Source organism: Nocardia vaccinii NBRC 15922 (assembly GCF_001613305.1).
GTDB classification, from domain to species: domain Bacteria; phylum Actinomycetota; class Actinomycetes; order Mycobacteriales; family Mycobacteriaceae; genus Nocardia; species Nocardia vaccinii.
On record NZ_BDCC01000049.1, the window covers coordinates 1 to 57,671 of the forward strand.

Consider the following 57,671-nt stretch of genomic DNA (forward strand, 5'->3'; position numbering starts at 1 on the left):
GGTTGGTGGTGGCGTTGGCGTGGCATACGAAGGCCAGTCGCCCGCCCGCGCGTAGGGCGCGGGCGATGTTGGTGAAGGCGGCGAGCGGATCGTCGAAGAACATCACTCCCGAACGGCTGATGACCGTGTCGAATCCTGCTGTCGGCAGCCGATAGCGCTGTGCGTCGGCGTGAATGTAGCTGATGTTGGAGATGTGTTCGGCGGCAGCCAGTTCGGCGGCGACTGCCAGCATCGGGGCGGACAGATCGATGCCGGTGACCTGGCCGGTGTCGGCTCGGCGGGCGGCCAGGCGAGTGGTTTGGCCGGTGCCGCACCCGATGTCCAGGACCCGGTCGGCCGATCGGAGCGCGGCAGCTGTCATCAACTGCCGGGTGTAGTCGGCGGCCATCGCGTCGTAGCGGGCGGCGTGGTCGGCCCAGTGCCGTGCGTCGGGTCCGTTCCAGCGGCGAGTCTCGGTGGCATTGGGCTCGTGGGTCATCGCGTCGCTTCGTCGGCGAGTTTGCGGCTGAAGTGTTTGCGGCAGCCTGCGCTGCAGAATCCGTAGACGGTGCCTCCGTGTTCGAGGGTCAGTTCGGGATTCGCCGCGGTCATGCCGCAGACCGGATCGATGAGTACCGCGGAGTCGACCGGGACGGTGGGACCGGATTTGGCGACGCTGATCATTTCCAGGAGCTCGGCTTCGCCGACGATGCGGCCGTCGAGTCCGTAACTCCCGTCGGGGATGCCGAGTATCTGCACCTCGATCCGGGAGCGTTGCGGTTCGGTGACGAGAGTCCGGAGCGCGGCGGTGACTGCCGAGATCAGGAACGCGCTCATCTCCTTGCGCCATGGCGCGGGCAGGTAGATCCGTGCCAGGTAGCGGGGATCGGTGCTGGTGACCGGTTGCCCTCCTGCTGCCCACTGTCCGATTTCGTGGATGACGACGTGGTTGAGGTCGGCCAGCATCGTCATGACGCCAGGGTCGGCGGACGCGGCTTCCTCGGCGTGGTCGCCATCGGTGGCCGCGTAATACCGGACCAAGCGGTCGAGTGCGAGCCGGTCGGACAATTCGCGCAACTGTTCGGGGGTGTGGGTGCCGCGTGGCAGGTAGATTTCGCAGAACAGCATCGGTGGTCTCCTCATTGATCAGGGTTGCTGATGCTGATGCTGCACGGAGGTTCTGTCAGATCGCTGTCATCGGCCTGCCAGGGTGCGGGTCGGTCGTCAGCGCCGTGCGGACCAGCGCGAGTGCCGGTGTCAAGTCGAGACCGCGGCCCCGCTGATAGTGGGCGTCGAAGTCTGGGCCCAACCGGTCGGTCAGGCGGGAGCGCACCGTGAGCACGTCGGGGTCGGTGGTGGCGGCGGTGCCGCGCAGCGTGTGCGCGGCACCGAGTATCTCCGCTGCGGCTCCGGGGTGGCCGGTGAGCGACATCAGGTTCGCGACGCCGACCGCAATCGCCGCGGCCATCGGTGTGTCCGGTGTCGCGGCGCAATCCCATGCCGCGCGCAGATATTCGGTAGCGGCGGCGATATCGCGGCGGGCAAGGGCCAGTTGCGCCTGAGCCAACCGCACGAGCGTGTCCTGCGGTCCGGGCGGGCTGTCGCCGGCCAGCGCGAGATGCTGTGCCGCGCGATCGAAGTCGCCGCAGTGCCGGGCCAGTTCGGCGGTGAACAATTGGACCAGCGCAGCATCCGCACCCGTCGCCCGGACACCCAACTCCCGCAACATCGTCTCGGCGGTGTCGCGATGCCCGGCGCGGGCGTACAGGTGCGCGAGCCAGGCGCGCTGATAGTGGCCGGTCGCGCCGAGTGACCGCACCAGGCGCTCCGCCTCGGTCAAATCCATTGTCGCGGTATCGATATCACCCCGCATCTCGTTGGCCAGCCCGAGAAACGTCAAGGCCAGCGCCCGGCAATAACCATCGCCGGCCGCCTCGTAGCGCCCGGCCGCCGTGCGTAGGTCGCCACGCATCCCGGTCAGATCGCCGACGGTCCCGCAGGCGATCGCCCGCACCAGGGCCCATCGCGCCCGCTGCCACGAATCACGCTGTGGGACTGCGGAATCCATTGCCGCAGTGGCCGCTGGGTCACCCTGCCCGATGGCCGACAATGCGGTGAGCACGGGCTGGGCGAGCGCGTGTGGCCGGACCCGCGCAGCCACCAGCCGCGCGTCCGCGTGTTCGCCGGCGAGGATCGCGTTGAGCAGATACTGCACCGCGACCTCGGCCACCACCTCGGGGGCTGCCCGGCCATCGACGGCCAACGCTTCGCGCATGTACCGGGAGGTCTCGGTGTGTCCGTCCCGGATCATCCAGAATTGCGCGGCAGCCGCGGCCAACCGGCACGCACTGGCAGCGTCGTGACACTCGAGTGTGAAAGCAAAAGCCGCGGTGAGGTTTTCTCGCTCGACGGTGAATTCTCCGAGCGCGCGCACCTGGTCCCGAGTACGCAGGAATTCGGAGCGCTCCTCGACGAAGGCGAGCATGTAGTCCAAGTGCGCGGCCCGCGCCCCCGGCGCCGCGCCCGATTCGTCGAGCCGGGCCAGGGCATAGGCGCGAACTGTGTCCAGCATCCGATAGCGGCCGGGCACCGATTGCAGCAGCGATTTGTCCGCAAGCGCATCGAGCGTCGCCCAGGTGACCCCGAGTGCCGCAGCGGCCTCCGGGGTGAACGATCCGGCGAATACGGACAACCGCTCGGCCTGCTGCCGCACATCGGGCTCGAGCAAATCCCAGCTCCATGCCACCACCGCAGCGAGATCGCGGTGTCGCGACGGCAGCGCCCGCGGTCCGGCAAGGGGAGGTTCGGATCGATCCGAGAGGCGAGAAGCCAGCTGTGTGACGGTCATCGACCGGAGCCGGGCCGCGGCCAGTTCGATCGCCAGCGGCAGACCGTCGAGCATGCGGCAGATCTGTCCCATGAGCAGCAGATCGTCGCCGGTCGCACGGAAATCCGGGCGCGCGGCTTCAGCGCGGTCCAGGAACAAGCGCACCGCTGGACCGGGCGCATCATCGGCTCCCGGCTCCGGGACCGGAAGGGGCTGCACTGGATAGAGACGTTCGCCCATGACGCCCAACGGTTCCCGGCTGGTGGCCAGGATACGTACACCGGGGCAGTCCGCCAGCAGCCGGGCAGTCAGTGCTGCAACCCCGTCGAGGACCTGCTCGCAATTGTCCAGGGCGAGCAGAACGCGTTTGTGTCCCAATGCCTCCCGCAACCGCGACAGCGGATCGCCGGCCGTGTCCGGGGCGGCGATCCGAGATGGCCCGACGACCGCTGCCACCGCCGAGGCGACCGTGTCGGCATTCGAGCATCCGGACAACTCCACGAGCCCGCACTCCTGCATCGCGGAATCCGGGCGCGTGGCGGCCACCTGAATCGCCAGCCGGGTCTTTCCGACGCCACCGGGACCGATCAGGGTCACAAGCCGGTGTGCAGCCAGGATCGCTTGTACCGCTGCGCAATCCGATTCTCGCCCGATCAGCCTTGTCAATGGCGCCGGTAAGGCCGTCGGGGTCGGATCGGGTGTCTGCCGGCCGTGCAGCACGGTCAGATATTCGCGCTGTAACAGCGGGCCGGGATCGGAGCCGAGCTCCTCGGCCAGCAACCGCCGAGCCTGCTCGTACATTCGTAGCGCATCCCCGTCGCGGGCCTGCGCGACCAATCCCCGCATGGCCAGCGCCCGGAGCCGCTCCCGCAGTGGATGCGCCCGGATCAGCGCTTCCGTCTCCGCGACCACCATCTGTGCCCGGCCCAGCAGCAGATCTGTCTCCAGTCGATCCTCCACCACGCCCAACCACACCTCACCCAGCCGGACCCGCGCTGCCTCCGCGTAGTCCGCGTGCCCAGCGTCGAGCAATGGGTCTCCGGCCCACAACGCGAGCGCATCGTGGGACAGCGCCGCGGCCCGTGAGATGTCGCCGGATTCCAGGGCCCGGCGAGTGCTGCGAGCCAGGTGTTCGAATCGGTGCACATCCACCGCATCGGGTGCCAGATCCAGTTGGTAGGAACCCGCGGGTCCGGTGACCACCGGACTGCCGGGCAACGCTCGCCGCAACCGCGCCACCAGTGAATGCACCGCCGCAGCCGGATGCTCGGGTGGATTCCGCGGCCACACTGCCTCGCCCAGCGCCGCGGGGCCGACCATCCGGCCGCAATCCCACGCCAACCGCACCAGCAGCGCCCGCACCCGTGGCCCTGGAACCTCGACTCCGCACTGGCCGTCGAGCACACGCAACGGGCCGATCACCGCCACCTGCATGCCCACCACCATGCCACTTCCACGGGCGCCGTCGCCTGGTATCGCAAGCTGTCGGCGATCGAATCGGGCAGGGGGAGAGGCGCCCCCAAATGTGCTGGGGTGCACTGCAGGTCGAGTTCGGGACAGTGGCAGGCCCGCCGAGCCGGGGCATCGCGTCGGCGGGCGCTACATATCCAGGACGATGTCGGCCCTGGGCTGGGCACAGCAGATGAGGACTTCACCATCGGGTGGGGGTTCCAGTGGTGCGGGGCTGTAGCCGACAGCGCCGGACAACAGAGCGGTGGTACATGTGTGGCATACGCCGGTGCGGCAGCTCCAGCGGGCGGGGACGTCGCAGGCGTCGGCGAGTTCGAGCACGCTGCGCACACGCTCGGGGAAAGGCACCGAGATTCCGCTGCGGGCGAAGGTGACGAGCGGGCCGGTACCCGGTGGTCCCGAGGGCTGGTGGGGCGATAACCCGGCCTGGTCGGTGAGGCCCGGATTGATCGAAGGCAGGGCCCCGAACAGCTCGGTGTGGATGTGGGCCGGATCGATCCCGGCGGCACCGAGTGCGTCCTGCATATCCGCCATGAAGGAGGCGGGGCCGCACACGTAGGCGGTCCCGGAGGACGGAATGGACAGCGCGATCAGCTTGTCCTTGGTGAGGCGCCCGAAGCAAGCGTGGGCACGGTCGTGGTCCTCGGGGGACGCGGCGCTGTAGAACACGTGCTCGCAGGCGTGCGGCAGCGAGGCGAGCAGGGCGTGCACCTCGGCCGCCAGCGGGAGTTCCTGCGGCCGCCGAGCACCGTGGATCCACCAGACCTCACGGTCGCTGCCGCGGGCGGCAAGCTCATGCAGCATGGACAGCACCGGTGTAAGACCGATACCGGCTGAAATGAGCAGAACCGGGCCGGTGCCCTCGTCGAGCACGAATTCACCGCGGGGTGCTGCGGCGTCCAGGACGTCGCCCGGCCGCACCTTCGTGGTCAGGTAATCGCTTACGGTGCCGTGCGGTTCGTGTTTGACACTGATTCGGTAACCGCCGGCATCGGGCATCGCGGACAGTGAATAGCTCCGTACCGGAGCGGGCCGCCCGGCACCGGGGATCCGCAGCGTCAGGTATTGGCCCGCGCGGGCCGCCGGGAGCCGGGTGCCGTCCGGGTTGGTCAGGCGGATCGAGGAGACCGTAGTGCTCTCGGGAACGACCTCGGCCACCTGCAGCGCGCGGAAACCATTCCAGGCTGGGGCGGTAACAGTGCCCGCAGTGTCGGCGGCCGCGAGCAGCTCACGGAACGAGTCCTGCCACCCCTGGCTCAACGCGGGGATCCGCAGGGCGCGGCGCAGCGTGGCAGGGGCGCGCCCGGGAAGGTAGAGCAGTGCGTCGGCGTCGGCCACACTGAGCGCGCCGGGCCCGGTCCTGGTCTGGATGATCCGGTCGCCGGCCTGGATGATTCCCTCCCGGATGACTCGCATGTAGAAGCCGGGGCGGTGGTGGCTGACCAGCAGTGCGGGCAATTCGGGTTCACCGAGGCGAAGGCCGACGCGGTAGCAGGTGACCCGTGGCTGGGTGACTTCGAACTCGGCCTCGCCGATGCGATACCGGTCGCCGATACAGACCTCGTCGTCGGGCAGGCCGTCGACGGTGAGGTTCTCCCCGAACTGGCCGTAGCCGAGGTCGTCGCGTCCGAGGTGCTGCCGCCAATGCCGATAGGACTGGATCTGGTACACCAGCACGGCCCGTTGCTCGCCGCCGTGGCCGTTGGTGTCGCCTTGGCCGTCGCCATCGATGTTGAGCCGGCGGACCACGGCAGGGCCGGGTACGGGGTACTTCCACACACCGGTGTAGATGGTCCTGCCCTGCCAGGAGACGTTCTTCGGCATGCCGACGTTCACCGACAGCAAGGACGGCATCGGTTGCTCCTTCCTCGGTGATTGCGGTTGTGACGACCCCGGTCAGGGTTGATGTGCGGCAGTCGTTTCGTCGGGCGCACCATCCCGGAGATGCGCCGTACCTCGGTCCAGGCGTCCTCGTACGACCATGCCACGCCGCGTGCCCGTCACGACAGTGCTCGCCCGAGGAAGCTGCGGATGCAGCCCGTGGCCGCGTCGAGGTGGCTTTCGAGCAGGAAGTGGCCGCCGTCGAACAGGCAGATCTCGGCGCCCGGCGCGTCATCGGCGAAGGCGAGCGCGCCGTCGGGTCGGAATATCTCGTCGTTGCGGCCCCACACGGCCAGCAGCGGGACCCGGCTGTCACGCAGGTAGGCGTGCAGCTTCGGATACAGCAGGAGGTTGCCCGCGTAATCGGCGAACAGCCGCAACTGCACCAGGTCGTTCCCGGGCCGGGACAGCAGGGCGAAGTCGTGGTACCAGGTATCGGGGCTGACCAGGCTCTCGTCCGGGACGCCGTGCAGGTACTGCCACCGAGTGACCTCCAGGGTCAGCGCTTGGCGGACCGCCGCTTCGGTCTGCGGGTTCTGGTCCTGCCAGTACGACCGTATCGGTTTCCAGAACTCCTGCGCGAGCCCCACCTCATAGCCGTTGCCGCTCTGGCTGATGATAGCCGTGACGGCGGCCGGATCCGCCAAGGCCAGCCGCCATCCGACCGGTGCGCCGTAGTCCTGGACATACAGGGCGAACCGCCTGATCCCGAGCTCACTCAGCAGGCCCGCGGTCAGGTCCGCCAAGGCGTCGAAGGTGTAGTCGAATTCGTCCGCGGGCGGTGCGTCGGACAGGCCGAAGCCCAGGTGGTCCGGGGCGATCACGTGATACCGGTCGGCCAGCAGTGGGATCAGGTTGCGGAACATGAACGAGCTGGTGGGGAAGCCATGCAGCAGTACAACGGTGGGCGCACCGGATGGCCCCGCTTCGCGGTAGAACAGCTGTTGCCCACGGACGGTGGCATAACAGTGGTGAATTGTCGGCATCCGGACTCCGTTCACGATCGGTCCTGGACTGTTGTTCATGCTGGGTCCCAGCATGCGGCGGCAGGGGGAGGGGCCGCATCCGCCGATGGCTGGTCATCGGCGCCAGTGCGCCGGCAAAAGGGATAACGTGACGCTGTGGGTATGTCCGCGGATCTACCTAAGTGGAGACGTGCGGCGGAGCTGACGGGCCGCCGGGGCGAATGCGGGGTGCTCGACTGGCTGATCGGGGCTGTCCGCGCTGGTGAAAGCCGCGCTTTGCTGGTCCATGGTGAACCAGGCGTGGGTAAGACGGCCCTACTGGATTATCTGGCCGTACAGGCGCTGGGCTGTCGCATCGTGCGCGCCGCCGGAGTCGAGTCGGAGGTAGAGCTTGCGTTCGCGGGGTTGCATCAGCTGTGCGCGCCGCACCTGAACCGGCTCCAGCATCTCCCCGTACCCCAGCGTGATGCGCTGCGGACCGCGTTCGGCATCACTGCCGGGCCGGTACCGGACCGGTTCCTGGTCGGTCTGGCCGTGCTGGGGTTGCTGTCCGAGGTTGCCGAACAGCGGCCGCTGATATGCCTGATCGATGACCAGCAGTGGCTCGACCGCGTCTCGGCACAGGTCCTCGCGTTCGTCGCACGCCGCCTGGGGACGGAGGCGATCGGCTTGGTCTTCGCGGCCCGCGGCGTAAGCCGCGACCTGGCGGGAGTGCCGGAACTGCCGGTCGGGGGGCTGCGCGACGCGGACGCCCGGGCCCTGCTCGACGCGGCGCTGACCGGGCCGATCGATGTGCGCGTGCGGGACCAGATCGTCTTCGAGACACGGGGTAACCCGTTGGCGCTGCTGGAGCTGCCGCGGGGGTTGACCCCGTCGGAGCTGGCCGGGGGGTTCGGGTTCCCCAGCCTGGGTGCACTCTCGGGCAGCATCGAAGAGAAGTTCGTTCGACAAATCGGTACCCTCCCCGAACAGACCCGGCTCCTACTGCAGATCGCGGCGGCTGACCCGTCGGGCGACTCGGCCCTGGTGTGGCGAGCAGCCGCTCGGTATGGGGTCGGCGCCGAGGCAACGGCACCAGCTGCCGACGCCGGCCTGGCCGAGTTCGGCACCGGCGTGCGGTTCCGTCATCCGCTGGCACGCTCGGCGGCCTACCGATCAGCGTCGACCCACGACAGACAGCGGGTGCATCGGGCCCTGGCCGAGGCCACCGATCAGCACCTCGATCCCGACCGGCGGGCCTGGCACCAGGCCCAAGCCGCCTCGGGACCCGATGAGGACGTCGCCGCCGAGCTCGAGCACTCGGCAGGGCGAGCCCGAGCACGCGGCGGTCTGGCGGCGGCAGCCGCATTCCTGGAGCGGGCGGCCGCTCTCACGCCGGACCCGGAGCAACGGGTCAGGCGGGCGCTGGCTGCCGCGCAGGCCACCATCCAGGCGGGTGCCCTCGACGTGGCGCGGGACCTTCTGACGATGGCTGAATCCGGGCCGCTCAGCAACCTCCAGCAGGCGAACGTCGACGTCATGCGCGCCCGACTCGCCTTCATCACCAGCCGGGGCGGTGATGCGCCGAGACTGCTGCTGAAGGCGGCCGGGCGGCTCGAGTCCATCGATGCGGATCTTTCCCGTGCGACCTACCTGGACGCATTGGTTGCCGCGATCTTCGCCGGCTCCCTGGCCGGCCCGGGTGGCACAATCCTCGACGTGGCCGCCGCGGCCGGCGCGGCACCTCCGCCGACGTGTGCCCCCCGCGCTGCCGACCTCCTTCTCGATGGCACGGCAGCGGCCCTTCACGTGGGGTATGCGGCAGGAGTCCCGGCCCTGCGCAGGGCCCTGACCTGTTTCGGTGACGGGATGTCCGCCGACGAGGAGCTGCGTCGGATGTATCTGGCATGCATCACGGCCATGCGACTCTGGGATGACGATTGTTGGGACGCGCTCTCGGCGCGGTACGTACAGCTCGCACGCGAGGTCGGGGCGCTCAGCGAGCTTCCGCTCGCCCTCACCGCACGTGCCTACTTGCTGTTGTTCACCGGCGACCTGACCGCTGCGGCGTCGCTGACCGACGAACTGCAGACGGTCACCGAAGTGACGGGGAGCGGTCTTGCGCCCTACGCCGCCATGGGCCTGGCCGCGCTCCGCGGCGACGAGGCCGGGGCATCCGCCCTGATCGCCGCCACGATAAGAGACGTGACAAGGCGCGGGGAGGGCGTCGGGATCACCTTCGCCGAATGGGCGAATGCCGCGCTCAACAACGGCCTCGGCAACTACGACAAGGCCGTGGCCGCGGGTCTGCGTGCCACCACCGACGACATGGACCCCGCTTCGCTGTGCTGGTCTTTGGTCGAGTTGATCGAGGCCGCGGCGCGCTGCGGTATGACCGAGACCGCGAGCTGTGCCTACGGCCGGCTCACCGAGATGGCCGGCGCCAGCGCCACCGACTGGGTGCTGGCGGCCCAGGCACGGTCGCAGGCGCTGTTGAGTGAAGGCGAAACAGCGGAGCGCCTCTACCGCGAGGCGATCGCCCGCTTCGGAAAGACCAGGCTCCGCGTCGATCTGGCCCGCGCTCATCTGCTGTACGGGGAGTGGCTGCGCCGGGAACGTCGCCGCACCGATGCACGCGAACAACTGCGTAGAGCCCACGGCATGCTGGAGGGGATGGGTATCGCGGCGTTCGCCGAGCGCGCCGGCCGCGAACTGCGCGCCGCCGGCGGAACCGCGCACAAGCGCACGCTTCCGGCCGAGCATGAGGGATTGACCGCCCAGGAGGCCCAGATCGCCCGGATGGCCCGCGATGGATTGTCGAATCCGGAGATCGGCACCCGTCTGTTCCTGAGTGCTCGCACTGTCCAGTACCACCTTCGCAAGGTCTTCACCAAGCTCGGCATCACCTCGCGCAGTCAACTCGACCGGGTTCTTGCCAACACGCCGACCAGCTGACTGGATAGCGGGTTCGCCGGGGGCGCGTATCCGAGGAGTTGGTCAGGCCGGGCCATGCCGGTAGGTCAGCGCTCGAGCGCGTCCGGGAAGCCGAACATTGTGACCAGCGCCGGATCGTGGAACTTGATCACGTGGGAGACGCCGGTGGCGGTGGGTGCCAGCACCACGACTCCGTCGGCTCGCGGCGTACCGTCCGCGCCCCGGCGGTACACGACGGCGGCCGGCTGTCCATTGGCGGTGGTCGCGATCATCCGCCAATCGCCGGGCGTGCCCAGCACGTACGCATCGAGTATGTGGATACACGTCGCCCGGCCCGACTGCCAGTCGCCGAACGGCGTCGCCTCCAGGGTGGCGTCGACGCGCAGCACCTGTTCGAGCAGGCCCGCGTCGGAGCGCTCGAACGCCGCGATATGCCAAGTCATAGGCAGTGGGCTGGACGGGGGCGAGCACACCGGCGGCTATCAGCGTGGACAGTTCGCCCATGACCTCGCCGAAGATCTGCGGTGCGGCCTGGATCAGCACGCCGATGTTGAGACCGATGAGGTGGACCTGATGTCTGTACACCAGATCCCAGTTGGTGATCGCGGCTTCACCGCCCGCCGAGCCGTAGACGACGACCCGACCGGTGATTCGCTTGGCGGCGGCCAGACTGGCCTCGAAGGTGGCACCGCCTGCCGATTCCAGCGCCACATCGACGCCGGCTCCGCCGGTCAGCCTCAAGACCTCGGCGGCGAGATCGCCGTGGAGGGAGTCCAGAACGTGGTCGGCGCCCAATGCCAGTACTGTCTCGTGCTTGGCCGGCGAGGCGGTGGCGACAACTGTCGCGCCATAGTGCTTGGCGATGGCTATCGCGGCCTGGCCGGTCGCGCCCGCCGCGGCCTGGATCAGCACGGTCTGCCCGGCTGTGATGCCGCCCAAGGGTTTGAGTGCGGCCAGCGCGGTGGGCCAGTTGACCATCAGCCCCAGCGCCTGCTGCTCCGTCCAGCCGGGTGGCACCGGCACCGCCGCGGCCGCGGGCAGCACCATGTAATCGGCGAAAGCGCCGACTCCGACGCCGACGACACGAGCCCCCGGCCGCGGGCTGGTCACCGCGTCGCCCACCGCGACAACCTCACCGGCGGCCTCGAAACCCGCCAGGTACGGCGGCTGCGGGCCGTCCCCGAACGTGCCGTGGGACTTCGAGATGTCGGCGAAATTGACACCGGCTGCGGTGACGCGGATCAGCACCTCGCCCGGACCGGGGTTCGGCACCGGCGCGTCGGTGATCAGACGCATGTCCCGCGGGCCATTGCGGGAGGTCTGCTGCAGCGCGCGCATGGTCGCGGGAATGCTCATCGGCGATCGGCCTTTCTTTCTCGGCGTACTTGATCGAGACCGGCCAATCGAGCGGGCCGGCCCTCCACCATGTAGACCCCGGTCGCCGCAGAAAGGAATCGACCGCTCCCGGACCTCGGTCTCGGCCTCCGCCGAGGGGAGTCGGCTGGATATGTTGAGCTCGACCTCGCCGCAGAGCCCTGCCACTGCCTGCGCAGCCGAGAAATTCAGCGGAAGGTCGGGTCACCCATGGCGCAATCCTTCGTGTCCAGGTGTCGACAGTGGGTCCGGTGTGTCTTCGAGAATGATGGCGTGAGGCGTATCTCCGGCGCACCGGCAGTGGATCTCTCGGACCGATCCCCGAATCTATCCGAAGGACTTTTGCGACACGGGCCGGTTGGCGCCGTGGTCGTCCGGGCCGGACCAATATCCGGCGCGGTCTTCTGACTGAATATGCTTATGTTTCAGGCTTGATCTGTCGCCAATTCGACTACGGTATGTGCCGATGGGTGTCGCACAGCGACCGGTGGCGGTTGGTGCTGATATCCATTTCGTGCTTGGCCAGCGATCGTCTATGCCGTTATTCGGGACCGACCACATCACCGGATGCTCTTCCTGTCAGGAGCCGCTTGTGACCGCCGTAACGCCTCGTACTCCCGCTCAGCTCGTGCCGTCGCGCCCGTTCCCGGCGCGGACCGGGCCGAAGGGTTCGTTCATCTACAAGTTGGTCACCACCACCGACCCGAAGGTCCTCGGGGTGATGTACCTGGTGACGGCCACGTCGTTCTTCATGATCGGCGGGCTGATGGCGTTGCTGATGCGTGCGGAGCTGGCTCGTCCGGGTCTGCAGTTCCTCTCGCCCGAGCAGTTCAACCAGCTGTTCACCATGCACGGCACGATCATGCTGCTGTTCTATGCGACGGCGATCGTGTTCGGTTTCGCGAACATCGTGTTGCCGCTGCAGATCGGCGCGCCCGATGTGGCCTTCCCGCGTCTGAACGCGTTCAGCTATTGGCTGTACCTGTTCGGCGCGACCATGGCGACCGCCGGTTTCATCACTCCCGGCGGCGCGGCCGACTTCGGCTGGACCGCGTACACCCCGCTGTCGGATATCCTGCACTCCCCGGGTGTCGGGGGCGACCTGTGGATTCTGGGTCTTGCCGTGTCCGGTCTCGGCACCATTCTGGGTGCGGTGAATATGCTGACGACGGTGGTCTGCTTGCGCTGTCCGGGTATGACTCCGTTCCGGATGCCGATCTTCACCTGGAATATCGCGGTCACCAGCATACTGATCCTGATGGTCTTCCCGTTGCTGACCGCTGCGTTGATGGGTCTGTTCTATGACCGGCACCTCGGTGGGCACATCTATGACCCGGCCAACGGTGGCGCCATTCTGTACCAGCACCTGTTCTGGTATTTCGGGCACCCCGAGGTGTACATCATCGCGTTGCCGTTCTTCGGCATCGTCTCGGAGGTCTTCCCGGTCTTCAGCCGCAAGCCGGTCTTCGGTTACACCACGCTGGTCTACGCGACCTTGGGTATCGCGGCGTTATCGGTCGCGGTGTGGGCGCATCACATGTTTGTGACGGGTTCGGTGTTGTTGCCGTTCTTCTCGTTCATGACCTTCCTGATCGCGGTTCCGACCGGTGTGAAGTTCTTCAACTGGATCGGCACCATGGTGCGTGGTCAGTTGACGTTCGAGACGCCGATGCTGTGGTCGGTGGGCTTCCTGGTCACGTTCCTGTTCGGTGGTTTGTCCGGTGTCATCCTGGCCAATCCGCCGCTGGATTTCCACGTGTCGGACACCTATTTCGTGGTCGCGCATTTCCATTACGTGCTCTTCGGCACCATCGTGTTCGCCACCTTCGCGGGCATCTACTTCTGGTTCCCGAAGATGACCGGCCGGATGATGGACGAGCGCCTGGGCAAGTGGCACTTCTGGACCACCTTGGTCGGTTTTCACACCACGTTCCTGGTGCAGCACTGGCTGGGTGCGGAGGGGATGCCGCGCCGGTACGCGGATTATCTGCCCACCGATGGTTTCACCACGTTGAACACCATCTCCACGATCGGCGCGTTCATCCTGGGCGGCTCGGCGCTGCCGTTCGTGTGGAACGTGTTCAAGTCCTACCGTTATGGCGAGGTCGTGACGGTGGACGACCCGTGGGGCTACGGCAATTCGCTGGAGTGGGCGACCTCCTGCCCGCCGCCGCGGCACAACTTCTACGAGTTGCCGCGCATCCGGTCCGAGCGTCCGGCGTTCGAGCTGCACTACCCGCACATGGTGGAGCGGATGCGGGCCGAGGCACACGTCGGCTGGGGCGCGCAGTCGTATGACTCCGAGCCCGCACCAGCACGCAGTAACGCCTGACTCCGCCGGTTTCGGGTATCGCTGTGTGTCACCTGGTGACTCGTTCTTGGCTGTCTTCGCACGGGCGGTCATCGCGGTGGTTCGCGGGCGGGCGGTGCAGCCAGCGCAGATGCTCCCGGTTGCCGAGCAGGTCCAGCCGACGCCACAGCACAGGATTGTCGTCGGACTGGGTGGCGTGGCATCCGATCGCGGCCCGTTGCCGCGCGCGGTCGACCTCGATCGTGAGATCCAGTTCGGCGCTGCGGCGACCGCTGAAGCCGGTCCCGAACTCGGCATTGAGCCGCTCGGCGACCGATTGTGGTAAGGCCCAGGCCAATACGGGAATTTCCGATGCCGTTGCTGCCGCGAGCGCGGCCTCGGTCGCGCGGCGGTGGTCGGGGTGGCCGGTGATGCCGTTGTCGTCGAACACGAGCAGCAGATCCGCCTCACCGAGCGCGCCGAGGACGTGATCTGTCAGTTCGTCGAGCGGTGGTTGCGACAGACGCCCATCGGGGTAGGAAAACAGTTGTACGTGATCAACTCCGAGAACCTCTGCGGCGGCGGTGAGCTCTTCGGCGCGCACGTCGGCAAGCGGCCGGTCGGTTCGGCCGAGCGTGGACGCCTCACCGGAGGTGAAACACAACTCACGGACCCGTGCTCCCCGCTCGGCGAGCGTGGCCAGAACCGCACCGAGACCGAAGGACTCGTCGTCGGGGTGGGCACACACCGCGAGCACCTGCCGCGCGTGGGGCAAACAGTGATGGATGCTGTCATCGGTCTGCGTACCCACGGCGGGTTCGGCGGTATGCGCTGCGTGCGGTGTGGACATGGTTCCTCCTCCGGACTCTTTTTCTACCCGGCCGACGAGAGCGCGGTTCATCTTCAGTTCCCGGCGGGTGCGGTCCCCCCGGCTCGGATTGCCTGCTCGATGTCGTCGGCGCTGAGGGGCCGGGTGCAGAAGAACCAGTCCTGGCATTCGACGTCGGCCTCGCGGCCGGCCATACGGTCGGCGGCCACCCCGCATGACCCCGCGGTCGGTACGATCACCCGGTCGCCGGGACGCCAATCGGCCGGTGTGGCCACACCGAATGCGTCGGCCGTCTGCAGGGACTGCATCAAGCGCAGCAGTTCGTCGAAATTGCGGCCTGTGCTGAGCGGGTAGTAGATGATCGCACGCACGACCCCGGCCGGGTCGACGACGAAAACCGCGCGCACCGCCTTGGTGGAGTCCTCACCCGGCATGATCATTCCGTAACGTCGTGCGATCTCCATCGTGACGTCCTCGACCAGCGGAAAGCTGACCCGAACGTGGTCGTGGCCGTGGAAGCTGATCTTTTCTTCGATGGTGCGTAACCAGGCGATGTGGCTGTAGAGGCCGTCGACCGACAGGCCGACCAGCTCGGTGTTGTACTGCCGGAACTGTTCCTGCAGTGCCGCGAACTCGACGAATTCGCTGGTACAGACGGGTGTGAAGTCCGCTGGGTGGGAGAAGAAGATCACCCACTTTCCGGCGTAGTCGCGCGGAAAGTCGATCGGTCCCTGTGTCGTCGCGGCAGTGAACCTCGGTGCGGGATCACCGATGCGCGGCATGACCGACACGGCTGCGGAAGAGTTCTCGGGAACGGTCATCGGATACCTCCGCTTGTGATCGGATCGAGCAGGGCGACGCGAACCAGCGACAGGGCGCGCAAAACTGACGAGAATGGCTCGTGGACATCGGCTGATACGCGGACGCCCCGATGGACGGAATCGCTGTTCTTGCCGACGCTATTTCGGTGCGTCCGGTTGCGCACGGGTACACAGACCCCAGTCGTCAGGACGTCGGTCCCGGGCGGCGATGGCCGTCGATGTCGGTCAGCGGGCGGCACCGCTCGGCGGCCAGTCGGCTCTCGCATGACTGACGCCACAACCTTCTATCATACCCCTGGGGGTATAGTCCGAGGTAGATGAATCAACGAGAAGGAATTTCGCCATGGTGGGCAACGAAGAGACGATCGCAGTGGTACTGAACCGGCTGCGTCGCGCGCAGGGGCAACTCGGCGGCGTGATCGCCATGATCGAGCAGGGACGGCACTGCACAGAGGTCGTCACTCAGCTCGCCGCGGTGTCACATGCGCTGGACCGGGCCGGTTTCAAGATCGTCGCCACCGGGCTGCGCGAATGCACGACCGGCGAATCCGCCGACGGAACCGAACCGCTGAGCGAGGCCGAACTGGAGAAACTCTTTCTCGCTCTGGCCTGAAAATTCAGTGCCCGGCAACCCTGCTGCTATGCCGACTCGGACTGCCCGCCGCCGTGCCCTGCAGTGTGTCCGGAGCCTGACAGCTTGGCCACATTCACTATCGAAAGGAAGTGCCGGCAATCATGGACCCGGCCATCTCCACGTGCTGCGCACCGACCGGTAGCCGATGCCGTCGAGCGGACTCGGCGGGTCACCGATGAATCGGACCTCGAGCCGATTGCGTCGGAGGCAGCGACCGAACTCCGCGCCGCGATCGATAGCCTGGATGCCGACTTTACATACCGCGGACGGGGCAGAATCGCCGACAGTTCACGCATTCGGGCCGGCCGAGCATCAACGGTCCTCCGCCGCCAGGGCGGTGCATCGTGAAACGGCTTGCTTCTGAAATGTACGACTGCGCGCCAACCGGTTCTGCTGGTGACTTACCCGGAAAGGCCGACATGGTAATCGGGTGGTGGGGTGATCTCGGGCCCACCGCTGGTGATGTCGGCGAATTGTGGCGGCGAGCCACAGTATTCGCCGGGCTTGCTGGAGGAGGCCTGATCGTGGAAGACGAAGTATGGCTGTCGAGCGAGGGTGATGTGCACTTGCGGATCTGGCTCGGCGCTATGGTTTTCGACTACACGGCCACCGCGGAGGCGGCGCGCAATTTGATCCGCGATTGGAAGCGAAAGCGTTGTTGCACAATCGAAGTAATGCGCGAAAACATTGCGGAATATCCACTTCCGGTCCGTCTGCCGTGCGAACGACTGTACGTCGGGCCATGATCGAAGCATGGCGCTGTCAACGCAACCGCCCGACCGTTCGGCTGGGCCTTCACTCGCCATGGCCACGACGATCTGCTGTATCGCCTCGGCCGCTACGACCCGAACGTCCCGCCCGCTTGCCACATAATTTCGTCGAACCAACGGGCGCAGCCACTGGGAAGACCGCTCCCAGGCTGCGCAGTTGGCCGACTCCGCGCACCCGGTCGGCTATCAGTTCGGCGTCACCCGGCAGGTGACAGTTGCCTCACCGATTGCCTCACCGATGTCTGGTTCAGTGCAGGAACAGGACCTTGACGAGCATGAAGGCGGCTACGGCGAACGCGACAACGCTGTCGCCGGTTCGATACACAACGTCCACCCGGTAATTCCGCTGCGAGACCGTAACCACACCAACCGAATCCGGCAGCGCGGGCGTGCCGCGAACGCCCTTCGCCTGCGCACCGTCGCGGCGTGCTGCCCCGGATTCGGCGCGGCGGGCCGACCGACGTGAACGATGCGCGACACATCGCGGTGAGCACCGCCACCGATGCCTCAGCTCTCCGACGCTTCGGCTCAGACCCTCTCACCCTGTGTCGACAGCTCACGGCGCACGTCGTCCATATTCAGACTGCGAGCGCGTGAGATCAGCTGCTCCAGTGCATCTTCGGGCACCACTCCCGGTTGCGCGTACAGTACGACGCCTTCGCGAACGATCATCAGCGTCGGTATCGAGCTGATCTGGAACGAGGCCGCCAACTCCTGCTCGACCTCGGTATCGACCTTCCCGAACACGATGTCCGGATGCTTCGCCGCTACGCGCTCGAAAATCGGCGCGAACATCCGGCAGGGCCCGCACCAGGATGCCCAGAAGTCCAGCAGTACCACATCCGAATCCGCGAACACCTGGTCGAAATTCTGCTTGGTCACCGTCGTAGTTGCCATGTCTACTCTTCCTCTCTGTGAATGACATACCCCGGGGGGTATATGTGAAAGCTGCGGACGCGGCGGTTCTATTCCTGCCACTCGTGCCCTTCGGCAAGCCGCGCAGGCGGAATGGGGAACCTCACTCGCGTGCCGCCGCTCGGTCCGGCCTGGACACCGCAGTCGAAGGCTCCGTCAACCAGGTGAATCGAACCTGTGGCGTCGCCGCTGCATTCGACCGCCCTCGATCGCGCGCGGCCGACCAGCTGTTACAGCACAGCTCCGACGTTCAGGGGCGCTTCGGAACGCTGGAATCGGCATGTCAGTGTGTTGGCGTTCCGTGCTGGTCGGCGACCGCTGATTTGTCGTAGACCAGTGAGTATCGCCAGAACAGAGGTCGGCGAATGTGTGCGCCGGGCAGGTATTCGGCTGCTGCGCTGCGGATCTCGGCGAGCGTCTCACGCGCGGGCGCGACGCGCGGGTCCGGCCGGCGGTTCTCGGCCGGCAACGGCGCGACCAGGCACCGGCCCGGGTATCCGGACCACCGCCGGGTGCTTCAATCGTCGCCGTGCTCGTGGCAGGCCAGGAACTGCTCGACGAGTGTGTTGACGGCCTCGGGGACCTCGGCGGCGGCCAGATGCGCGGCGTCATCGAGGACAATCAGCTCAGCGGTCGGAATGGCGCGGGCCATCGTTTCCAGCTGCGGCAACGGGAAGGTTTTGTCCTCCCGGCCCGCGATCACGAGGACCGGACAAGCGATGGCGGCGAACAACCGACGCTGGTCGGGCCGGCGCATCACCACTGAACGGACGGCGAACACCGCCGAGGTGAGATCGTTGTCGGTGGCGGCGGTCAGGACTCGGCGGACTACGTCTGGGCGGGTGGTGCGGGTGGTGGGTCCGAGGAATGCGCGTAGGACGCCGTGAGTCAGCGGCGGTTTGATGCCGCGCAGAAGCCGTGCCAGCGCCAGCAGCGCGGCATATTCCGCCTTCTGCCGCAGCGGCGCCGGCGAGGCCGTTCCATTCATCAGCACCGCGCTGGATACGCGGTCGGGATAGGTCGCGGCGAGGGTGCCGCCGATCATCGCGCCCCACGAGTTGCCCAGAAAATGGGCACGTTTCACACCGAGGTGGTCGAGGACGGCGACCACGCAGCGCGCACATTCGTCGAAGTCGAACACCCGGTCCAGCCGATCGGATCGGCCGTGCCCCGGTGGGTCTATCGCAATGGTGCGGTAGTCGCCGGAGAAGTGGGTGATCTGGGGCTGCCACAGATCGGCGTCCATCAGCAGGCTGGGCCACATCACCAAGGCCTCACCGTCGCCGCTGACGGTCACATGGAGGTTGCCGAGCGGGGTGGAGACAAACGTGTCGATGCGATCCATGAAGGGTCATTTCCTGCTGGGGACGGATGATTCTGCGGTAGGCGAGTTCTCGGCGAGTGCGTCGAGTCGAAGCATGATCGACTCGGTGGTGGCGGGGTGGACACCGACCGAGCCCAGTACCGCGCGCACGGCGGTCGCCGGCGCGCATTCCGGAGTCAGATCCCCCTGGGCGACCGCTTCGAACACGCCCCATTGGACCGCGGCCGCGGTGTGCATACCGGCGCGCGTCGGGATGTGAGTGTCGAGCTGCCCTCGCGACTGCGCGTCGGCCAGTAGGGCGGCGATCCGTTCACGGACCGCGGCGGTGGCGGCGTTGAGCTGATCGCGCGCTCCGGGCACCGAGGACAAGGGTCCGAGCCGGTGCAGCTGCGCGACGGCGGCGCTGTTGGCGCGTACGAAGGTTGCCAGGGTCATCAGTGGTTCCCCGGAATCGGCCACCGCGGCAGCGCGGGCCGCAATCTGCTCACCGATGTCGCCGGCCGCGGCGGCGATGAGATCTTCGCGAGAGGAGAAGTGCAGGTACACGGTGCGCCGCGTCAGCCCGGCCTCGGCCGCAATCTGGGCCAGCGTCGCCTGCGGGTCCCGGCCCAGCAGCCGCAGCGACGCTTCGAGGATCGCGCGCCTGTTGGCGATCCAGTCGGCTCGCCTGCCCGGTGCCGGTGTGCTCATAGCGCCACCATAGACACGCCGCGGCTGCCTCGCGCGGCAGATCCCGCGCGCCCGCGGTGCCGGGCCGCGCGCGGACCGCCCGGTCAGGGTGACGGTCGCTCTCGCATTCATCGTCACCGGCGACCCACTCCTTCACAAGTTGCACACTAATGTGTAGGTTATTCATATGGCGGCCGCCCGTCCGTCGAACGGGCGGAAGGGTGTCATGGGATACCACTCATCGGGGGGCGGCATATCGGCGAACGGCGGCTCGCCGCTACTCGCGATCACGCCGCACGCCCCGCATCCGCGTTCGCCAGGCGCGGTGCCGCGCGCATTCCGCGGCACACGAACTATCCGGATCTCGCTGTTGGGAAGAGAGAACTCTGATGACTCGGAACTCTGCACGTGCGGAGAGCGCGGCGTTCGACACGCTGCGTGTGCACCGGCACGGACGCGTGCTGCTCGTCGAGGCCGACGCACCCCCGTTCAACTACATGACTCCGCCGATGCAGCAGGACTTCGTGCGGCTGGTCGAGGCCGTGAACGATGACGCCACCATCGGTGCGGTAGTCGTCACCGGGGCCATCGAGGGCCGCTACATCCTGCATTTCGATCTGGCCGAGGTCGAGGCGGCGGTCACCCCGACGCCGGCGGTGTCACGCAGGGCCGCGACCGCGGTGGTGCGCGGCGCGCGGGCGCTCACCGGCGCCGGGGGATCACGGCTACTCGCTGCGTCCTCGCTGGCGGGAGTGGGAACCCTGCTCGGATTCCATCGAGCCGCGCTGGGGATCCTGCGGTCTCCGGCGGTGTGGATCGCTGCGGTCAACGGTGTGTGTGCCGGCGCCGGTCTCGAATTGTCGGTGTTCTTCGACTTGCGTATCGCGGCTGCCGAGAAGGCGTCGTTCTCGATGCCCGAGCTATCGATCGCACTGAACCCGCCCTTCGGCGGTCAACGACTCGCGCAACTGATGAACCCGTCGCGGGCACTGGAGTTCATGCTCGAAGCCCGGTTCTACGATGCCGGCCAAGCCTGCCGCACCGGCCTGGTCAACCGGGTTGTCCCCGACGGCGAACTGGTGGAGTACTGCTTGTCCGCGGCGAAGAACTATGCGAGCCGTCCGCGTGGTCACGTGGCCGCCCAGAAACGCATCTTCAACGAAAGCCATTCCTGGACACCGGAAGACAGCCTCGCCCGCGAGGCCGGGACACAGATGGCCGCCGCGTCCTCACAGCTCTTTCGCGCCACGGTCCGGCGTTGGTTGACGATGCGCGACAACACCGATGGCGACACCGTGTTCCTGACCGACCCTCAGCCCTGGGTCGAGGGCACGGCCATCGATCTGAACCCCTGACCGCCGGGCCGGGCATCGAACTCATCGCCACGGTCCGGGCGGCCATGACGCCACCCGGACCTGTATCGGCATCAGGCGGCCGAAGAGCTCGGCTCTGCCGATGCCGGGTCGGCGTCCACTCCGGCGCGGCGCAGCAGCTCATGGTGATGCTTCCACGCCCACTGCAGCGCGATCACAGCGAACCTCAAGGTCAAAGCGTTCAACAGCACGCGGAACACCGCATAGGGCGCGCTCGACCAGTACAGGCCGTGCTGGAAGTTGTAGAGCACGTCCACGGCGGTGATATACCCCTTCGCGCCCGCTGCCAGCGGCAACCACACCAGCGCCGCACCGGGCCGCGGCCCGGCGAGGGCGCGGTATGCGACCGCGACGCAGACCAGCACCCAGAGATGCCCGAGGGGAAATGCGTTCTCGTAATGGACGAACTCGGAGGTGACCATGTCGGTGACCGAACGATGGTCCACAAACCAGGCCACCCAATAGGCCATGTCGAGCATTATCGCCACGACCAGTACCCGGCGGATTCCGGCGACTCCAGTGAACATGCGGTTCCCCTTCCCAGGATTTAACTTGCAGTGTACAGTGCAAGTTATCCGGTCCGAAACCGCAGACAGGCAGGTGGGAAGATATGACCTCGGCAACGGCGTCGGTGCCGCAGTCGCCGCACCAGTCCGTGACCGCCATCTCGGGGGTGGCGGGATGCTGATTCTCGCCAGCTTGCTCAAACGGCTCGAAACGATGTCGCACGAGGAATTCGTGCACTATCACATCGAGTGTCACTCGCCGTTGTTCGTCGCCGCCCCGAAGGTTCGGAGGCATCTGCGGCGCTACACCGTCGAGCATCCCCGCCCGACCCACGCGCCGGGTCTGCCGTTCGCCGATTACGACGCGGTGGTCCGGATGTGGTTCGACAACCGGCTCGACATGGTGAAGGTATTCGCCTCCCGCTCCTACTGGAACAAGATCCGTCCCGACGAGAAGCGGTTCTTCTCGCACAGCAGGAGTTCCTTCTACATCGCGACCGAGCGGGTGGTCCTGGATCGGGGCGTCATCACGCTCCCGACGATGCGGGAACCTCCCCTGCACGATTCGCCCGCTCCGGCGGACTGGGAACCGACATGAGCAGGCGTACAACGACCGTTTCCGCGATGTTTCGAGGTGGCCTATGTTGGACGTCATGACCAGTCAGGCCGGGCGACGCGCCGACGCGATAGCGAACCGGGAAGCGATCCTGACCGCTGCCCGAGTCCTGCTGGCCGAGAACCCCAGCGCGAGCCTGACCGCGATCGCCGCCCGCGCCGGTGTCGCTCCGCGCACTCTGTACGGGCACTTCGCAACCCGCGATGACTTGACCCGCGCGCTGGCGACGCGGATCGGGTCGGAGATCACCGCGCATGTCACGGGGATCGAAGACGGTCCGGACGCCTTGACCACCCTGGCCCGGTTCGTCTACGAGACCAGCGCGTTCAACACCCGCCTCTACAGCATGCGCCAGCTGTCCACCGAACCCGGTGCCCGCGAGATCGTCAGCGAGGCAACCGCTTTGATGCGAGAGCGGCTGGTCGACCTGATCGGCTGGGCGCACCGGGACGGGCAACTCGACCGCCAGATCAACACCCCCACCGGGGTGCATCTGGTCGCTGCCATCCAATGGGCGATCTACGATGCGCTGGCCGCGGACACCCTCACCGCGGCCGAAGCCCCGCGAGTCGCGGTGAAATCCGCACTCCGCGCACTCGGCGCCGACCCGCGACAGGTCGTTGCCATCCTCGAAACCATCTGACCGCACCTCGGACCGCAGGTCGGTCGGCGCACATCTCTGCCTGTCAACTTGCATATTGTACTGCAAATAATGCGGGTCATGCCCTGGGCGCACCCGGCCCGAGTGACCCCTCGCTCGGCGACCATCGCCCATTGCTGGAGCGCGCGGGCGGCAGTGCAGCGCGCTCGCCACACTGCCCTCGCGTGCCTCAATCGCACCGAAACATACTGGTGGACAAAGGAATTGAAATGAAGACGATAATCGTTGGCGCGGGGCTCGGCGGTATTGCGGCCGCGGTGGAACTCATGCGCCACGGCTACACCGAGCTGACCCTGCTCGAGTCGGCACCCGACCTGGGCGGTACATGGCACTACAACACCTATCCCGGCGCGGCGTGCGATGTGCCGAGCCACCTGTATTCCTTCTCCTACGCCCAGCGACGAGACTGGTCGCGGATGTGCTCGCCGCAGCAGGAGATCTTGGCCTACATTCGTGAGGTCGCCGCCGAGCACGACGTCGCGGCAAAGGTGGTCACCGGCACCACTGTCACGGCATGTACCTGGAATGAGACGACCTGCCGATGGCATGTGCGCGCAGAGAACGCCGACGGCAATGTCGTGGGCCACCACGCCGATGCGTTGATCATGGCGACCGGGCAGCTCAACCAGCCCGCCATCCCCGCCTTCCCCGGCGCGGACACCTTCGCGGGCACCGCTTTCCACTCCGCGCGCTGGGATCACGACTTCGACGTACGCGGCAAGCGTGTCGCGGTGATCGGCAGCGGCGCCAGCGCCGTGCAGATCGTTCCCGCGATCGCCGACCAGGTCGACAAGCTCAGCGTGTTTCAGCGCACCGGCAACTGGTTCATGCCGCGCCGCAACGAACCGTACGCTGCGCCGGTGCGATGGGCGATGCGCCGCTCACCCGCTATCGCCCGTGCCTGGCGGTGGCTGATCTTCCAGTACATGGAGACACTGACGGCCTCCATCCACCATCCCAACACATTTGGCCTGTTCAACCGCGCCATCTCGTATGTCTTCATGCGATCGCAGTTGCGCGACAGCGATATTCGCGCGAAGGCGTGGCCGGACTACTCGTTCGGATGCAAACGGATCCTGTTCAGTTCGGCGTTCCTGCCCGCCCTGCAGAAACCGAACGTCGAGCTCGTCACCGACGCGATCGAGCAGATCACTCCCGCCGGTATCCGCACCGGAGACGGCCGCGAGCACGAATTCGACGCCATCGTCTATGCCACCGGATTTCGTACCAACGACTTCATGCTCCCCATGGCGGTCACCGGCGTGGGTGGGAGGACCCTCGCGCGATCATGGGCTGACGGCGCGCACGCCTACCTGGGGATCTCGGTGCCTGCGTTCCCGTCGATGTTTCTGATGTACGGGCCCAACACCAACTCCTCGGGTGGATCTGTCATCCACTTCCTCGAGGCCCAGGCCCGTTTCATCCGCACGGCGCTCGACCACATCGCGGCCCGGGACGCGGTAGCTGTGGATGTGCGTGCCGAGGTCGAGTCCCGCGCGGACTACCAGGTGCAGCAGCAGTTCGCGGGAACCACATGGACACAGTGCAATTCGTGGTATCGCGCCGACAACGGCCGCATCGTGGCGAACTGGCCGGGCTATATGCGCGAGTACACCGCCCTGACCCGCCACATCGACGCCGACGACTACAACCTCATTCCCGGACCGAGCACGCCGGTCGGCGACTCGATAACCACCACAACCGGCGTGGACCTCATGGCGCAGAACAGCGAGCGACCCACCGCGAGAAAGCGACGGACGGCGCCGAGGCCCGCCGCTGCTACCGACCCGAACGGCAACGGAGCCGAGGACGCCGGCACCGGGTCGGCCGCGGCACATACGAAGACCGTCGGCGTGAGCGGGGAGGGAACATCGACATGCGGATAGCCGAGTCGCTGGCCGTGGTCACCGGAGCGTCGTCGGGAATCGGCGCGGCAACGGCCGAACGCCTTGCCCGCGAGGGTGCTCGGGTCGTCCTCGTCGCGCGCCGCAAGACCCGGATCGACACGGTCGTCGACGACATCGTCCAGGGCGGTGGGGTTGCCGCGGGCATCGCCGCCGACCTGACTGTCGTCGAGGATGTCGACCGCGTGGCCGATTACGTCCTGACCAACTTCGGTGTGCCGGACATCGTGATCAACAACGCCGGTGCGGGACGGTTCCTCTCCATCGATGAAACCACCGCCGAGCAAGCAGTCCAGATGATGGCCGCGCCCTATTTCGCCGCGTTCTTCACCACCCGCGCGTTCATCTCCCAGATGCTCGCCCGCGGTACCGGAACGATCCTGATGGTCAACACCCCGGTGTCGGTGATGCCCTGGCCCGGCGCGGTCGGATACGCCTCGGCCAGGTACGCGCTGCGCGGATTCACCGAATCACTGCGACAGGACCTGCGCGGCACCGGAATTCACGTCAGCTCGGTCACCCCGACAAAGGTGCACAGCGACTACTTCGTCAACAACCCGGGCTCCGAGGACCGCATCCCCGGGATCGAGGCGATCGTCGGGTCGACCACCCCCGACCGCGTCGCCGCGGTCATCTGCCGGGCACTGGCCACCAACGCCACCGACGTCCACACCCCGTGGCGATGGCGGCTGGTGCAACCGCTGGCTCGCGCCTTCCCGCAACCGTTCCACTGGCTGGCCGCGGCAACCGCGCCCAGCCCGAACAAGGAGACCGCACAATGACCACCAAATCCACTGTCTCCGAGCATTCCTCGCTGCACGAACTGACCACCGCCTTCGCGAACGCCCGTCATCCGCGGCTGTCCGATCTACTGGGCGCTCACGACGGCAGCTTCGCCGGACCGTTGTGGCTGCGGCTCCCGGCGCCACTGCTTCTGGCCGCGACCGGCATGGCCGGATGGTGTGGCAAATCGTTCCAGAACACTCGGGACGCGCATGTGATCGCCGGGCACAACCTGGCCCGCCGCGGCGGCCGCATCGTGGAATCGATACCCATCACCGCGCAGATCGCTCGCGCCCGCAGCGATAACGGCCCGGCGCTGATCGTCAGTTACCCGCCTGATGCCGCCTGGCCATGGCGGCATGTCACCGACGAGTTGCGGCCGGTGGACGACCACACGCTGCTGGGCCTCACCTATGGCATCCCCGCGACGCCGCCGGCAGGTGCGCCCTTCCTGCTCCGTCGCCACTGACATCGCTTGTCCGACAAAGTAATCCGAAGGAGCTATGATGGCCGTCAAGCCGAAGATCACCCCGCAACGCTGGAACCCCCCGGTCGCCGTCACCGACCGACCCGCTCTGCCATTGACCAACCTGACGGTCCACCCGCTGCCCGGCCCCGCGCCCGAGGACGTCCTGCCCGGCGACCACGGCACCCTGCTGACCGGCCTCGAGGACGGGCGCGTCATCGAATACGATCCAGCGACCCGCGAACACCGGCTGATCGCCGATACCGGCGGACGTCCGCTCGGGTTGGCCTGGCACCCCGACGGCAGCCTCGTGATCTGCGACGCGGTCCGCGGACTCCTGCGCTACCACGATCACCGCCTCGACACTCTGGTCTCGGGGCACCAGGGGCAGCCGTTCACCTTCTGCAGCAACGCCATCGTCGCCGAAGACGGCACCATCTACTTCAGTCACGCCAGCTCGAAGTTCCGGCTCGACACCTGGACCGGCGACATCCTCGAACACCGTCCAACCGGCCGTCTGTTCCGCTACAGCACAGACGGTGAGCTCGACCTGATGCTCGACGGGCTCGGGTTCGCCAACGGTGTCACCCTCTCAGCGGACGAATCCTCCCTCATCGTCGCCCAAACCATCAGCTACGACGTGCTCGAGCTGGATCTGACCGGCCCCACCCAAGGACAGGCGAGGCGCTTCGGCGACCCGATGCCCGGATTTCCCGACAACATTTCCACCAGCGCCGACGGCGATATCTGGGTCAGCATCGTGGCACCCCGCGTGCCGTTCGTCGATGCCCTTCTGCCCCGAAACCCGCTGTGGCGCAAGCTGCTGTGGGCACTACCCGAACGGCTACAACCACAGGGCGAGAGGCCCATCGCGGTACGTGTTCTCGACAAAGCCGGTGTCACGCGCTACGACTTCGGCGGCACCCACTCCGACTTCGGCAACCCCACCGCAGTCTGGCAACTCGGCGACAGAGTCTGGCTTGCCGGGATCCGCAGCAATGCTCTGGCCTGCTTCGACGCCCCTGGGTTCGATCGGTCCTGCTGATCCGGGGTGGCAGATAGGGCGAACGGCGCGAGCAGAGTTGTCGAATTGGCTGGATCAGCTCTTGGGTAGTCGGATGACCTGCAGTCCGGCTGCGGCCAGGAAGACCGGGATGTCGCGAACGAAGATGCGATCGTACTCGGCGATGTCGGGGGGCAGGTCGGCGAAGGGCACCAGATATGGCGTCGTCTGCTGCTGCGGGTCCCTGGGGCCGGGCCGCCAGCCCGCTGCCGAGCGCTCGCGCATCCAGCGGTCGTGCTCGGCGATGGCCAGCCGTTCGACTTCCGCATCGCTGAACGTGAAATCGGCTGCGGCCCAGTCCCGCAACGGAGCGATCGCACAGCCGATGCTGGCCAGCTTGACCGCGATATCGCGGGCCTGCGCGCGGTTGGACTCCTTGCGTGATTCGTCCAATTCGTCCCAGGGGGGTGCGGGCTTCCCACCGGCGAGCTGCCGGTACCGGGAATGGATCGCCACCGCGATTGCGTGAAACGATCCGCTCTGTAGCAGCTCGGTGGTGCAGGTGCGCTGGAGTGTAGGGAACACGTCCAGTCTCGTCGGCGCGTTGCCGGTGTTCACCTCGTTGATCAACCTGCTGACCCCCTGCCTGCGCGACAGCGCCACCACCACCGGCACGGTTGGATCGAGTTCCTGGCGCAGCATGAAGGCGGTCTCCAGCGCGTCCTCGTCGCGGTAGGCCGTCACATAGCCACGCGTCAGCGGCGGCATACCGGCTTGCGCGTAGCGCACTGTCAGGTCCCGTACATCGGCCACCGCCGGAGCGGCGCAGACGAACCGACACACCCGCGTCAGGGCCGGGTACTGCCCGACCAGCGAACCGAGACGCTGCTCTGCGTGGGTGTCGAGGACCGTGACCGATAATGGGGTAATTGCGGCGTTTCTATCGCGCTTTCGACATTGGACATACCAGTTGCGCGCCGCATGGACCAGCAGCCAACCCCCGGTGGTATCCAGATCACTGATCAGCACATGCGGATGCTGAGGTCCGGCCTCGTCGATGGGGAAATCATCGAGCAACAGCCGGGCACCGATCTCGTCGAGGTTGAAAAAATCCAGCGACGCAGAGCCATCCGCCAAGTTGGCCTCCTGAACCCGCAATATCCCGCACAGCTGCGGGTCGCCGATGCGGGCCAGGCACCTCAGCTCGCCGCCGCGCCGTCCCGCCGCAACCTGCCTCGCGACAACGACGGTCTCGGCGTTCACCGCATCGTTGGGGGACACCGCCAGCAGCCGATCGGCCCGGCGCACGCCTGCCGCGCGCAGGTTGCGGGCCAGCTGCGCGTCGCCCACGATCACCGGGATGCGTAACCGGCGGCACAGCTCGATGTGCGGATTGGTTCGATCCGACTCGATGACCACGGCCGCGACGTGGTCCTTTTGTAGATGGCGCAGGAACTCGGCGCCGACATAGCCGACACCACAGACCACGACATGCCCGCGCATCAGCGGAATCCGCATCTGCAGCACCCGATCTCGAAACAGTGCCGCCAGCGCGCTCAGCGCAGCGAAACTGGCCACCACCGGCGCCAGAAAACGGGCCACCTCCAGTGTGATCGGCAGCCGAGGCTCGTCCGGGGCGGTGAAGAAGAACAGCTCCAGGCTGTGAAACACGACATCCGACGGAGTCGGGTCACGCAAGCAGGAACACCTGGCGAACCCAGCGCAGCCCAGCCCGAACGCGGCCACCGCGGCCACCGCCAGCAAGCACCACCGGAAATCGCCCAGAACACGCGCCAGCGATCGTGCGAACCTCGCGGGAGAGCCCACGCTGACCGGTCGAGTCGGGTGCGCGGTCGTTGCCATACGGTCCTCCCCGGCGTTCCTCCCTGGTCTGTCCTCGGTGTTATCCAGTAGATGCCTCCCCGGCCCTCTCGTGCAGGGCTTTTAGTCCCGAGTACGTGGATGAGGACGACCTGGCCGTTTGCGGTACCGACCATGCGCGCGGCGCCGTCAATGGCTCCAGCGGCCACCGTTTGGGCCATCGCATCGCCGGGCCGGATACGCTGCCTGCGTGGCTTTGGTCTTCGTCGCCAGGGGCAACCGACCATCTGGCCTCGACGGTTCGACAGAGGAGCAAGCAACACTCTCCGATGCCGTGCTTCTTTTATGGCAGGGGCTATGGCGGCGGTCGTTGTCGGCCTGGATTACGAATGATCTGCAGCGCTGTCAGGGGCTCGAATGGGGATAGCAATTGTTGGTGGGAAACGCATTGAGCTATATAATGATGCCGATCCGTACGCGGCATTCGGTGGTTGACCAAGGTGTGCCCGATAGAGGTATTTGGTCCCTTCATCGGCTGTAGTCGATTTGTCATTGTGAGGGTGGAGCCGCGGGACGGGGAGCGCGGAATATCAAGGGCATTATGGGCCCACGGCGAGCCTGGCCACCGACGTGGTCTGTGCGGAGAAAGGGCACACTGGAACGGAAGGAGTGCATATGTCTGGACCCAGCAATCCCGGAAGCGATGGGCCTGAGGAGCGCACACCGAAGTATCCACCACCGCAGTATCCGCCGTCTCCCCCGCAGCAGGAGTTCCAACAGCCACCGCAGTCGAATTATCAACAGCCGCGGCCCGTACAGCCGCAGTATCAACAGCCGGGATATCAGCAGCCGCAATACGGACAGCGTGCTGGTACTGCCAGCGCTTACTGGCCGATATCGATCATTTCGTTTCTGATGTCATGCCTCATCGGCGGCGTCGCCCTGTATTTTTCCTACCAGGTCGGGGAAAAGAACAGGGTCGGCGATACGGAGGGGGCGGCCAGGGCGTCTCGTACGGCGCTTATCGTCGGAATCGTCGGAATAGTGCTCGGTGCGCTGGGACTCATCCTCGTTGTGAGCCTGGGCGGGAGCGGGGGCGGGAGCGGTGGTGGTGGTTATTAGTCGACAAGGCACGCCTGATCACTCGTGCGCGACGATCGAAAAACCGCCTGCCGAATCTTGACACCGCGGGGCGCGCTACCATCAGCCGAGAGTACGCTAGGGGTCCACGGATTCGATGCCACCGTCTGCGACATGGTCTGACCAGTTGCGCTCGAACCAGCGCCATTCATGTCTGCCGGATGGATCAGGATACCAACCCGGCGGAGGATGCGGCGGTTCGCGGTCCGTCTCACCGCGGTGCGGCGGTGGTTCGGGCGGTGGTTGCGGATCGGCCGATGCCAGCAGATCGGCAAGTCTGCGATCCACATCGACATACAAGTCCTTTCGCTTCCTGAACATGTTCAGCACGTAGCGGCCGCCCCGGCACTCCTCGGCATCAGCCGCACGAAGCGCCGGCTCCAATTGGACGAGCACCTGGCGCTGCTGCTCATGGGACAAGTCGTCGGGCTGAGCAACCTGTTCGACCAGTTCGGAGAGGTACGACAGCGGGGCCGGTGGGGGCTCGGGTAGCGGCTCGGGCAGTGGCGGTGCAGCCGGAAGATTTCCCAGGGCGCCGGCCAGCGCCAACGCTGCTTCTTTCGAGGTGGAGTAGGCGATAATCTGACACATCGCCAACGCGCGCGGGAGCGCGTCGGGCTGTCGCCCCACCGACAGCGGCAATATTGGCTTATTCAGCGCTGACGCCCACTCCAGCTCACGTTTACAGGCGACAGAGCTCGCCGTTTCCTCGGAGACGACCGCTACAAACACGTCGGAGTCTGCGATGCGCTGTACGATTTCGCCCCACCAGGTTTGCCCGCCGCGCAGCGACGAATCGACCCAAGCCTGATACCCCAACGCGTCGAGGTCCCGGATCAGCGCTTGGACATCCGGTTTGTTCTCGCGCGCATATGAAATGAACAGTTGTCGCATACGGCCTCCCGCACAAATATCTGCCTCTCCAGTCATCATGCGCTGCTGTCCGGTGGAAGCTGGGACACGGGCGATGACAAACTCGCCACCACGGCGTCGACAACTCGATGTCCGGATACGCCATGAACGATGGTGCCCGCACTTATCCCACCATTCGGCCGGTTCGACCCTACGCCGTTTCCGCAGGGGTAAGCCACGATCGTTCGGCGAGTCGAGTCAGGGGCTTCACACAGTGCCTCTCGCCACCGCCCGGCGCTTCCTCCGAATTCGGCTTTTTTCGCACAACCGCAACACGAACCGGGGCCCGGCCGGTTATATGCCGAGGACATCGGCCTCCGACAGCCCCAGACTTTCCTCCAGGCTCCTCATCGAGGCTTCGATACTCTTGTACTTCTCATGCGTCGCGGGGCCCAGTCCATCAGCACCCCAGAAGGTTTTCAGGGCGTTCTTGACGTTGGGCAGTTTCTGCACGGCGAGTAGCGCGTTCTCGATCTGTCCGCGCAGCGAGTCGTCGGAGACGATCAGAGCGATCGGGTCACTGGCTATATCCCTGCGGCCGATACAGTGCATGACCTGCTGGGCATCATTGAACCCGTCCTGTCGGGACAGATCGGTAATCGCCCCGTTGTGACCGGCACCGACATCGGCCTGTCCTTCGTAGACCGCGCGTGCGACCAGGTCGTGGCCGCCGAAGAACTCGATCCTGCGAAAGCGGGTGAGTGGATGAATATTGTTGTCTTTGAGTAATGCTGCATTCACCAGGAAATTCGAGGTGGAGAACGAATCGCCGAATCCTATGATTGGACGCTGCTGCAGCGGCTGCGCGCACTTCCTGCGAAGCTCGTCGAAATTGGATACGCCGATGCGGTGATGCGCATAGATCTGTGCGAAGTAGGTGTCACCTAAATTCTCATCGATCGTGCGGAGCGCAATGGCGCCCACGTCGACCGCTGGATTGTGACGGCGTGCGTAGATGTATGACGAGGGTTTCATGAGCGCAATCTCGCATTGCGCATCAGAAGCCATTCTCGTCTGGTCCGGCACGGAAGCGACCGGAAGGACGGGAACCGTATAATCGCGACCTGTGGCGTCGCGTAGCTCCTTCTGTAGTGCGGCTGCGAACTCCTCGACAGCATCGCGCACGTCGTCCGCCGGGCAATACTGGGTTATATCGGGATAGTAGGAAAGGCGTAATTCAGTCATAGCAACTCCTTCCCGCCGCAATCGGTGTCTCGCCAGGTGTGGAGCTGTATTCGATAGTACCCGCCGGCGGTTCTGGATTGAACCGACCGGCGTCGGATGGGTCGAATCGGCCGCATCGAAACCGCCGCGGCCCGGACCGCGGCGGTTTCTGGTGTGCCGGTTCAGGATTCGACCGGTAGCGCCAGGACGACGTCCTCCTCCGCGCCGGGTAGGTAGTGCACCTGGACGACCCGGCCGATCTGGACGAGCTCGACGCCGGCGGACGGCACGAACTTCTCGGTGTGAGTGCTGAAGGTGCTGCCGTCGGGTCGGGTCACCGCCAGACCCAGTACGACCTTGGCGTAGCCGTCGCGGATCTCGCCGGGAACCGACAGCGACTGGACGACAGCCTGGGCGGCGATGCCCCGGGCGGCGATGTCGAGCTTGCCGCGGCTGGTCAGGCCACGCCGAATCATGTTCTCGTTCAACGCATTCTGCATCGCCGCGCGGTCACCGGACCGATCGATCTCGACCCTGTCGGTACGGCCCGGGACGTATCGGACCGGCAGCACGACCCCGGGTCGCAGCAGTGCGAGCTCGGTGAGTGGGACGATGATCGCGGCCTGGGAATCGAAGGTGTCGCCATCGGCGCCCTGGACGCTCAGTTCCAGGCGGATCTGCGGCTGGTCGTTGATGGTGACTCCGGTCTGACGGACCGATGTCACGGTCGCGATCCCGACCGGACCGTCGCGAAATTCCGCGCTGTTTCGCCCGGTGAAGGCCTGCGCGATACCCTCACCGCTGAACGCGAACACGATCGGAACGACGGTGATCGCAATTATCGGCAGCGCCATCTGCCAGCCGACCCACCCGAAGGCGCCGCCGTCGAGGCCGTCGGAGCGGTACGTCAACCCGTGCCAGAGGTAGTACCCGACAGCCGCGACGGCGGCGATGAGCACGAGCGCCCGAACCCTCCTGGTCATGATCAGCCTCCGATCACGGTCGGGCAGGCGAAGGTGATGTCGAACTTCGAGGACTTCGCTTCCGCGAGGGGGTTGCCCGGGTCCGGGGTGCCGACGCCCTCGCCGGTGACGTGGAAGGTGTTGCCGCTCTTGACGAGCGACGCCGATCCACCCGGTGCGCCCTTGCCGAATCCGATGGCGTACGGCAGCCCCGACGAACCGCCCTTACTCCCGGTGATGCCTACCGCCTGCACGGTGTTGCCGCCGGTGACGGTGGCGCTCACCGCAAGATTGCCGTAGGCCGCATTGCCGGTATCGGTCAACGCGAGCGCGAGCAGGCCGCCCTGGTGCGCGCAGGTGGTCGTGAAATTGCCGGAGACCGGCTTGCCGTCAACGGACAGCGCCGAGGCGCCCGGGTTCGCGGACGGTGCGGATGTGGCCGGCGTCGGGGATGCCGCCGCGGGGGATGGGGACTTCGATGAACTGCTGCAGCCGGTCAGGGCCAGGGCCAGTGCCGCGGTGGCGGCGACGGCGGCGGTGCACAGACGAAAGGGGTTGGTGCTCATGGGATTTTCCTTCGGGTCGGGTGCGGCTCGCGGGTGGCGGAGCCGATGGGGAAAACGTAGGAACGATCACTTCCCTACCGATCCCAGGTTTTCTGGGCGGCGGCGAGTGGAGCAGGGCAGAATCACCGTCTAACCTGAGCAAATGCGACGCCCCCGCGATATGGTGCTGCACGAGGCCTGGCGTGCGCTCGACGGCGTCGAGGCGCTCAGTGGCCCTCAGGGTGGCCCGCTGCGCCGCACCGTCAAGCTGATCCTGGACCCGCTGGTGATCCGCCCGGTCCAGAATCCGTTGTGTGCCGGGCCGATCGTCACGGCCGAGGGTGCGGCCGAGGTGATCACCCTGGTGCACGCGGCGGCGCCGCTGCTGCGGGCCACCGCCGAATGGTTCACCCTGCTCAAGCAGGTCCGGCGGGGGTTGCGGATCACCGACGGCAACCCACAGGACCTGTACTTCCAGCGCTGCTTCGAGCTCGCGACGGCTACCGGTGCGCCGGATCGGTTGCGGGACGGCGAGATCGCCGAGACGACGCTGCTGGAGCTGCACGGGTTCGCGGCCGGGCGCACCACCCGGGCGCTACGGGAGTACCTGACCGAGCCGGACCGCGCCCGGGAGCTGACCGACCTCATCCGGCTGGCGTGGCTGCGCCGGCCGTTGCAGGACGGTGCACGCGGGGACCGAACAGCTCAACTCGCCGCGCTGCTCGACGCCTGTGCCGCCGCACGGGGGCGGCCCCTGCGCGACGGCGGGCGTTCCGCGCTCGCCGAGCTGCTGGCCGCGCACGCCGGAACCCATTCCGGAATCCGGTTGTGGTTCGCCGAAACCACACCTAGCGCACAGCATCTCGGGCTGACCGAATATCCGGCGCCGGCACCGCCGCCGTTGGGCTCGACCGCATCCACGGCCACCTTGGCCAGACCGTTCGATCGTTCGATCTACGAGCGAGTCTTCACCGTCCTGCGGGCCGACCTCGATCGGGCCGATCTGCCGACCGTTCCCGACCTGGTAGAGGCGGAGATCGCGCGCAGCTGTGCACCCTGGGCGTTACTGGACGAGTCTCTGCGGCTGGCCGCCGCGGCGGGGGCGGTCCTGGCTGTGGGGCTGCGTCCTCTCGGTGCGGATCCGATGACCGATACGGCCGCGCAGCGGGTGATCAACGGGCGCTGGCGGCGTGAGGCGTATGTGCTGCAGGCCCGCCGGCTCGCGGTGCGGCCGTCGGAGGAGCCCGACGGTCCGTTGGCCGCCGTCGCCGCCGACCTGAGCACACCCTGGCGGCCCTATCTGCGCCGGTTGTGGGTTCGGCTGCACGGCCGCGATGTCCGCGAGCTCGCGCTGCCGGACGGAGGCGAACTCTGGGATGTGCTCGACGGAGTGGCCAGGTCCGTGATGCTCGATCACCGGATGCGGGTCAAGCAGGCGCTCAGCACGAGTTCCGCAGGCGCCGCGCCGGATTCGGCCGAATCGAGGGCGAGCTGATGACTGATCCGATCATCGTGCGCGGCGGCCCCGGGGGCACACTGTTCGTCGGCCCCGAAACCGCACCGGTGCTGGGGGAGGGCGCCGCGCCACTGGATACCGCGGTGCTGGAGGTGCGCGGCGGACATCTCGTGTGGAGCGTGCTTGCCGGGCAACTGTTTCCGGCAGCGGTCATCGACGATGCGGACGCCGCGCAGGAGTGGATATGGGCGGTGTTCGGCGCGCGGATCGCGCTGGCCGTGGCCGATTTCGACGGCACGCCAACGGAGTTCGTGCCCGAACCCGCCCTGCCCGCACTGGTTGGGCGGGTACGCAAACTCGGCTATGCGCACTGGGCGGCGCGGTGGTGGCCCGCGTCCACCCTGGACGACATACCCCCGCTCGACGAGCGGCTCGTCGATATCGACATCGCAACGCTCACCAGCGAATGCGACCTCCTCGTCGACGGCGCCGACGCGATCGGCGCGGACACGGACGACGACCTCGCGCCTCGGCCCGGGGCGGACCGCGCCGAGAATCTCGCGCCCCGCGTAGATCGCGCCGAGGATTACGCGCTCGCGGCGGGTCCTGCGGCCGACACCGCGTTCGACGCGCTGATCCTGGCCCGCGGCGTCGGCGGTTGGGACTGGCGCAGGTGCCCGCCCGGCATTGTCGACGCCTCCGAACGAGCGTTGTCCTGGGAGGTCCTGCGGCGGCCGGGCGCGACGGTGTTCCAGGTGTCCGCCGTGGCGGCGCCTCGACCGAATGCCGCTGTGCCGCCGCATTTGTGGCCTCGGGCCCGGCTCCGCAGTCCCGCTGCTACTGCCGTGGCCGAGCTGACCCTGTCCGGCGACGTCTGGACCGGGGCGGCGTTCGCCCCGGATCGTTGGGAATCCGCTGTGACAGTCGAGGTTTATGTGCCCGGCGTCGGCCCCGCCGATAGCGCCGATCCGGGCGATGCGCGAATCCGGCCGCAGCTGAGGGAATTCGCCGCGACCCGGCTCCGCAACGCTGGTCGGACACCCGACGACACCACACTGCTGGCCGAGATCGCGGCCGCCACCACCGATATGGACTTTTGATATGTGTTGCAGGACAACGGATTCACGCCCAGTGTCGCGTCCGCCGACCCGAATCTTGCGAGGTCACCGTGCGGAACCCGGCGACAATTCCGTCGGGATGACCAGGAGCGAGCTCGGTGCACTCGCTGTACTGGCGCCGGGTCGCGGTTCGCAGTGCGATGGCGTCGGAACCAGGAAGCCCTGAGATGGACGAGGCCGCCGGGTCCGCCGGGAGTGATCAGCCGCAGGCCGTGGCCGCTGATTCCGATGGGCGCGATCTCCTGCAGGCCGGTGCCGCCGCCTATCAGGGCGGCGATGCGGCGGGCGCGCTGCGGATCTTCGAAGATGCGGCACAGTCCACCTCGGGCCGAATGCGGTTGGCGGCCATGGTCAATGCGGCGAGCATGGCCGACGAGCTCGGCGAGCACCGCCGCGCGGTGACCTGGTTCCGCACCGCGCTGGCCGAGATGCCCGCCGATGCCGGTGCGATGCGGCCCACCGCCCTGCTCGATATGTCACAGGCGCTGCAACACCTCGGCGATCTGGACGAGGCACAGGCCGCGCTGACGCAGGCGCGATCGCTGCTCACGGACGATCCCGAGCACGGCATGCTGCGGGTGGCCTGCCTGCTGTCGTGCACCGCGGTGGCCATCCATCGCCGGCAATGGGTGCGCGCCGTTGATCTGGCGACCGAATCCCTCGATGCCGCACGGCGTTTCGCGCCGCAACTGGCCGGACATCCGCTGATGAATCTGGCCGCGGCCTACTTCGAGACCGGTCGCGGCGAATTGGCCCTGGACTTCGCGCAGCAGGCGCTCGATGCCTTCGGAGCGGCCCGGGACCACAACGGTGTCGCCGAGACCCAGCAGAACCTCGCGCTCATGCACATCCGATCGGGGCACCCGCAGGAGGCGGAGCCGCTGCTGACGGCGAGCCAGACGTATTTCGAACGGCACGGGCTGGGCCCGCGAGCAGGGATCGGCCTGAAGGCACAGGGTTTCGCCGCTGAGATGCGCGGCGCGGACGCACGAGCGTACGAGCTGTACGGGCGCAGCCTCGCGCAGTTCACCGCCTCGGGCGCGGTGCTGGAGGCCGCTGAGGCGCGCATTCGCGTTGCGACGGCGGCTTTTTCGCTGGGTCGTCACGACGAGGCAGCTCGACTGCTCGGGGAGTCGTTTCGGGTATTCGCCGAGCACGGGCTCGGTTTGCACTGCGCACAGATCGATTTCTGGCATGCGCGGCTGCTCGAATCGACGCTCGACGACGCCCGGTCCGACCCGTACAGACTCGCCGAGGCCCTCCGGCTCGCGGTGCTGTCCGCGCTGGCCATCGACGCCGTGCGCCACACTTTCCGCAGCGGCGAACAACGCCACCGCTGGAACCGCGAACTCGCCGAACCCGCCATGCGGGCCGCATTCCGGCTCGCCTACCTCCGCGGTGACGCCCGGCTCGTCGCCGATCTCATAGAAACCCAATGCGCCGGGGCCACAGTGCGACTCACCGAACAGACACCCGAAAACCCGGCGAGCCGCTGGACGACGCTGGAACCACAGGAACCGCCCGACGCGCTCACCGGGAGCCTGACCCTGGCCGCCGCCTTGGCCGAGGTCGCGGCGGGGGAGGGGATCGCCATCGCTCCGCCGCCGCGCCTGCGGTACGAACCGGGCGGCCGCATCGTCCTGGACGACTACATCACCGAGGCCGAACTCCGGTACGGGCGTCGCATCCGCGACGACCGGATGCTGCCACTGTGACCGAGTGCGGCGAGGGAACCATTGAACACAGCACCATCGGTCGCAGCGGAGCCGAGCGTCGGCGAGGCGCGGCTGTGACCGGCTCGCACCAGCCGACGGTGCTGGTCCGCATGGCCGACGCCGGCGATCACTATGTTTCGTGGCGCTGGCAGGACGACAGCGCGAGCGCGGGGGTGGCGGCGATACCCGAGGCGCAGGTGGGCGAGGCCGTGGCCCGCGTGCGTGCGGCACTGCCCGACCCCTCCGCCGAGCGAATCGAATATGCCCTGACCGCAGGGGCGTTCGCCGGCTACGACGCCGAACACGACCTCGCCCAGGCGTTGTCGCGAACGCTGCTACCGTACGGTCTCGCCGCGCAGCTGTACGACCTGCACATCCGTGGCGTGCGGCCGCACATCAGACTGCAGCCCGCGCCCCGGACGGCGCAGATCCCCTGGGAACTGCTGGCGCCCGATCCGGGCCTGCGCCTGCTCGACATCGCCGATATCAGCCAGCTCGCACCGACCGGCCTGGTTCATGCGCCCGGGCGCACCGCACGATCCTGGACCCAAACCCGGGAACTGCCGGTCGTCGCCGTGCTCGACCCCCGAGTCCCGGGATTCCGCGCGGATTCGGCCCTCGGCTCGGTGCTTGGGCGGATGTCGGCGCACGCGCCGCTCGCCGAGCATATCGGCCGATACCTCACCCGCGATCGCCTGCGACCGGCGGTATCGGATCCCGTGGAGATCTTTCGCCGTGACGACCAGGATCGGGCCTGGCTGGGCGCAGCACTGCGGGCCGGTGCCTCCCGGCTGCTCTATGTCGGCCACGTGACCGCGGCGGCGCCCGAGTCCGGGCGCAGCGAGAACGCGCGCCTGCACCTCGCGTGCACGGCCGACAACCCCGGCTTCGCCACGCCGGAGCGCACCCACAGGCCACTGTCGGCCAAGGATCTCATCCTGGGAAGCCACACCCTCGACGGCGAGCCGCGGACCGGTCCCGAGCTGTGGCCGATTCCGAGCCGCGTGGCGCTGATCGCCTGCGAGAGCGGTGGCGACCTGCGCTTCGGCGAGACGCTCGGCCTGCTGGCCGCCATGATCAACGGTGGCGCCGAACTCGTCACGGTCGGCCGCTGGGCACTTCCCACCGATCTCGCCTATCGGCGCTTCGCGGGCATGGACGCCGACTGCCGCCCGCTGCAGGAGACCGTCTGCGCCATCGATACCGCCCATGAACAGCCCAACCCCATCGCGGCGCTCATGCGATGGCAACGCGAGCGCCTCGCCGCCTGGCGCGAGGAGCGCTCGGTGCGCGATTCCCCGCTGCTGTGGGCGGCGTTCGCCACCGTCACTACCGGTTAGCCAAGTTGGCGCCACGCCGCGTTGCCCTGCGTTCATCCCCGGACTGTGGCACTCGATGCCCGTCGGTGACCCGCGATGAGACAGGCGGGTAACGATGCGATCCGGTGGTGCGAAATCAAGACAGTGATCTGTGGAGATCACGGTAGAGGAACTGACCAGGGGGGACACCATGCGTTGCGCACTGTCCGAGCACGCTCCACGCACCGCCGGCCGACTCGCGCGGCGAACAGGGGCGGGGCTGCTCGCTGTGTTCGCTGGTGCGGCCGTGATCAGCGGATGCTCGGCCTCGTCCCCCTCGTTGTCCCCGGGCACATCGGCGATCTCCGGCACGACGTCGGCCGCCGCCGGTCCGCCCGATACCTCTGGTACGCCTGCCCCGTCCCACGACGAAACGCCGTCGCAGGCCCAGATCACTTCCTCGCAGACAGCAGCCCCGCAGCCGTTCACCTCTGTCCCGGCGACCAGCGCGCAGCAGCCGACGGCGAACCACCCGGCGTCCGGCACTCCTTTTCCTGGTGAGGGACTGACCGCCCAGCAGGCCACCGACCTGCAAGGGTCCGTGGACGGCGGCCACCAGCCGTGGCGCCTGGACCGCGTGCAGGTCGCAAAGTCCTTCGTACAGGGGCGATTCGGCTGGACCAGCGTGCGAACGAGCACCGGTGCGCCGATGGTCGTCTTCGTCACCGATCAGGACGGCAGCAGGGTCGCATTGCACCTCGCCCAACCCGCGACGCAAGGCGACCACGGCATCTGGATCGTCGACAGCGGCGTCTGGAGCTGACCCGGACCATGGACCTGCCGCTGGTCGCTGGGTGGGCCCATCCGGATCCGGACGCCGCGCGCAGCTCGACAATCGATGTGGCCGAGTAGGCGCGGTTCGGCTGCCATCCAGCGCCGATGGCGCTGTGTAGTCGCCACGACCGAAGTTCAGATGCCTAAGTGGCCGCCGAAACTGGTGTGGCCGCCGACCCCGTAGCTGGTGTGGCCGCCGATGGAGGGAGTCGGGCGCGGCGGATCCGGAATCTTTCGAGAGTCGACCCATGAGCCCGGTGTGACCGCGCGCCACCAGGTTTCGAAATCGATGCCATTGGCCTGCTCGGATTCCACACGATCGTGATCGTTCCAGCGCACCGTGTAGCCACCGTAGGTCTTCCGCAGAATCTGCGTGAGTGTGGCGATGGTCATCGTCGAATCGTTCGCGCGGAAAACGTGAACGACCTGGTCGGCTTCATCGACCTCGTAGCGCCAACGAGTTTGCTCGGCCAGCGCGTGGAACTGCTTGTCCCGCTCGGCTTTTCGCTTGAGGGCTGCCCACCTTTGCGCCGCTTGTTCCTGCGCCTGCACCTCCGCTTGCTGTATGCGTGTTGCGATCAGCTCCCGGACGGGCCGATATTCCCCGTCGATATCGTGCAGCTGCTCCCGGAACTCGTCGAACGCCCGCCGCAGCCCCGAGCGGTCGAACCGTCGACGGGCCGCTCGCCAGCCGTACCCCCGTCGCAGACTCGGCCGATCGCCTCCGACGATCCGCAGCCCGAGGTGATGGACAAGCCGTACTTCGGCGGCGCGCAGCGCGTCCTGGGCGGACGCTTGGGCCTGGGACCACCGGGCGAATTCGTCCGCGGTTGCCTGGATCTCGATGCGCGAGGCGCCGGCGGTGTTGGGCCGTTCCCTTGTGAAGGTGGTCCACTCGTTCCCCAGCCAAAAATCCCGGTGTGAGGTGGGCTCGAGTACGTACATCTCGAAAGTCGTCGGACGCGAGTCGAAATTCCCACGCCGCCACTTCTTCGCCAGGACGGGCTCGGGCCGGGAGACGTAGCGGTGCAGCATCACCGAAACCATCGCGATCCTCCCTCACGGGTATCTGTCCACGATAGCGCCGGAACGCCGGGTCCGGTGCTGACCGGGGATCGTTTGCGCCGCAACCCCATTTACCGTCTGCCACATCTGCTTCACTGCAGTGATGGTCACGATCGGTGCCGGGGCCGGGAGGTGGTACCTGAACGTCGTGCCGATCCTGCCGCGCTCGAGGGCCGAACGCGCGAAAGGGCCTTCTGCCCGGAAGAAGGTTCAGGGCGGATTCGGCGTTCGGCCATCAGTGTCTCGTCGTGACCTGTTCATCCAAGGCTCAGCTGTGCGAGTGCCGTGAGACATGCGCAGGAAATCCTCGGAACGATTGTTTCACTGTGACCAATTTTATCGACAGACCGACCAGTCGCCGACAGGTACTCGCCGGCGCTGCCGGACTCGCCGTGGCCGCGGCAGCAGGCACGAACACCGCACGAGCCGACAGTTCACTTCCCGCTCCGGCGAATTCGGGCATCGACCACATCGTCGTGGTCATGATGGAGAACCGATCCTTCGACCACTATCTCGGTTGGCTGCCCGGCGCCAACGGCAACCAGGCCGGGCTGAGCTTCACCGACCGGAACGGCGTCGCGCAGCGGACCTTCCACCTGGCCACCACCCAGGGCTGCCAGTACAACGATCCGGACCACTCCTTCGAGGGTGGCCGGGTCGAATACAACAACGGCGCCTGTGACGGGTGGCTGCGGGCTGGGACGAACGACCTCTTCTCGATCGGCTACTACCTGCCGCAGGACCTGGCTTTCTACAGCAACGCCGCGCCGGCCTGGACGGTGTGCGACAACTACTTCTCCGCCATCATGGCCGAGACCTACCCCAACCGCTTCTATCAGCATGCGGCGCAAACGGATCGGATCCACAACTCGACGACGATCTCGACGCTGCCCACGATCTGGGACCGGCTCGCCGCCGCGGGCGTCAGCGGCCGCTATTACTTCACCGACGTCCCGTTCACCGTTATGTGGGGCACGAAGTACCTGTCGATCAGCCGCCCTTACACGGAGTTCCTCGCTGCCTGCGCGGCCGGCACGCTGCCGTCGGTCTCGTTCATCGACCCGAAGTTTCTCGACGAGGACACCGGCACCTCCGCTGACGACCATCCGCACGCCGACATCCGGGCCGGGCAGGCATTCCTCGATCAGGTGTATCAGGCTGTCACCAAGAGTCCGGCCTGGGGCCGCACCCTGCTGATCATCAACTACGACGAGTGGGGCGGTTTCTTCGATCACGTGCCGCCGCAGACCGCACCGGATGCCAACCCCGCCTGGGGATTGCGTGGATTCCGGGTGCCGTGTCTGGTCATCTCGCCCCGCGCCCGCCGGGGCCACGTCGCGCACAACGTGTACGACCACACCTCGGTGCTCAAGGCGATCGAATGGCGTTGGAACCTCTCGCCGCTGACCCCCCGGGACGCGGCCGCCCGCAATATCGCCGAGGTGCTCGATTTCGGTGCGACGCCGAATTTGTCTGCGCCGCAATGGAATGTGCCGCCATTCCTCGGCGGTGTCTGCGCCCCGTCGGTGGTGGCCGACTTCGAACAGTGGAATGCGCTTCGCGCCCTGGGTAACTCGCTCGGCTGGAGTTTCTGATGATCAGAGCGACTCTGCGACGGCGAATTCCGTTCCGCGGCATCGGATCGCTGGTGGCCGTACTGGGCCTGCTGGCCGGCCTGGCCGTAATCGGTCAGGGTGGCCGGTCGGCGAGTGCAGCTCCGGCGCCGGCCGCACCCGGTCACATCTTCCTCATTCAGCTCGAGAACAAGGGCTACGACGAGACCTGGGGCCCCAGCTCGGCAGCCCCGTATCTGAGCGAGACCCTGCGCTCGCAGGGCGTGCTGTTGTCCCAGTACTACGGCATCGGGCACAACAGCCTCGACAACTACATCGCGCAGTTGTCGGGCCAAGGCCCGAACGCCGAGACTCAGGCCGACTGCCAGATCTACAACAATTTCGCCGGAGCCGGCACCGTGCCACCGGGCCAGGCCGTCGGTCAGGGATGTGTGTATCCGGCATCGGTGCCCACCCTGGCCGGCCAGCTCACCGCATCGGGCCGGAGCTGGAAGGGCTATATGGAGGATATGGGCACGCCGTGCTCGCATCCTGCGCTCGGTACTCGGGATCAGACCCAGAAGGCCACCACGACCAGTCAGTACGCGACTCGGCACAACCCGTTCGTGTACTTCCACCAGATCATCGACTCGCCGGACTGCCAGGCCCGGGACGTGGATCTCAGTGCGCTGAAGACCGATCTGGCAAGTGTGCAGACCACGCCGAACTTCGCCTTCCTCACGCCCGACCTGTGCAACGACGGGCACGACTCGCCGTGTGTGACAGGCGCACCCGGCGGTCTGGCCTCGGCGGACGCGTGGCTGCAGCGGTGGGTGCCGGTGATCACCTCGTCCCCGGCCTTCCAGCAGGACGGTCTGCTGATCATCACCTTCGACGAGTCGGACGGCCCGCAGCAGGACGCCTCCGCGTGCTGTGGTGAAGGCCCCGGGCCGAACGCCGCACTGCCCGGGCTGACCGGTCCGGGAGGCGGCCGGGTCGGCGCCCTGGCCATCTCGCCGAAGTTCATCACCCCCGGAACCTGGAGCGACACGCCGTACAACCACTACTCGCTGCTGGCCAGCCTGGAAGACAAGTTCGGACTGCCACATCTCGGTTACGCCGCCGCGCCCGGCCTGCCGCGATTCGGCACCGACGTCTTCAACCGGCGGAACTGAACCGCGGACGGGGCCGGTCACCCATCCGAGCCCGGCCCCGTCCCCTTATTCGGTAGCTGATCTCCGACAGATCGAAATACTGAGGGCGACTACGTTATTCACCGACTCCTCGACATCGGTGGCGCGCTCGGGGCGAGACGGGCGGTAGGGACGGGCCTGTCTACCGTGTCCTCGGACGTGGGCCCGCCGCGGCCCTCATCGCCGGGTCTCGTCGCGATCGTCATCTGGTCCGGGGTTCCGGCTCGGGTCGTAGCTGGGGGAAGCGGCGCTGCAGCTGTCGACGGCCGGATATTTGCGGGCGGCCGCGAGGCCAGGTCCATCCGGCGAAGTGGAATCCGGCCTGCAATCGACCTGCTCGCGTTTGTGATGTCCGGCAAGCGGCTTCGACAGCGCTGTGCGGAACGACGAACGCGCGCAAGGAGTTTCCGCTAATCTACAACCCGTACCGGTCCGGAGTGCCGAAGCTCGGCAAGCATCCGCGCACCGATGAGTTCGTGACGTCAACCGAGTTGCAGCGACATGTGGGAGGGGACAAGAACTTCTGCGGCGGCATCGCCTACAGCGTCCGACCGCCACATCACGCCCAGCTCTTCCTTCGACCAGGTAACTGACTCGGCACATCGAAAGGCAGGTCCCACGATGACAACGACCTCGGAGCACTCGGCGTTCTCGACCGGGCAGGAGGCTCGCGAGATCGACGCAGTCGTCGTCGGAGCCGGATTCGCCGGCCTCCATATGCTGCACAAGCTGCGCGAACTCGGCCTCTCGGTGCAGGTGTACGAAGCGGGCGGGGGACTCGGCGGCACGTGGTACTGGAACCGCTATCCGGGCGCACGCGTCGACGTGAAGAGCGTGTACTACAACTACTCCTTCGACCCGGAGTTGGAGCAGGAGTGGGAGTGGACGGAGAAGCTGCCGCCACAGCCGGAGTTGCTCCGCTACATCGACCACGTCGCGGATCGTTTCGATCTGCGTAAGGACGTGCGGTTGCAGACCCGGGTCACCGCGGCGGTCTACGACGAGTCCGCCGCGCGGTGGCGGATCACGACCGATCGGGGCGAGGTCGTCTCGGCACGGTTCGCGATCATGGCGACAGGCTGTTTGTCGGTGCCGAAGATGGTGGAAGTTCCGGGCATCGAGACGTTCCGGGGCCGCAGCTTCCACACCGGCAACTGGCCCGGGCAGGAGGTGGACTTCACCGGTCGGCGGGTCGCGGTGATCGGCACCGGTTCCTCTGGGGTGCAGGTTATTCCGCTGGTCGCCGAAGCGGCCGAGCAGCTCACCGTGTTCCAGCGGACCGCGAACTATGTTCTTCCCGCCGGCAATCACCCGATCGATCCCGAATTCCAACGCGGGATCAAGTCTCGCTACCGCGAAGTGCGCAAGGCCAACCGGGAATCGGGCTTCGGCATCGCCCAACCCGAGGCCACCAAGGGTGCGCTCGAGGTGAGCGAAGAGGAACGAAATGCCTTCTACCGCAAGGTATGGGAGGACAAGGACAGCGAACTGGTCAGCATGCTGGTCGGATTCACGGACCTACTCGCCGACGAGGCCGCCAACGAGACCGCCGCCCAGTTCATCCGCGACCGAATCGCCGAGATCGTGACGGATCCGGCTGTCGCCCGGCTACTTCAGCCCGCCGGCCTCTTCGGCGTCAAGCGTCCGGTCCTGGGGACCGACTATTACGAGACCTTCAATCGTCCCAACGTCCGGCTCGTGGATGTTCGCGCGACTCCGCTCACCGGGGTCACCGAGTCCGGACTCGAGACGACGCGGGAGAGTTTCGAGTTCGACGACATCATCTACGCCACCGGATACGACGCGATGACCGGTGCGCTGGATGCGATCGACATTCGCGGCCGGGATGGTGCGTCGCTGCGGGAGAAGTGGGCCGCCGGGCCCGTCACCTACCTCGGTCTCGCCGTCGCGGGCTTTCCGAACCTCTTCACGCTCACGGGCCCGGGTAGCCCCTCGGTCCTGTCGAACATGATGGTGTCCATCGAGCAGCACGTCGACTGGGTGGCGGACGCGATCGATGCGTTGCGGTCCAAGGGCGTCACGACCATGGAGGCCGAGGTCGACGCGGAGCGGGAATGGACCCGACACGTCGACGAAGTCGGCGGTATGACGCTATATCCGAAGGTGGACTCCTGGTATGTGGGATCGAATGTGCCAGGCAAGCCGAGGGTGATGTACGCGTACATCGGCGGCGTCGGAGCATACCGCGAGAAATGCGATCAGGTCGCCGCCGACGACTACGACGGTTTCACTCTGACGCGGTGACCACGGCACTGCCGAGGCGAGGGACGGTGTGCGAAACATCGTCGGCCGCGGGTGCGGCCTGCATCGGCGATGGCGCCGTCACAATCGACCCGGCAAGAAATGGGCACAGGCACAACAGTTTTCGTGATACCGGATTCCGATCGGAGGGACCACCACCCGATCGAACAAGAGCTACGGTAGGTGCATGTACGTTATGCCGCCACAGCGGACCGAGGCGCGGCCGAATGGCGACCGTGCAGGGTGGATGCTGATCGGACCCGGGTTCGCCGCGATCATCGGCCTGGCCTTGCTGACCGCGATCTACCGGACCGACGGAAAGCCGTTGATCCAGTTCGAATTCCACATGTCCGGCCAAGCTGTGCTGCTGACCTGTGTCGTCGCGTACCTGGTCGCGGCGCTGCCCACCGTTGGACTCGGACTTCTGCTCGGGGCACGATTTCCGACAGCGGTGACTCTGCCCGCGGTCGGCCTCATGCTCATCGGCGCCGCAGTGACCGCGTTCGCCGGCAACAGCGCCGTGCTGCTGGCGGGGCGCGTGCTCGATGGGCTCGGCACGGGTGCGGCCGCCGGAGTGATCGCGGTGCTGGTCCATCGGCTCGACGGTCGGCGAGGTATCGCGGCCGCGGTGGTGGCGGCGCTCGGCGTCCTGGCAGCGGTGATCGCACCCGTTATCGGCCAGCTGATTTCGGATATGGCCAGTTTCCGCTTGGTATATCTGGCGGCGGTGCCGTTCTTGCTCGTCGCGCTGATCGTCTGCGCCGTGAGTGGAATCGCCTCTGCCAAACGCCACGTCCACTCGGTTCCCGATGGCACGCCGTATCCAGCGCCGGGGCCTGCTCAATACCCGAATCCGGCTTCCTACGGCATGCCGTATCCGCCGCAGATGCCGCCCCAAGGCCCGAACCCGGTCCCTTACGGTATGCCGTATCCGCCGCAGGTGCCGCCCCAAGGCCCGAATCCGGCTCCCTACGGCGTGCCCTATCCGCCGCAGACGCCTCCCCGCTGAGTCTGGATCTTTCGACCCGGCTGGGCCTTGGGTAGCCGGTAGCCGCTGCTGCCCGGCTCCTCGGGCCGCTCGGCATCAGCCACCGATATCGCTGGCCTATCCTTGGCCCTATCGCCGTGCCGGCCGCACGGGCCCCGCGTGCGCGGCACCGATGCGTTCGCCGTCTGTCCGTAGCTGACCGTCGTTGCGAAGAGGATCCGAATCCTATTGCGCCACAGCAGCCCTCGGTCGGCATCGATCGATCGGCGCGATTCGCGACGACCCCTCGGGGTGGTGTCCCGGAGGCGAATCAGCGACGCGTGGGCTCGATCCTGCGCAGGATGTTCTCCGACCGCCGGATCGAGGCGAGCAGTTCCTCTTCGAACCCGATCGCCCGGTACACCGAACCGGTACGGAGTCCGGCCCGGCAGCGATACTGCTGACGGTTGTGCTCTCGTATCTTCGGCGACGGAATTCGGCCAGTGTGCCCGGATGTGCGACGCGGGTTCACGAAGTTGCCCGGTGGGCAGTTCACTCCTGGGCGGTGATCTGGCCAATACAGCCGTTGGCGCAATTGTGACACCGGCGGCGCTATTCGGTCACCGGCGTTGGCCCCGCCTTCCGAAAACCGGCTGACCAGCGAAAATGTGAACGGGGTCAGCGCGCGACGGCAATTGGTCGATACCGTGCGGTCTGTGATAAACCGGGATACCATCCTCCAAATTACTGAATAAGGTTCTATTCGCGAACCGAGCGGTCGAAGGCCGTAGCAACAAGAATCCGGGAGGACTCATGCCTGGAGAGTGCGGTCGGCAGAACGTCTCGCCACTTCCGTCTGGTTTGACTGCCGATGTGCAGTGGAACCGGTCGATCTCGATCCGGTCACCCACCGGGTCGGTGCACACCCCGCCGCAGCGGGTCCTGCTGACCGGCGGGACCGGGTTTCTCGGCGCCTATCTGCTGCACGAGTTCCTCACTCGTACGGAGGCGAAGATCTACTGCCTGGTCCGGGCGCGGAGTCACGCCGAGGCATTCGATCGGATCGTGTCCGCGTTGCGCGGGTACAGGCTGTGGGATCCGCGGCACAGCCCGCGGATCCTGCCGTTCGCCGCTGATGTGTCGGAGCCGGGATTCGGTCTTCTCGCGCGGGAATATCGTGCGTTGTGCAGGTCGGACGTCATCGTGCACAACGCTGCCAGGGTCAACCACGTCGAGCCCTACTCCCGGCTGCGCAGCGCGAACGTGCAAGGGACTCGCGAGGTGCTCGAACTCGCGGCCGGCGGGGCGATACCCGTCCACTTCGTGTCGACGTTGTCGGTCGCCGCGGCCTGCGCACGACCGCCGGCCGTTCCGGTTCTCGAATCGGCCCGTCCGGGACCGGCCGAAGTGCGCGGCAATGGTTACGTGCTGAGCAAGTGGGCGGGGGAGGAACTGGTCGCGCGGGCGGGTGAGCGGGGACTGCCGGTGGCCGTTCATCGCCCCGACCGCGTCTGTGGCGGCGCGGTGACCGGAGCGGTGAGCACGGACGACGCCTTCTGGACATTGGTGCGCGCGGCGGTGATGCTCGGTGCGGTAGTGCCGGAGTCCGCCGAATTCTCCCTGGTCCCGGCGGATTATGTGGCGGCCGCGATCGTTCACCTGGCCACCCACGGTGGCACGGGACAGACCTACCATCTGATGAACCACTCCACCGCTCCGCTGACGCTCGTGTGGGAAAGGTTGCGCGCCAACGGATTCCCGCTGACCACGGCATCTCTGGCAGACCTGGCCGCGCGTTTGACGAGTGTGGCCACCACCGATCAGGGGCTCGCCCGCGCCGCGGCCATCCCCGTGCAACGCTCGGACGGCGAGGTGCGATTCGACGACAGCAATACCGCGCATGCTCTGGCCGGCACTCCGATCAGGTGTGCACCGATGAGCGCGGAACTCATCGACCGCCATATCGAGTACCTCGTCGACGTTGGTTTCCTGCCGTCGCCCGTCGCCACTGCCGGGGCGAGCGCATGATTCGAGCTGCGGGTATTTCAGGGATTCAGCTCGTGGGGGATCATCGGCTCCGGAGGTGATCCGCCCTCGGCCTGGACCGCAGAGGTTCACGGCCGCAGTTCGTCATTCCCCTGTACCGACGACGGTGCTCGCCCGGACTCATCGGTACCCGATCCGCCTCGTCCACGGGAACCACGGCTGATACCCCGGTCCGACAAGGTCGAGGCGGCTCCTTATGCGCCGCTCTTGCGGCGGCGTGGCGCGGCCGAGCGGGGCGGCGTCGAGCGCATGTGGTCGCGCACCGGCGCCAGCAGGGCGGCGAGGGCCTCGACGTCGTCGCGTGAGAGCGGCTCGAAGAGCAGGCCGCTGACGACCTCGATGTGACCGGGCAGCACCTCGGCGAGCCGTGCGCGGCCGGCGTCGGTGATGGTGACGGTGATGACTCGCTCGTCGTCCGCGGAAGGGGCTCGCACAACCAGACCTGCCTTCTCGAGCAGACCCGCCTGGTAGGTCAGGCCGCTGCGGCTGTAGACGACGCCGTCGGCCAGGTCGGTCATGCGGTGACTGCCTGTCGGCGAGTCGCCGAGCCGAGCCAGCAGCTGGAACTGCACGTAGCTGAGATCGCCGGCCTCGCGCAGCTGCTGCTCGACCGCGTGCCGGAGCAGGCTGGTCACCTCGACGAGGTCGAAGTAGGCGCCGAGCTGCACGGGGTCGAGTGACGGCGTCGAATCGGGCATGACCGGAGTTTACTGCTTCGAATTCGAAGAGTGCCGCGTGGTGCGGGTGTGCGGTACCGGGCCCGGCCGATCGTCGCGGAGCTCGTCGTGGCGATGGGGTGGCCGCCGCGAATCAAGTATCACTTGCTTCGAATTCGAAGTGGTGTTACCGTGATTGAAGGTGCTTCGAATTCGAAGCAGCAACGTGAAGTGAAGGGAGAATCCGATGAAGGCAGTGCGTTTCCATGAGTACGGCGCCCCCGACGTCCTGCGCTACGAGGACGTGGACCAGCCCGTCCCTGGAGCCGGTGAGGTCCGGATCAGGGTTGCCGCGACGTCTTTCAACTCTGTCGACGGCAATATCCGCGGCGGCTTCATGCAGGGACCCATCCCGGTGGAGCTGCCGCACACTCCCGGTCTCGACGTCGCCGGAACGGTCGACGCGCTCGGTGAGGGCGTGGAGGGCATCGCGGTCGGTGACGATGTGGTCGGTTTCCTGCCGATGGACGGCAATGGAGCCGCCGCGGAGTACGTCATCGCGCCGGCCGAGGTGCTGACGCCGGCGCCCGAGAGCGTCCCGCTGGCCGACGCCGCCGCGCTGCCCGTGGTGGGCCTCACCGCGTACCAGGCACTGTTCGATCATGGCAAGCTGACGGCAGGGCAGCGTGTTCTGATCAATGGTGCCGGTGGAGCGGTCGGCGGCTACGCGGTGCAGCTTGCCAAGAACGTCGGTGCCCACGTGATCGCCACGGCCGGCCCGCGCAGCGCCGCGGCAGTCGAGTCCGCCGGTGCCGACGAGGTCGTCGACCACACCACCACCGCCGTGACCGCGGCGGTGACCGAGCCGGTCGATCTCGTGCTCAACCTGGCCCCGGTGGACCCGGCCGAACTGGACGCGCTCGTCACCCTGGTCCGGCCGGGCGGTGTCGTGGTCAACACGACGGTGTGGATGCCCGCCCCGAGCGATGAGGAGCGCGGCGTGCGCGGCATCGACCTGTTCGTCCGCAGTGACGCCGACCAGCTGGCGAAACTGGTCGCGCGGGTCGATCGCGGCGAGCTGCGCGTCGACGTCGCCCAGCGGGTGCCGCTGTCCGAACTTGCCGCGCTGCACGCCCGCGCCGCCGAGGGCGCGGTGCACGGCAAGGTCATCGTCGTCCCGCTCACCGCCTGATCCTGGAAGGCGAGAATTCTCTCCGGCCTGGCTCCCGAAATCGCCGCGGCGGCCCCGATGGCAGGCGCGATGGCGGACGTCACACCCCCGGAAGTGGGCGACGTCCCCGCGTGCCGCGCCATGTGGCAGCCGATCATCGGCGCCGCAATCAGTCGGCCATTGCGACTGGAACCGAATCGTGAGGCAAGTCGGGATGTCGGCGACCAGTTTCGGTCACTGCGGTGTCGCTGCGGCAATCTCGTTCGCCAGGGAGAGGGCCTGGGGGTCTTCGTCGGGTTGGCCGGTGTCGGTGGTGATCAGATCGTGCAGGCTCTCGTCGATGTAGAAGGACCAGCCCTTGCGGCAGGCCTCGAAGCATTCGAATGCGGGGGTGAGGCCGACGTGGGTGAAGCGGAGTTCGGTGGTGTCGGCGAAGCGGGTGATCTCGAAACGGATTTCGGTGCCGTTCCATTCGGTTTGGTCCTCGACGAGGGTGATCTGGGCGTCGAGGACACGCCAGACGACACGGTCGTGAGGGACGACCTCGGTGACCTCGATAGTGGATCGATGCACGCCCGGCACCTCGTAAGTGAAGACGTCTCCGGGCTTTTCGCTGCGTCCTGTGAGGGCCTTCGACCACCAGCCGCGCACGTCGAGTACGGCGTCGAAGACGGTTTCGGGGTTCTGGTCCACTGCGAAGGTCGTCGTGAAATTCTGCTCGGTCATGGGTTTCTCCCTGAAGGGGTGGGTGAATCGGCCGCGATATTCAACCGATGGGTTGACAGTAGGCATGGGCAGGCGGGATAGTCAACCATGTGGTTGAGAATTCTTCGGAACAGCTCGACGTGGTCTTCCAGGCGCTATCGGACTCCACGCGCCGCTCGATGCTGCGCACCCTGGCGACCCGCCAGTGCAGCGTCACCGAGCTGGCTGCCCCGTTCGACATCTCGCTCGCGGCGGCGTCCAAGCACATCAAGGTCCTCGAGCGGGCCGGTCTGGTGAGACGCAGCGTGCACGGGCGCACCCATCTGTGCCGACTCGATCCGCGCCCGCTGCGGGATTGCGCCGAATGGATGAACTTCTACGAACGCTTCTGGAACCAGAGCCTCGACGCTCTGGAAACCGCACTGCTGCAGGAGGATTCTCGAGATGAGTGACTACGGCGAGGTCGTGGGACCAGGTACGGTCCGCATCGAACGGCTGCTGCCCGGACCGATCGAACGAGTCTGGGCCTACCTGACCGATATCGACAAGCGCGCGACCTGGCTGGCCGGCGGGCTGCTCGAACAGGCCACCGGCGGCCGGGTCGAACATATCTTCCGGATCCACGAACTCACCGGCGAGGGTGATCCCGCCGAGGTAGCCGACCGCAGGCACGGCGAGGTGCTCGAATGGGATCCCCCGCATCTGCTGCGCCACACCTGGAGCACCGGCGGCGGCCTCGCCGACTCGGAAGTGACCTTCGTGCTAGAGCAGGTCGCCGACAAGGTCCGGCTGACGGTCACCCACCGCCGGCTCCCGACCCGGGACGAGACCCTCGACATCGCCGCAGGCTGGCACACTCACCTGGACATCCTGCAAGCCAGGCTCACGGCCTCCCCACCGGACTCGTTCTGGCCGAAGTTCAATTCCCTTCGCGCAGAATACGAACCACTGCTGGCTTCGGATTCGTTGGAGCGCAGCTGATCTCGGCGACCGCCGGCACACATTCCGAACCAGAACAGTGTGTCGGCAATTCGAACGACGTTGCGCTGATTGCTCAGTTGTTCAGATCGCTCGGCCTTCGTCGGTATCGCGCGGGTTCGCGGCCCTGCGGTTGCCGCGGTCGGTTTTGGCGCGGTACAGCTCGCGGTCGGCGGCTATCAGCAGGGTGGCCGCTGGTTGGGCGGCGATGGGGATGGTGACCGCGCCGATGCTGACCGACATCGACAGTCGATGGTCGCCGACGATGATCTCGGTGGCCAGTGCGGATTTCAGTTGGTCGGTGACGGTGGCAATCCGATGCTCGTCGGTGGGTGGCGAGACGAGGACGACGAATTCGTCACCGCCGAGCCGGGCGGTCAGCCATTCGCCGTCCGGTGAGATGTCGCGGAATCGATCGGCGATGGCCACCAGGACCTGGTCACCGGTGGAGTGACCGTAGCGGTCGTTGATGTCTTTGAAGCGGTCGAGGTCGGCGAAGCACAGCCCGATGCGATCGTCGGGGGCGGCGTTCGCGGTGATGGCATCGATTCGTTCGAGGAGAAGGCGCCGGTTGGGCAGGCCGGTGAGCTGGTCGTGTCGGGCCTGCCAGTGCAGCTGTTCCTGCAGTTGGTGCCGTTGGGTGACGTCCTCGGCCACGGCCAGCCCGAAGTCGGGCCGGTCGCCGCTTGCCGGTATGAAGGTGACGGAGAACGACGTCCATCGAATGCTGCCGTCGCCGCGGATCAGTCGCCGTTCCATGCGGACCGTCCCCTGGCGCTCCAGCAAGAGCCGGCCGAAGACTTGCGCGTTGATCTCGTCCCACTCTTCCGGATGGGCGAACTCGGCGATCGAGATCCGGTGCAGCGCCTCGACGGGCACGCCGAGCATGTCGCTCATCGCCTGATTGGCGTAGATCAGATTGCCGTCGACGTCCCCCAGGGCGATGGCGATGGGGAAGTTCTCGACGGCGGTGCGGAACAACTTGTCCGAAATATGGCGGAACGGTCGGGACTGTTCGGGCGTCTCCGGCGGCGGTCGCTGCTCCCGGGGGAGCGCCTGGTGATAGCCACGCTCGATGGCGATGAGCAAGGCGGTCACCCGCTCGTCGGTGTCGAATCGGGGACTTTCGGCTGACAGGCGATACAGCACCGGCGCAGTTGCGCCCGGCACTGCCGGATGGACCAGGCCCGCAGCGACCAGGGCGGCGCCGACCCGTGCACCCGCGGCGTCGTCGAAGGGGTCGGCGTCCAGTCCGTCGGCCAGTTCGTCGACCAGGTCGCCCAGCGCTTGTCGCGCTCCTGGCGTGGGTTCGGGCACCGCCCCGGCAGTGGTGAGTGCATGCCACCATTGCGACACCAGTGAGGTTCGCTCGACATCTTCCATGTCAATACCTCGGTCGGTTGGTCACCGTTCGGTGCCCGATCGGGGACACCGGCGTCCTCCTGCCCCACGATAAGACCCGTTCTCCGAGTAGCCGAAAATATCCGGGACCTGTAGAGCCTTTGTGCCACACATTCCGAATCAGCACGGTGTGTGCTGGCAATTCGAACCGATCGTCACCGGCCGGACGCTCCTCATCCGGGCAACGGCGTGAGGTTCGTCGGTCAGCACGCGCAGGTGCTCACGCTCGATCCCGAGGCGAGCGATCGGCGCGACGCTGGTCTCGCAATCCGGTCCACCGTCACGATCCGCCGCCCGAGCCTGGACGCCGGGTGCCGGCTCATCGACCACTTCCGGCGAGGGCGGGGGGCAGCTGCCGCGCGCAGGCGAGGGCATCGGGGGTGTGGGCGAACAGGTGCCCGTCCCCGCCGGCGGGCAGGGCCCCGATCGCGTCGAGGCGGCGACGGTGGTCGGAGCGCAGCCCGGACATGAGCACGATGATGTGACGGTGCTCGAGTTTGCCGATCACGTCCTTGAGCACCAGCGCACCGGTGCTGTCCAGAGCGGTGACGTGCGACATGCGCAGGATCACCACATGCACATCCGATACCTCGGCGAGCTCGAGCAGGAAGCGGTGGGCGGCGGCGAAGAACAACGGCCCGTCCAGGCGGTAAGCGACGATGTGCTGGTCGAGCAGTTCGTGTTCCTCGGTGAGGTGATCGGCTTCGTCGAGCGGAATCTGTTGCAGGCGTGCTTCTTTCGCCACCGCACGCAATGCCGACAGTACCGCGATGCCGACGCCGACGGCGACCGCTGTCACCAGATCCGCGGCGACGGTGACCAGGAACGTGACACCCATGATCGCCGCGTCGCTCTTGGAGGCGCGGGCGATCGCGGCCAGCGACGCGGTTTCCACCATCCGCACGGTGGTAGCCAGCAGCACCCCCGCCAACGCGGCCAGGGGAATGTGACCGACGAGCGGGGCGGCCAGGAAGATGATGATCGCCAACACGATGGCGTGCGTCAACGCCGCCAGGCGGGTGCGTCCGCCGGAGCGCACGTTGACCGCGGTGCGGGCGATCGCGCCGGTGGCCGGAACACCCCCGAACAAGGGCGCGGCAATATTGGCCAGCCCCTGGCCGAACAGTTCGCGATCGGAGTTGTGGCGGGTGCCCACCGCCATCGAGTCGGCGGCCGTGGCCGATAACAACGACTCCAACGCCGCCAGCGCGGCCACCGCCAGCGCCGGAGCCAGCAGCGACCCCAGCTGGTCCGGATGCAGGAAACCGAGTGTGGGCGCCGGCAAACCCGACGGGATGGCACCGATGCGGGTCAGCCGCAGATCGAACAGCGCCGCGGCGATCGTGGCGGCGGCCACGGCCAGCAGGGCGAACGGCCACCGCGGCAGGAACCGGCCACCGGCCAGCATCACCACGGCCACAACCAGCGCCGTGACGATCGGCAGCGGGTCGGGATGGCCGATGTACTGGTGCACGGCGTCGGCGGCGGCCTGCCACACCTTGTCCCCGTGCGCATGCGCGACACCGAGTGCGGACGGAACCTGCTGCAGGGCGATGACCACCGCGATGCCCGCGGTGAAGCCCTCGATCACCGGGGCGGGCATATAGCGCACCGCGCGCCCGACCCCGGCGACCGCGAGCACCACCAGCACGAGCCCGGCCAGCAGCCCCACGGCCAGCACCCCACTCGCACCGTGCTGATGGACGATCGGTACCAGCACAACCGTCATCGCCCCCGTGGGCCCCGACACCTGGAACCTAGACCCACCGAAGATCGCCCCGACCGCACCCGCCACCACCGCGGTCGCCAGCCCGGCAGCCGCGCCCAGGCCCGAGGAGATCCCGAAGCCCAGCGCCAGCGGGAGCGCTACCAGCGCGACGATGAGCCCGGACAGCAGGTCCGCGCCGGGGGCACGCAGGCCCGCGCGCCAGTCGGACCAGACCGGCAAAAGCGCCCGCGCGCTCACAGTGCTTGCGCCAGAGGTAGTTTCAACCCCGCCAACTGCTCATGCGGAACCTCCGGCAGCCGGTTCCGGCCGTATCGGCCGTCAACCGGGGCGGCCTCGGCGACCCACGCCGGTACACCCGTGTGGTCGGACGGTGCCTGGCCTGTCCCGGTGACGGCAGCGGACTGATCGGTCACGACAATTACTCCTTCACGAAACAACTAGGTTATTAGTTTAGAAAATATGCAATTAACGGGCCTATCTGGATGTCGACTCGAGGTTGCGGCCGACCGTTCAGGCTCGGCCGTGGCGGCGTTCGTAGGCTTCGCGTTCGGCAGCGGCGCGTTGACGATGGCCGGCGTCGGCGAGAGCGGGGGCGAGGCCGTGGCTGGTGAGGCGTGCGCGGCGGTAGACGTACATGAGGGCGGCGGTGAAGTAGATCAGCGGCAGGTACAACAGTGCCATCATGGCCAGTCTCATCCACAGCGGTCCGGGGATCAGCAAGAACCCGCACAGCAGCACCAGGATCGGGATGAGGATGCGTAGCAGGTAGCGGCGGACGGCTCCGGGGCCGGTGAGGTCGTTGATCACCCAGGCCGACATCTGCGGCGGCAGGGTGCCGCCGCAGATGTACCGGATGCGTTGTGCAAGTGTGGGTTTCGTGCGTTCGTCCCTGGGTGAGCGGATCGTTTCGGGGGCCGTCACAGGGTCTTGGCCAGTCGGAGTTTCATAGCGGCGAGTTGGTCGCGGAGCGCTCCGGGGAGCCGGTCGCCGCCGATCGAGGAATACCAGTCGTCGATGGATGCGGTCTCGGCGATCCATTCGTCGGTGTCGACCGCCAGTGCCTGCCGGACCAGTTCGCGCTCGGTGTCGTCGAGGCCGGTCAGATCCAGGGCGCCGGCGGTCGGGACGTACCCGATCGGGGTTTCCACCGCGTCGGCGGCGCCGTCGATGCGTTCGAGGGCCCATTTGAGCACACGCATGTTGTCACCGAAGCCCGGCCACAGGAAGGCGCCGTCGGCTCCGCGGCGGAACCAGTTGACCTGGAAGACTTTCGGCAATTGTGCGTCCGCGCGGTCGGCCATGGACAGCCAGTGCGCGAAGTAGGCGCCGACGTGGTACCCCAGGAACGGCAGCATTGCCATCGGGTCCCGGCGCACGACCCCGACCTGCCCGGCCGCCGCGGCGGTGGTTTCCGAGGACAGCACCGACGCGGTGAATACCCCGTGGGCCCAGTCGAAGGTTTCGGCGATCAGCGGGATGGTGCTCGCCCGGCGACCGCCGAAGAAGATCGCCGAGATCGGCACGCCGCGCGGGTCGTTCCATTCCGGAGCCACCGACGGGCACTGCTCGATGGGGGTGCAATAGCGCGAGTTCGGGTGTGCGGCAGGGGTTTCCGATTGCGGTGTCCAGTCGTTGCGGTGCCAGTCGATCAGCCGGGCGGGCGGGGCGCCCAGGCCTTCCCACCACACGTCGCCGTCGAGGGTGCGGGCGGTGTTGGTGAAGATCGAGTTGCCCTGATCGATGGTGGCGATCGCGTTCGGGTTGGTTCCCTTGCCGGTGCCCGGTGCGACGCCGAAGAATCCCGCCTCGGGATTGACCGCGTAGAGCCGCCCGTCCTCGCCGAACCGCAGCCAGGCGATGTCGTCGCCGACGGTTTCGGCGGTCCAGCCGTCCAGGGCCGGTTCGAGCATGGCCAGGTTGGTCTTGCCGCACGAGGATGGGAACGCCGCCGCGATGTAGTGCGTCCTGCCCTGCGGGGAGGTGAGTTTCAGGATGAGCATGTGCTCC

The 57,671-nt window shown here is 67.1% G+C and carries 51 protein-coding genes (1 of these 51 running past the window's edge); 26 read left to right on the forward strand and 25 right to left on the reverse strand.

Going from position 1 to position 57,671, the window contains the following annotated elements; all coding sequences use genetic code 11:
• From NV1_RS27440 to NV1_RS27460, 5 genes are all read right to left on the reverse strand, one after another.
• The coding region (locus NV1_RS27440) for a class I SAM-dependent methyltransferase (protein WP_157117405.1) at positions 1–478 on the reverse strand (478 nt) is incomplete at its 3' end.
• Complete coding sequence (locus NV1_RS27445) at positions 475–1,107, reverse strand: YHS domain-containing protein (protein WP_067897460.1); 633 nt, start codon at positions 1,105–1,107, stop codon at positions 475–477. The genes NV1_RS27440 and NV1_RS27445, both read right to left, overlap by 4 nt.
• A 55-nt stretch (positions 1,108–1,162) precedes the next feature.
• Positions 1,163–4,252: an ATP-binding protein gene (locus NV1_RS27450; RefSeq protein ID WP_084525825.1), complete on the reverse strand. Its 3,090-nt coding sequence runs from the start codon at positions 4,250–4,252 to the stop codon at positions 1,163–1,165.
• Positions 4,253–4,405: 153 nt separating this feature from the next.
• A complete protein-coding gene (locus NV1_RS27455; RefSeq protein ID WP_067897464.1) occupies positions 4,406–6,130 on the reverse strand; it encodes an MOSC and FAD-binding oxidoreductase domain-containing protein in 1,725 nt (574 codons plus the stop codon).
• Between the two features lie 146 nt (positions 6,131–6,276).
• Positions 6,277–7,143, reverse strand: a complete 867-nt coding sequence (locus NV1_RS27460; RefSeq protein ID WP_067897672.1) for an alpha/beta fold hydrolase — start codon at positions 7,141–7,143, stop codon at positions 6,277–6,279.
• A 141-nt stretch (positions 7,144–7,284) separates the two neighbouring features.
• Between NV1_RS27460 and NV1_RS27465 the strand changes: the two genes are divergently transcribed.
• On the forward strand, positions 7,285–10,056 hold the full coding sequence (locus NV1_RS27465; RefSeq protein ID WP_084525845.1) for an AAA family ATPase: 2,772 nt from the start codon (positions 7,285–7,287) through the stop codon (positions 10,054–10,056).
• A gap of 42 nt (positions 10,057–10,098) precedes the next feature.
• Here the strand turns inward: NV1_RS27465 and NV1_RS27470 are convergent, their stop codons facing one another.
• Positions 10,099–11,391: a zinc-binding dehydrogenase gene (locus NV1_RS27470; protein WP_245713955.1), complete on the reverse strand. Its 1,293-nt coding sequence runs from the start codon at positions 11,389–11,391 to the stop codon at positions 10,099–10,101.
• A gap of 610 nt (positions 11,392–12,001) precedes the next feature.
• On the opposite strand from NV1_RS27470, the gene ctaD reads away from it, so the two are divergent.
• Positions 12,002–13,741, forward strand: a complete 1,740-nt coding sequence (gene ctaD, locus NV1_RS27475; protein ID WP_067897468.1) for an aa3-type cytochrome oxidase subunit I — start codon at positions 12,002–12,004, stop codon at positions 13,739–13,741.
• A gap of 28 nt (positions 13,742–13,769) precedes the next feature.
• On the opposite strand, the gene NV1_RS27480 is transcribed toward ctaD, so the two are convergent.
• Both NV1_RS27480 and NV1_RS27485 read right to left on the reverse strand, forming a co-directional pair.
• Positions 13,770–14,549, reverse strand: coding sequence for a PIG-L deacetylase family protein (locus NV1_RS27480; protein WP_169813414.1), 780 nt, complete (start codon positions 14,547–14,549; stop codon positions 13,770–13,772).
• Between the two features lie 53 nt (positions 14,550–14,602).
• Positions 14,603–15,349, reverse strand: a complete 747-nt coding sequence (locus NV1_RS27485; RefSeq protein WP_067897471.1) for a peroxiredoxin — start codon at positions 15,347–15,349, stop codon at positions 14,603–14,605.
• A gap of 343 nt (positions 15,350–15,692) precedes the next feature.
• On the opposite strand from NV1_RS27485, the gene NV1_RS27490 reads away from it, so the two are divergent.
• The 3 genes from NV1_RS27490 (at position 15,693) to NV1_RS45185 (ending at position 17,219) form a co-directional block, all read left to right on the forward strand.
• Positions 15,693–15,962, forward strand: coding sequence for a metal-sensitive transcriptional regulator (locus NV1_RS27490; RefSeq protein ID WP_067897475.1), 270 nt, complete (start codon positions 15,693–15,695; stop codon positions 15,960–15,962).
• A gap of 365 nt (positions 15,963–16,327) precedes the next feature.
• Positions 16,328–16,729, forward strand: a complete 402-nt coding sequence (locus NV1_RS27495) for a hypothetical protein (RefSeq protein ID WP_157117406.1) — start codon at positions 16,328–16,330, stop codon at positions 16,727–16,729.
• A 181-nt stretch (positions 16,730–16,910) separates the two neighbouring features.
• The gene (locus NV1_RS45185; RefSeq protein ID WP_067897481.1) at positions 16,911–17,219 is read left to right on the forward strand and encodes a hypothetical protein; all 309 of its coding nucleotides are present in this window, start codon (positions 16,911–16,913) and stop codon (positions 17,217–17,219) included.
• Positions 17,220–17,281: 62 nt separating this feature from the next.
• On the opposite strand, the gene trxA is transcribed toward NV1_RS45185, so the two are convergent.
• From trxA to NV1_RS27520, 3 genes are all read right to left on the reverse strand, one after another.
• A complete protein-coding gene (gene trxA / locus NV1_RS27505; RefSeq protein WP_067897484.1) occupies positions 17,282–17,650 on the reverse strand; it encodes a thioredoxin in 369 nt (122 codons plus the stop codon).
• 535 nt (positions 17,651–18,185) lie between these two features.
• Positions 18,186–19,013 carry an alpha/beta fold hydrolase gene (locus tag NV1_RS27515; RefSeq protein WP_067897491.1) on the reverse strand — a complete coding sequence of 276 codons (828 nt, stop codon included), beginning with the start codon at positions 19,011–19,013 and terminating at the stop codon, positions 18,186–18,188.
• A 6-nt stretch (positions 19,014–19,019) separates the two neighbouring features.
• Positions 19,020–19,682 carry a TetR/AcrR family transcriptional regulator gene (locus tag NV1_RS27520; RefSeq protein ID WP_067897494.1) on the reverse strand — a complete coding sequence of 221 codons (663 nt, stop codon included), beginning with the start codon at positions 19,680–19,682 and terminating at the stop codon, positions 19,020–19,022.
• 368 nt (positions 19,683–20,050) lie between these two features.
• Between NV1_RS27520 and NV1_RS27525 the strand changes: the two genes are divergently transcribed.
• Positions 20,051–21,016, forward strand: coding sequence for an enoyl-CoA hydratase/isomerase family protein (locus NV1_RS27525; protein ID WP_067897498.1), 966 nt, complete (start codon positions 20,051–20,053; stop codon positions 21,014–21,016).
• 71 nt (positions 21,017–21,087) lie between these two features.
• Here the strand turns inward: NV1_RS27525 and NV1_RS27530 are convergent, their stop codons facing one another.
• Positions 21,088–21,561 (reverse strand): hypothetical protein, encoded by a 474-nt coding sequence (locus NV1_RS27530; RefSeq protein WP_169813415.1) that lies wholly within the window; start codon positions 21,559–21,561, stop codon positions 21,088–21,090.
• A 154-nt stretch (positions 21,562–21,715) separates the two neighbouring features.
• On the opposite strand from NV1_RS27530, the gene NV1_RS27535 reads away from it, so the two are divergent.
• The 6 genes from NV1_RS27535 (at position 21,716) to NV1_RS27560 (ending at position 27,015) form a co-directional block, all read left to right on the forward strand.
• A complete protein-coding gene (locus tag NV1_RS27535; protein ID WP_169813416.1) occupies positions 21,716–22,138 on the forward strand; it encodes an EthD domain-containing protein in 423 nt (140 codons plus the stop codon).
• A 55-nt stretch (positions 22,139–22,193) separates the two neighbouring features.
• Positions 22,194–22,799, forward strand: coding sequence for a TetR/AcrR family transcriptional regulator (locus NV1_RS27540; RefSeq protein ID WP_169813417.1), 606 nt, complete (start codon positions 22,194–22,196; stop codon positions 22,797–22,799).
• 227 nt (positions 22,800–23,026) lie between these two features.
• Positions 23,027–24,703 carry a flavin-containing monooxygenase gene (locus NV1_RS27545; protein WP_067897510.1) on the forward strand — a complete coding sequence of 559 codons (1,677 nt, stop codon included), beginning with the start codon at positions 23,027–23,029 and terminating at the stop codon, positions 24,701–24,703.
• Positions 24,694–25,503: an SDR family NAD(P)-dependent oxidoreductase gene (locus NV1_RS27550; protein WP_067897513.1), complete on the forward strand. Its 810-nt coding sequence runs from the start codon at positions 24,694–24,696 to the stop codon at positions 25,501–25,503. The genes NV1_RS27545 and NV1_RS27550 overlap by 10 nt, the downstream gene beginning before the upstream one ends.
• A complete protein-coding gene (locus tag NV1_RS27555; RefSeq protein WP_067897516.1) occupies positions 25,500–25,973 on the forward strand; it encodes a hypothetical protein in 474 nt (157 codons plus the stop codon). The genes NV1_RS27550 and NV1_RS27555 overlap by 4 nt, the downstream gene beginning before the upstream one ends.
• Positions 25,974–26,010: 37 nt before the next feature.
• The gene (locus tag NV1_RS27560) at positions 26,011–27,015 is read left to right on the forward strand and encodes an SMP-30/gluconolactonase/LRE family protein (protein ID WP_067897682.1); all 1,005 of its coding nucleotides are present in this window, start codon (positions 26,011–26,013) and stop codon (positions 27,013–27,015) included.
• A 54-nt stretch (positions 27,016–27,069) separates the two neighbouring features.
• Here the strand turns inward: NV1_RS27560 and NV1_RS27565 are convergent, their stop codons facing one another.
• Positions 27,070–28,671, reverse strand: a complete 1,602-nt coding sequence (locus NV1_RS27565) for an NAD-binding protein (protein WP_245713956.1) — start codon at positions 28,669–28,671, stop codon at positions 27,070–27,072.
• A gap of 798 nt (positions 28,672–29,469) precedes the next feature.
• Between NV1_RS27565 and NV1_RS42515 the strand changes: the two genes are divergently transcribed.
• Positions 29,470–29,916, forward strand: a complete 447-nt coding sequence (locus NV1_RS42515) for a CD225/dispanin family protein (protein WP_084525831.1) — start codon at positions 29,470–29,472, stop codon at positions 29,914–29,916.
• A 96-nt stretch (positions 29,917–30,012) separates the two neighbouring features.
• On the opposite strand, the gene NV1_RS27575 is transcribed toward NV1_RS42515, so the two are convergent.
• From NV1_RS27575 to NV1_RS27590, 4 genes are all read right to left on the reverse strand, one after another.
• Positions 30,013–30,828, reverse strand: a complete 816-nt coding sequence (locus NV1_RS27575; RefSeq protein WP_067897526.1) for a TIR domain-containing protein — start codon at positions 30,826–30,828, stop codon at positions 30,013–30,015.
• 312 nt (positions 30,829–31,140) lie between these two features.
• A complete protein-coding gene (locus tag NV1_RS27580) occupies positions 31,141–32,031 on the reverse strand; it encodes a phosphate/phosphite/phosphonate ABC transporter substrate-binding protein (RefSeq protein ID WP_067897529.1) in 891 nt (296 codons plus the stop codon).
• 161 nt (positions 32,032–32,192) lie between these two features.
• On the reverse strand, positions 32,193–32,993 hold the full coding sequence (locus NV1_RS27585; RefSeq protein WP_067897532.1) for a hypothetical protein: 801 nt from the start codon (positions 32,991–32,993) through the stop codon (positions 32,193–32,195).
• A 2-nt stretch (positions 32,994–32,995) separates the two neighbouring features.
• Positions 32,996–33,538, reverse strand: coding sequence for a lipoprotein LpqH (locus NV1_RS27590; protein ID WP_067897534.1), 543 nt, complete (start codon positions 33,536–33,538; stop codon positions 32,996–32,998).
• 160 nt (positions 33,539–33,698) lie between these two features.
• Here NV1_RS27590 and NV1_RS27595 point away from each other — a divergent pair, with 160 nt between their 5' ends.
• The 5 genes from NV1_RS27595 (at position 33,699) to NV1_RS27615 (ending at position 39,927) form a co-directional block, all read left to right on the forward strand.
• On the forward strand, positions 33,699–35,012 hold the full coding sequence (locus NV1_RS27595) for a hypothetical protein (RefSeq protein ID WP_067897538.1): 1,314 nt from the start codon (positions 33,699–33,701) through the stop codon (positions 35,010–35,012).
• On the forward strand, positions 35,012–36,073 hold the full coding sequence (locus NV1_RS27600; RefSeq protein WP_067897541.1) for a hypothetical protein: 1,062 nt from the start codon (positions 35,012–35,014) through the stop codon (positions 36,071–36,073). Before NV1_RS27595 ends, NV1_RS27600 begins: the two co-directional genes overlap by 1 nt.
• A gap of 185 nt (positions 36,074–36,258) precedes the next feature.
• Positions 36,259–37,806, forward strand: a complete 1,548-nt coding sequence (locus NV1_RS27605) for a tetratricopeptide repeat protein (RefSeq protein WP_084525833.1) — start codon at positions 36,259–36,261, stop codon at positions 37,804–37,806.
• A gap of 110 nt (positions 37,807–37,916) precedes the next feature.
• Positions 37,917–39,146 (forward strand): CHAT domain-containing protein, encoded by a 1,230-nt coding sequence (locus NV1_RS27610; RefSeq protein ID WP_067897688.1) that lies wholly within the window; start codon positions 37,917–37,919, stop codon positions 39,144–39,146.
• 130 nt (positions 39,147–39,276) lie between these two features.
• Positions 39,277–39,927 carry a hypothetical protein gene (locus NV1_RS27615; RefSeq protein ID WP_084525834.1) on the forward strand — a complete coding sequence of 217 codons (651 nt, stop codon included), beginning with the start codon at positions 39,277–39,279 and terminating at the stop codon, positions 39,925–39,927.
• A 146-nt stretch (positions 39,928–40,073) separates the two neighbouring features.
• Here the strand turns inward: NV1_RS27615 and NV1_RS27620 are convergent, their stop codons facing one another.
• Positions 40,074–40,985 carry a hypothetical protein gene (locus NV1_RS27620; protein WP_067897544.1) on the reverse strand — a complete coding sequence of 304 codons (912 nt, stop codon included), beginning with the start codon at positions 40,983–40,985 and terminating at the stop codon, positions 40,074–40,076.
• A gap of 344 nt (positions 40,986–41,329) precedes the next feature.
• Between NV1_RS27620 and NV1_RS27625 the strand changes: the two genes are divergently transcribed.
• The 5 genes from NV1_RS27625 to NV1_RS27645 all read left to right on the forward strand — a co-directional run bounded on the left by NV1_RS27625 (position 41,330) and on the right by NV1_RS27645 (position 49,006).
• Positions 41,330–42,598 carry an alkaline phosphatase family protein gene (locus NV1_RS27625; RefSeq protein WP_218027220.1) on the forward strand — a complete coding sequence of 423 codons (1,269 nt, stop codon included), beginning with the start codon at positions 41,330–41,332 and terminating at the stop codon, positions 42,596–42,598.
• Positions 42,598–43,731, forward strand: coding sequence for an alkaline phosphatase family protein (locus NV1_RS27630; protein WP_084525835.1), 1,134 nt, complete (start codon positions 42,598–42,600; stop codon positions 43,729–43,731). The genes NV1_RS27625 and NV1_RS27630 overlap by 1 nt, the downstream gene beginning before the upstream one ends.
• Before the next feature lie 639 nt (positions 43,732–44,370).
• Positions 44,371–46,014 carry a flavin-containing monooxygenase gene (locus NV1_RS27635; RefSeq protein WP_067897547.1) on the forward strand — a complete coding sequence of 548 codons (1,644 nt, stop codon included), beginning with the start codon at positions 44,371–44,373 and terminating at the stop codon, positions 46,012–46,014.
• A 244-nt stretch (positions 46,015–46,258) separates the two neighbouring features.
• Positions 46,259–47,020: an MFS transporter gene (locus NV1_RS27640; RefSeq protein WP_218027221.1), complete on the forward strand. Its 762-nt coding sequence runs from the start codon at positions 46,259–46,261 to the stop codon at positions 47,018–47,020.
• An 831-nt stretch (positions 47,021–47,851) separates the two neighbouring features.
• On the forward strand, positions 47,852–49,006 hold the full coding sequence (locus NV1_RS27645; protein ID WP_067897553.1) for an SDR family oxidoreductase: 1,155 nt from the start codon (positions 47,852–47,854) through the stop codon (positions 49,004–49,006).
• 212 nt (positions 49,007–49,218) lie between these two features.
• On the opposite strand, the gene NV1_RS27650 is transcribed toward NV1_RS27645, so the two are convergent.
• The gene (locus tag NV1_RS27650) at positions 49,219–49,722 is read right to left on the reverse strand and encodes a MarR family winged helix-turn-helix transcriptional regulator (RefSeq protein WP_067897557.1); all 504 of its coding nucleotides are present in this window, start codon (positions 49,720–49,722) and stop codon (positions 49,219–49,221) included.
• A gap of 205 nt (positions 49,723–49,927) precedes the next feature.
• Between NV1_RS27650 and NV1_RS27655 the strand changes: the two genes are divergently transcribed.
• Positions 49,928–50,872 (forward strand): NADP-dependent oxidoreductase, encoded by a 945-nt coding sequence (locus NV1_RS27655; RefSeq protein ID WP_067897560.1) that lies wholly within the window; start codon positions 49,928–49,930, stop codon positions 50,870–50,872.
• A 213-nt stretch (positions 50,873–51,085) separates the two neighbouring features.
• Here NV1_RS27655 and NV1_RS27660 read toward each other — a convergent pair whose 3' ends face one another.
• Positions 51,086–51,577, reverse strand: coding sequence for an SRPBCC family protein (locus NV1_RS27660; protein WP_067897563.1), 492 nt, complete (start codon positions 51,575–51,577; stop codon positions 51,086–51,088).
• Between the two features lie 89 nt (positions 51,578–51,666).
• On the opposite strand from NV1_RS27660, the gene NV1_RS27665 reads away from it, so the two are divergent.
• Positions 51,667–52,008: an ArsR/SmtB family transcription factor gene (locus NV1_RS27665; RefSeq protein WP_067897566.1), complete on the forward strand. Its 342-nt coding sequence runs from the start codon at positions 51,667–51,669 to the stop codon at positions 52,006–52,008.
• On the forward strand, positions 52,001–52,537 hold the full coding sequence (locus NV1_RS27670; RefSeq protein ID WP_067897569.1) for an SRPBCC family protein: 537 nt from the start codon (positions 52,001–52,003) through the stop codon (positions 52,535–52,537). Before NV1_RS27665 ends, NV1_RS27670 begins: the two co-directional genes overlap by 8 nt.
• Before the next feature lie 81 nt (positions 52,538–52,618).
• Here the strand turns inward: NV1_RS27670 and NV1_RS27675 are convergent, their stop codons facing one another.
• From NV1_RS27675 to NV1_RS27700, 5 genes are all read right to left on the reverse strand, one after another.
• Entirely contained in the window at positions 52,619–53,917 is a 1,299-nt protein-coding gene (locus NV1_RS27675; RefSeq protein ID WP_067897571.1) for a diguanylate cyclase domain-containing protein, read from the reverse strand.
• Positions 53,918–54,254: 337 nt separating this feature from the next.
• Positions 54,255–55,901, reverse strand: coding sequence for a SulP family inorganic anion transporter (locus NV1_RS27685; RefSeq protein WP_067897577.1), 1,647 nt, complete (start codon positions 55,899–55,901; stop codon positions 54,255–54,257).
• Complete coding sequence (locus NV1_RS27690; protein ID WP_067897580.1) at positions 55,898–56,077, reverse strand: hypothetical protein; 180 nt, start codon at positions 56,075–56,077, stop codon at positions 55,898–55,900. The genes NV1_RS27685 and NV1_RS27690 overlap by 4 nt, the downstream gene beginning before the upstream one ends.
• Before the next feature lie 97 nt (positions 56,078–56,174).
• Entirely contained in the window at positions 56,175–56,585 is a 411-nt protein-coding gene (locus NV1_RS27695; RefSeq protein WP_169813413.1) for a DUF5313 family protein, read from the reverse strand.
• Positions 56,582–57,671: the 3' portion of a phosphoenolpyruvate carboxykinase (GTP) gene (locus NV1_RS27700; protein WP_067897583.1), read on the reverse strand. Its footprint extends 755 nt past the window's final position; 1,090 of the gene's 1,845 nt are visible here — the last part of the coding sequence; its start codon lies beyond the right edge, outside the window; the stop codon is at positions 56,582–56,584. The genes NV1_RS27695 and NV1_RS27700 overlap by 4 nt, the downstream gene beginning before the upstream one ends.

Excerpts from the sequence above, each read along its gene's own strand:
- NV1_RS27445 (WP_067897460.1), bottom strand. The coding sequence starts at position 1,107 with ATGCTGTTCTGCGAAATCTACCTGCCACGCGGCACCCACACCCCCGAA.
- NV1_RS27450 (WP_084525825.1), bottom strand. The coding sequence starts at position 4,252 with ATGGTGGTGGGCATGCAGGTGGCGGTGATCGGCCCGTTGCGTGTGCTC.
- NV1_RS27455 (WP_067897464.1), bottom strand. The coding sequence starts at position 6,130 with ATGCCGTCCTTGCTGTCGGTGAACGTCGGCATGCCGAAGAACGTCTCC.
- NV1_RS27460 (WP_067897672.1), bottom strand. The coding sequence starts at position 7,143 with ATGCCGACAATTCACCACTGTTATGCCACCGTCCGTGGGCAACAGCTG.
- NV1_RS27465 (WP_084525845.1), top strand. The coding sequence starts at position 7,285 with ATGTCCGCGGATCTACCTAAGTGGAGACGTGCGGCGGAGCTGACGGGC.
- NV1_RS27470 (WP_245713955.1), bottom strand. The coding sequence starts at position 11,391 with ATGAGCATTCCCGCGACCATGCGCGCGCTGCAGCAGACCTCCCGCAAT.
- NV1_RS27480 (WP_169813414.1), bottom strand. The coding sequence starts at position 14,549 with ATGTCCACACCGCACGCAGCGCATACCGCCGAACCCGCCGTGGGTACG.
- NV1_RS27485 (WP_067897471.1), bottom strand. The coding sequence starts at position 15,349 with ATGACCGTTCCCGAGAACTCTTCCGCAGCCGTGTCGGTCATGCCGCGC.
- NV1_RS27490 (WP_067897475.1), top strand. The coding sequence starts at position 15,693 with ATGGTGGGCAACGAAGAGACGATCGCAGTGGTACTGAACCGGCTGCGT.
- trxA (WP_067897484.1), bottom strand. The coding sequence starts at position 17,650 with ATGGCAACTACGACGGTGACCAAGCAGAATTTCGACCAGGTGTTCGCG.
- NV1_RS27515 (WP_067897491.1), bottom strand. The coding sequence starts at position 19,013 with ATGGATCGCATCGACACGTTTGTCTCCACCCCGCTCGGCAACCTCCAT.
- NV1_RS27520 (WP_067897494.1), bottom strand. The coding sequence starts at position 19,682 with ATGAGCACACCGGCACCGGGCAGGCGAGCCGACTGGATCGCCAACAGG.
- NV1_RS27525 (WP_067897498.1), top strand. The coding sequence starts at position 20,051 with ATGACTCGGAACTCTGCACGTGCGGAGAGCGCGGCGTTCGACACGCTG.
- NV1_RS27530 (WP_169813415.1), bottom strand. The coding sequence starts at position 21,561 with ATGTTCACTGGAGTCGCCGGAATCCGCCGGGTACTGGTCGTGGCGATA.
- NV1_RS27535 (WP_169813416.1), top strand. The coding sequence starts at position 21,716 with ATGCTGATTCTCGCCAGCTTGCTCAAACGGCTCGAAACGATGTCGCAC.
- NV1_RS27540 (WP_169813417.1), top strand. The coding sequence starts at position 22,194 with ATGACCAGTCAGGCCGGGCGACGCGCCGACGCGATAGCGAACCGGGAA.
- NV1_RS27545 (WP_067897510.1), top strand. The coding sequence starts at position 23,027 with ATGAAGACGATAATCGTTGGCGCGGGGCTCGGCGGTATTGCGGCCGCG.
- NV1_RS27550 (WP_067897513.1), top strand. The coding sequence starts at position 24,694 with ATGCGGATAGCCGAGTCGCTGGCCGTGGTCACCGGAGCGTCGTCGGGA.
- NV1_RS27555 (WP_067897516.1), top strand. The coding sequence starts at position 25,500 with ATGACCACCAAATCCACTGTCTCCGAGCATTCCTCGCTGCACGAACTG.
- NV1_RS27560 (WP_067897682.1), top strand. The coding sequence starts at position 26,011 with ATGGCCGTCAAGCCGAAGATCACCCCGCAACGCTGGAACCCCCCGGTC.
- NV1_RS42515 (WP_084525831.1), top strand. The coding sequence starts at position 29,470 with ATGTCTGGACCCAGCAATCCCGGAAGCGATGGGCCTGAGGAGCGCACA.
- NV1_RS27575 (WP_067897526.1), bottom strand. The coding sequence starts at position 30,828 with ATGCGACAACTGTTCATTTCATATGCGCGCGAGAACAAACCGGATGTC.
- NV1_RS27580 (WP_067897529.1), bottom strand. The coding sequence starts at position 32,031 with ATGACTGAATTACGCCTTTCCTACTATCCCGATATAACCCAGTATTGC.
- NV1_RS27585 (WP_067897532.1), bottom strand. The coding sequence starts at position 32,993 with ATGACCAGGAGGGTTCGGGCGCTCGTGCTCATCGCCGCCGTCGCGGCT.
- NV1_RS27590 (WP_067897534.1), bottom strand. The coding sequence starts at position 33,538 with ATGAGCACCAACCCCTTTCGTCTGTGCACCGCCGCCGTCGCCGCCACC.
- NV1_RS27595 (WP_067897538.1), top strand. The coding sequence starts at position 33,699 with ATGGTGCTGCACGAGGCCTGGCGTGCGCTCGACGGCGTCGAGGCGCTC.
- NV1_RS27600 (WP_067897541.1), top strand. The coding sequence starts at position 35,012 with ATGACTGATCCGATCATCGTGCGCGGCGGCCCCGGGGGCACACTGTTC.
- NV1_RS27605 (WP_084525833.1), top strand. The coding sequence starts at position 36,259 with ATGGACGAGGCCGCCGGGTCCGCCGGGAGTGATCAGCCGCAGGCCGTG.
- NV1_RS27610 (WP_067897688.1), top strand. The coding sequence starts at position 37,917 with ATGGCCGACGCCGGCGATCACTATGTTTCGTGGCGCTGGCAGGACGAC.
- NV1_RS27620 (WP_067897544.1), bottom strand. The coding sequence starts at position 40,985 with ATGGTTTCGGTGATGCTGCACCGCTACGTCTCCCGGCCCGAGCCCGTC.
- NV1_RS27630 (WP_084525835.1), top strand. The coding sequence starts at position 42,598 with ATGATCAGAGCGACTCTGCGACGGCGAATTCCGTTCCGCGGCATCGGA.
- NV1_RS27635 (WP_067897547.1), top strand. The coding sequence starts at position 44,371 with ATGACAACGACCTCGGAGCACTCGGCGTTCTCGACCGGGCAGGAGGCT.
- NV1_RS27640 (WP_218027221.1), top strand. The coding sequence starts at position 46,259 with ATGCTGATCGGACCCGGGTTCGCCGCGATCATCGGCCTGGCCTTGCTG.
- NV1_RS27650 (WP_067897557.1), bottom strand. The coding sequence starts at position 49,722 with ATGCCCGATTCGACGCCGTCACTCGACCCCGTGCAGCTCGGCGCCTAC.
- NV1_RS27655 (WP_067897560.1), top strand. The coding sequence starts at position 49,928 with ATGAAGGCAGTGCGTTTCCATGAGTACGGCGCCCCCGACGTCCTGCGC.
- NV1_RS27660 (WP_067897563.1), bottom strand. The coding sequence starts at position 51,577 with ATGACCGAGCAGAATTTCACGACGACCTTCGCAGTGGACCAGAACCCC.
- NV1_RS27670 (WP_067897569.1), top strand. The coding sequence starts at position 52,001 with ATGAGTGACTACGGCGAGGTCGTGGGACCAGGTACGGTCCGCATCGAA.
- NV1_RS27675 (WP_067897571.1), bottom strand. The coding sequence starts at position 53,917 with ATGGAAGATGTCGAGCGAACCTCACTGGTGTCGCAATGGTGGCATGCA.